The following is a 41141-nucleotide window of genomic DNA, read 5'->3' as shown; positions in this document are numbered from 1 at the left end:
CATCCCCCTCATCCCCCTCATCCTCTTCATCTCCTAGTCTCCAATCCCATCTACAATCATTTTTATGAATCTACCTTCTTTCCTTTGGTTGTGGAAAATAGCTGCTTGGTCAATGGGTTTGTCGCTGTTGGCGTATTTGCTATTAGCGTTGACTGGCGTTTGGATGTGGCAAAGGAGAAATTTGCAGAATCTCCCTAGTTTTTTACCGTTTGCAGGAGGACTGGGGGGAGTGCGATCGTTCCACTATACAATGGGCATTAGCATGGTCAGCTTAGTACTGCTGCTGTTAGCAATTGGCATTGTAGGCACATTGGGACACTTTGGCTCTTTGGGGCACTCATCGCACTTAACTGCTGGCTTAATAGTAGTAGTATTGGTTTTAGTGTCTGCTTTGAGTGCAACACAAATTCGTGCTAGACGACGTTGGGCTAGACCTTTACACATTAGTGTGAATATTATTCTGTTTGTCGGATTTGCCTGGGTGTCCTTAACTGGTTGGAGTGTAGTGCAAAAGTATTTGCCTTAAGGTGACATCTCTTATTGAGGTACTAACACAACTGATGGCTAGAACAAACGGCTATCTTACAATAAATAAAGAAAAGCACTATGATTAAGTCGTGACAGCAACCTCAGCCAATAACTCAGCTTCTATTTTTCGCCTTTCTCCGTTAATTCGGGTGACTCTGTTGAGTCTGTATGTGGCACTCACAGCACCATTACCTTTTTTATCACAAGTAACATCTGCACCCGTACCACCAGGATTGTTGTGGGTAGGAATTAGCGTCGGCTTAGTTGCTTTATATGCGGTGTTGACCGAACGAGTAATTTTAGATGACCGAGGAATTCAGGTTACTTATCCTACTTGGGTGTCTCGCTTCTTTCGTAAAGGTTGGTTTTTGCCTTGGTCAGAGGTAAAAGAGTTAAAGCCCCGCTCGACTGGTCAAGGGGGGCTAGTTTATTATTTTCTTAGCAAGGATGGGAAAGCTTATTTATTACCGATGCGGGTAGTCGGATTTGCCCGTTTAGTGCAAATTGTGCAAGCCAAGACTGGTATTGATACTACAGATGTTCGCCCTTTGGCACAGCCGTGGATGTATGCAATTTTGCTAGTATTTACGTTGCTGTTATTTTTGGTGGATGCCTGGATTATTACCACAGCTTTGACTATCTAATAATTATTGTTAGTTGTCAGTTGTGGTAGAGACGCGATTAACCCTTGTCTGTACAAAAGTCAGTTGTCAGGAGGTAGAAGTATGGATTCTTCCTCCGTTAATTTTGAATTTTGAATTAATTTGTTTCCCTCATCTCCCCCTGCTCCCTCATCTCCCTCATCTCCCCCTACTCCCCCTGCTCTCTTACTCCCCGGTGAACTTGGATAATCTTACTTCACAAGCCCAACTGCGGCTTGAGCAAGTTAATCTATTTACGAGGCTGAATAGCAATCAGCAAGGATATCCTATATTGCAGGATATTTCCTTTGAGGTAATTTCAGGAGAACGCATTGCCATAGTAGGCCCATCCGGTGCTGGAAAAACTTCGCTATTACGTCTGATTAACCGCCTGAGCGAACCCACTAATGGCAAAATTTATCTAGAGAATCAGGAGTATAGCCAAATTCCGGTAATCCAGCTACGCCAAGAAATAACACTGGTATTACAAGAATCAAAGCTGCTGGGGATGACAGTCTTGCAAGCTTTAACTTATCCTTTAGTTTTGCGCGGTTTGCCAAAACAAACTATTCAGCAAAGAATCGATTGTTGGACAGAACAACTGCACATTCCTAACGAGTGGTTGGGACGAACTGAAGTACAACTTTCGGCTGGACAGCGACAATTAGTAGCGATCGCTCGTGCCCTGGTCATCCAACCAAAAGTTATACTGTTAGACGAGCCGACCTCTGCTCTAGATGCTGGTACAGCTACTCATTTGATACAAGTTTTAACTCAGTTGTCTCAAACTCATCAAACTACAATTTTGATGGTAAATCACCAACTTGACTTAGCCCAAATGTTTAGTACTCGGTTGTTATATCTACAACAAAGTCGGCTATTGGCAAATCAAACTGCTTCTAAAATAGACTGGCTTAACTTACAAAATAGCTTGATGCAAGCAGAAGCTCAAGCTACTGAGGAATGGAGTTAGTCACTTTGCTCCAATTAAAAATTAAAAATGTAAAATTAAAAATTAGATTATTCTTTTTAATCTTTAATTTCTAATTTTTAATTTCCTCTACGACCGTTGAGTACTCAGTGTGGAACGTTGATTGCTGAATCTCTCTTTTGCTAACTTGGTTTGTGACTGGGGAATGTTGGCATTCAAAACTTCCATGTTAAATCGATATCCGACGTTACGGATAGTTTGAATCAAGCTAGGTTGACGCGGATCGAGTTCAACTTTTTTTCGTAGCGATAAAACATGAGTATCAATGGTGCGCGGGTTGTCGATAGCATCAGGCCAAGCACGACGCAGCAATTCTGACCTACTTAGTGGCACTCCCCCAGCTTGCGCCAAAACGTAGAGTAAACTAAATTCCTGGGGCGTTAAGTCGATGAACTCGCCTTGGAATCGGACGCGGCGCTGGACTAAATCGATTTGCAAAGTGCCATAATCCAAATATGCTGGTGCAGTAGGCGTGCGTTTGCGGCGAATCAATGCTTCTACTCTTGCTAAAAACTCTTGCATCCCAAAAGGTTTACTCAGGTAATCATCTGCTCCCGCTTTCAAACCTGCGACGATATCGGCTTCGTTACTACGGGCTGATAGCATCAAGATCAGAGGCTGCTGCTGACGATGCAACCAACGGCAAAACTCAATACCATCACCATCAGGAAGATCCGCATCTAGAATGACTAGAGTCGGTTGATGAGCTAGAAACTCTTCTCTTGCTTGATAAATGCTAGCGGCTTGATGCACCCTATATTCCAACTGTTGCAAGTGCCAACCTAGCAACGACCTCAGATGGGGATTCCCCTCAACGATTTCAATACAAACCGAACCCACGGTGGTAAGACCCCTTAGCGTCGATGAATTTCAAGGTAACAAGCCCATGCTCTAGGTTTTGTAGTCTTTGTTACCTCAATTGCAATTAGGTTTATATTTCCGCAAACAAAGAGTGAAAAAATCTTTAACTTATGCCTTGTCCAAAGCTAAGTTAGTCATATTCTTTAATTTTTTCTTAAATTTTTGTTAGACTTAATCACAAGTTCTTTGGGTTTAACACTCCACCCCTAGAAGGATGCAATGTCCTCAAAGAACTATCACTAAACGAGCTATACTAATACCTCAGCTAGCTTTTAGCCTGATGGTGTCAGTCAATCTACTTAAGCATAACAGTTGTCTACTGCCAATACCCTTAGGCAGGAGATTGAACAAATCATAAGAATAGCTTACTAAATCATCTTAATCCGAATTTTCTGGAATAGGATTTAGTTAAGTTGTAGCTGCTGGAGGATGCTCTCCAAAGGAGATGTAGATATTATCGATCTTGAGTTGATGCCAAAAAAATGGAAGTAACACTTCACATTTGAGCGTGAATCATTTACAATTCTCATTCCAAAGAGATCAATAAAGCAGTTATGCTCCAAGACACACAAACCATCCGCTATTACCAAAGAATTACCGACGCCTTCGTCGAATTATGGAATCGCGGTTATCGTACGGATGATATGCGGATGTATTTGGATGGATATCTAGCCGCGCTGCGACATAGTAACGCTATTGAACCTATTCTGATTCATCGCCTAGAGGAGGAAGCCAGCCGCTATTTGTACGATGCATCAAATTTTGTCATGACGCAACCACAACCAGATTACTACTAACGTCTGCAATTAGGCAGCTTATTAGGAATCATATGATTAACGCAGATGATTGTAACATATCATTTGCCTCAATCGATGGTGCAATAGTGTAAAATTTTGGAGATATTTTTTTTGATACAAGCGTCCCCTGAGAGGAATTTTGATTATGCCAATTCCTCTTGGGGGATTTTTAATTATTTCCTGATAACGATCGCTAAATCCAAGCAAAGTGAAGACAATCTTGTGTCTTTTGTTTTTCTCCTGTGTTCCTCTTTGAGACTGAATCTTGCTTTATAACCAGGGGGAGAGGTACAAAAGGTTACTAACGTGGAATTTTAAATATTAGAGATGAAATTAATTTCACATCTCTGGTAGTCAATGAGAATACCATGCAAAGCAATTTAGTCAAGTTCCCTAGCGTTGAGACTGAGAGAAAGAGCGCGCAGAGCGGGGATACAACAGTTACCAAGTACGACAGTGCCGAACAGCAATTTATAGAACTGCTGATAACGGAAGATTTGGATAATCAGTTGGATAGCGAAAATGCGAAAGTCAGTGAGTTTGAACGAACTCTTGCGGCTGCTATTCGTATTGCTTATCAAAACGATGATGGTGACGCACAAGCCCATCGTTTTCTTCAGCGAATACTTTATCGCATAAATCGGCTGAAGTTGTTTTGGTACGATGATTTACAGCATTACACTAATGAGCGATCGCTTTATTTATCCTCATGTCGTAACCAAATTGAAGCTGCTTGGCAAAAATGGGAACTGGCACAAATTGATGTTGCAGCACTAAAACAACTAAATGTCAAACAGGCATTATTAGAACGCGGGGCTGCCGATTTAGATCCGTCGCTTTCAGAAGATAGTCGCTATATCCGCGAACAAATGACTGAAACCGGCTATCGTCACTTGCTGGCGATCGCTTCTTTTGATGGTTTAGTCGAAGGCAGTCGGCTTTCTCGGATTTTGGGCGGTGCTGCTAATGAAGTCCAGTGTATGCTAGTGCGGGTATTACTCGAAGAATACGGCAACGGCCGCTTATCTCGCAAACATTCGACATTTTTTGCCCAAATGCTAGCTGAATTTGGGATGAATACCGAACCAGAGGGGTACTTCGATTTAGTCCCTTGGGAAGTTCTAGCTTGCGCTAATCATAACTTTCTCTTAACTGAGCGCAAACGTTATTTCTTGCGTTACAGCGGTGGACTAACTTATTTTGAGGTGGCTGGGCCTGCGGCTTACAGAAATTATCTCACAGCCGCGCAACGATTGGGACTATCAGAAGCAGCAATGGGTTATTGGGAACTACACATCAGAGAAGATGAACGCCACGGACGTTGGATGTTAGATGATGTAGGTTTGCCTTTAGCTCAACAATATCCTGATGATGCCTGGGAGTTGTTGCTAGGTTATGACCAAGAAAAACTAATGGGCGATCGCGCCGCTAGTGCTGTTGTGCGATCGATACGCGAAGCCGAACTAACCGCCTTACCTAGAGGATAAATCCAAAAAATTAGAAATTAATCATAGCAAGTTTTTTACTTGCTTAATTAATTCGTCATTCTTCAGTTATCCTATCAGCCTTTTTTCATAGTTAGATTTCTTTAATGAGGAATTTCTCACTTAAAGAAGATTTTTTGTTGCTTAAGAAAAGGTAGTAACACTAATTATCTAAAATCAGGCAACACATTCAAACCTCCAAAGCCATACCATATCTGACTTTCTTAATTACGAATTACGAATTGGTATAACTCTTGGCTTTAACTATCATTACGATTGAAGTGCAATCACATGAAAGATATATTTTTCTGTCCTGAAGAATCTAATTTCTACTCAAATTGTTTAGACAACTTTGTGCTCAGAGATTGTAGAAGTTCCGAGTCTGTTGTGGAATTTGGTTCCGGAGACGGAAGTCCTGTCATTAACTCTCTACTAAAAAATAAGTTTGATGGATTAATCGAAGGATTTGAATTAAATACCTCTGCATGGAAAACTGCAAATTTAACAATAGATGAATACAATCTTGCTAATAAATATATAATTCATAATTCATGTTTATTCAAATCTTCTAAACCCAAAGCCAAATATCTTGTAGCTAATCCGCCGTACCTTCCCGCACCAGATAGAGATATTTACATGCCGCTATTATTCGGAGGTATAGATGGAGCTACAGTTACAAACGAGCTTTTATCCTTAGATTATGAAAATGTACTAGTTTTAGTTTCTAGCTATTCTAATCCAAAAAGTACAATTAACCAAGCTAGGGAAAATGGCTATTTTGTAAAAAGTTTTATGGTTTTACCTTTAAAGTTTGGATACTATAGTTCCGAGCCAAAAGTGAAAAACTATATAGAAGAATTGCGAAAAAAACAAATGGCCTTTTATTCAGGAGATTATTATTTTTTAGCTGGCGTTTTATTTCAAAAACAACAAGAAGGTGCTGTTGATTTATCTAATGAATTAGCTCAAGTAATGACGAGTTTGTAAATTAGCGGAGACGCGATTAATCGCTTCTGTACAAAAGTAATAGAGAAGCGATTAATCGCTTCTCTCTACAATAGTCAGTTATAATTTATCTTCCCCTACTCTCTTATCCCCAGTTCCCAGTCCCCAATTGCGTTAAGCTGAATGCAATGATTAAATAACCATTATTGACTAGCGGATATGTTTTGGAAGCAAGGATTAGTATTACTTTTCGGGATTTTGACATTTTTCCTCGCTTCCCCAGCGCGGGCAGCAGACTGGACTCATCCGCTGTCGTTTAGCAATGCAGAGTTATCAAGACGCGATTTTTCGGGTGAAAGTTTGCAAGCTGCTGAGTTTTCTAACGCCAATATGGAATTTGCTAACTTTACAGATGCTGACTTGCGAGGAGCAGTCATGAGTGCTTCGGTGATGACACAAGTAAATCTGCACGGAGCTGATTTAACTAATGCCATGGTGGATCAGGTAAACTTAACTAAAGCTGATTTGAGCGATGCCGTTTTCAAAGAAGCTCTTTTACTCCGCGCCATATTTACTGATGTCAATATCAACGGTGCAGATTTTACTGATGCAGTTTTGGATAAAGCACAAATTAAAGAATTGTGCAATATAGCGAATGGAGTGAATTCTAAAACTGGCGTAGAAACTCGTGATTCTCTAGGATGTCAATGAAGCGTGTTGGTGTAATTGGTGGCGGTCAACTTGCCTGGATGATGGGGGATGCAGCAAAAAAATTAGGGGTGGAATTAATTGTACAAACTCCTAGTAAAGACGATCCTGCTGTAGCGATCGCTCAGGAAACTATTTTTGCCTCAGTTGATGATGCTAATGCCACAAAGATTTTAGCTCACAAAGCTGATGTCATCACCTTTGAAAATGAATTTGTTAACTTAGATGCTTTGTCTGTATTGGCACAACAAGGGGCTTGCTTCCGCCCTAGGTTAGATGCTTTAACTCCTCTTTTAGATAAATATCACCAGCGCCGCTATTTACAGGATTTGGGATTGCCCGTTCCTTATTTTTTCGCTCTTGAGCAACAAGAACATCTGGAATCCAAAATAAAATCTTTAGATTTTCCGGTAGTCCTCAAATCCCGCCGTCATGGTTATGACGGTCAAGGTACTTTCATTATTCAGGATTTGACTACTTTACAGCAAAAGCTATCCGACTACACTCTATTTTTAATCGAGGAATTTATCCCATTTGAACGGGAATTGGCGATAATTGCTGCGCGTTCAACAGATGGTGAGGTTGTAACTTACCCAATTGTCGAAACCCAACAAGAACAGCAGGTGTGTCGGCGAGTCATCGCACCAGCCGATCTGACACTCGACCTAGCAGCAGAAATAGAAGCGATCGCACATACTCTATTAAATAGCTTACAAGTAGTCGGAGTCTTTGGCATCGAGCTATTCCTCACCAAGAATGGTAAGGTGTTAGTCAATGAAATTGCGCCTCGTACCCACAATTCTGGGCATTTTTCTTTAGATGCCTGTAAAACTTCTCAGTTTGAACAGCATTTAAGAGCTGTTGCTGGTTTGACTTTGGGCGATCCTAGCTTAAAATGTGCCAGTGCTGTCATGGTCAACCTCTTGGGATACGAAAATTCTCAAAGCGACTACCAAAACCAGCGCCAACAATTAGCTGAGATTCCCCAATCTCACGTTTACTGGTATGGCAAGACAGAATCTCGTCCCGGACGCAAGCTCGGACATGTCACCGTTTTGCTGGGCGATCGCAATTGGGATACGGCAAATGCCACAGCCCACACCATAGAATCAATCTGGTATTCCAGGTGAATTTGCCAGAAAATTCCGACTTCAAACACACAACCCATCTTTGAAAGCTATAATGAGTTAGTTGCACTACGACGTTGGTGACTGCCATCAAGTTTTTTGATCTATGTCTTTAAAGAAAAGGGAACCAAACAGTTCTCGTGGCAGTAGACCGGGCATGTACCCGGAAACTTTAAACGAGACACATCGGTACCCACCTGGTTTAACCAGGTCATAAACTTAGGTAAAACGGCGTCGCGGTGAACTCAAAGTTATTGGCTCCCAAAGTTAGTAAAAACTTGGGAGTTTTAATATTGAAATCAAAATTAATAAGTCAGAACAAGCGGGTACGAGTCCGACAGTAGCTACAAATTCAATTGGAGAGTTCTGACAACTGAGTGCTGAATTCTATTTTGAGAAATATTAGCGTAGCTAATAGCATAAATTAGTAATTAAAAAATAGAAATAACAAATATAAAATCAGTAATATTCAACTTTTTGCTTATCTCTCCAAGAGATTTAATTTTCAGAAACGATATTAAGTTGGCTATTGTAAATCAGGAAAATAAAATCTGTATAATTTGATTCTAATTTAGCGATCGTTCAGAGTTAAGATGACAAAAATTAGATTAAATTGTGGTTAAAGCTACAAAAAATTGTCACAACAACAATTGATTCAAACTTCATTTCCTGCCTCGGTTCGCCGACTAGACAATGGTTTAACGTTTATTCATCAAGAAATTTCTACTACCCCTGTAGTTGTAGCTGATGTTTGGGTGCGTGCTGGAGCAGTCCTTGAGCCAGAACCGTGGTTTGGCATGGCTCACTTTTTAGAACACATGATTTTCAAAGGCACAACGACGCTAGCGCCTAGAATGTTCGATTACAAAATCGAAAACAAAGGTGGTGTGAGTCATGCAGCCACAAGCTACGATTACGCCCATTATTCCTTAACCACAGCTGCTCCTGACTTAGCAGATACATTACCTCATTTAGGGGAACTACTGCTCAATGCCGCAATTCCAGAGGATGAATTTATCCGCGAACGGGACGTAGTGCTAGAAGAAATTCGCTCTTGCCATGACGATCCCGACTGGATAGGCTTTCAAAGCCTGAACAAAAGTATTTACCAAAACCATCCTTACGGACGTTGCATACTTGGTACAGAGCAAGAACTCATGCAACAGTCACCAGCAGCAATGCGTTGTTTTCATCGCGCTCACTATCAACCGCAAAACATTACAGTAGTAGTGGTGGGAGGAATTGCCCAACAGCCAGCCTGGGAATTAGTAAATCGCTCATTCGCTGATTTTGCCGAACCTAGTGATTGTCCGCAATCTCAAGAAGTTGCAGAACCAGTCATTGCTGGAATTCAGCGTCAAGAACTTTATTTACCACGCATCGAGCAAGCGCGGTTGTTGATGGCTTGGGTTGTACCAGGAGTAAAGCAAATTCGTACTGCCTACGGTTTAGATTTGTTGTCAGTCTTATTAGCAGAAGGGCGGACTTCACGTTTAGTACGTCATTTGCGAGAAGAACTACAATTAGTCCAGGGAATTTGTAGTAATTTTTCCCTACAAAAAGAATCAAGTTTATTTACAATTACTGCTTGGTTAGAACCAGAAAACCTGGATAAAGTAGAGTATCTAATTCGCACGCATTTACACGATTTGCAAATAACAGGAATTAGCGAACAGGAAATTGCGCGCACCCGCAGGTTACTGTGTAATGAATATGCCTTTTCTATCGAAACGCCAAATCAGGTTGCTGGGCTTTACGGCTACTACAATACTATTGCCCAAGCTGAATTAGCGGTGACATATCCTCAACAGATTCAATCATTTGATGCCCAAGAACTGCAACAATTAGCTAAACAGTATCTTTCACCGCAGAATTACGCGGTTACTGTACTGAAACCTTGTCAGTAGTCAGTAGTCAGTGGTCAGTGGTTATAAGTAGGCGAACACAAATACTTGTCGCAAAGGCAAGACACAAAAGGCGAAAGAGCAGTGGAAGAAATAACTAACTCCTACCTATTGACAAATGACCCTACTCTACCCTTGTCCTAACGGAGACGCTACGCGAACGGGAACGACTTCGTCGAACGAGAACGGCTTTGCCGAACGGGTGACGTTCGAGGACTAGCTAACGCTACGCTAACGTCAGTTGTTCGTGGGGAGGCACTGCGCCCTTCGGGTTTCCCCGCAGCCTTTGCAAGTGTCGGGGAAATCCCCAAAACCACATTGACTGAACAACTGACAAATAATAACTCAAATCGTGAAACCTTCCTTATCTCACTCGACTGACAACTGACAACTGACAACTAACAACTGACAAATAATAACTCAAATCGTGAAACCTTCCTTATCCCACTCTCCTATCCATCGCACTGTATTGAACAATGGCATTGTAGTACTAGTGGCAGAAAATCCAGCTGCGGATATTATCGCAGGGCGGATTTTTATTCGTGCTGGTAGTTGTCACGAAAAGCAGGAACAGGCGGGGTTAGCCTATTTGCTCTCAGCAGTCATCACAAAGGGATGTGATGGACTTTCGAGTTTAGAAATTGCCGAACAAGTCGAGTCAGCAGGGGCGAGTTTGAGTGCGGATACCGCCACTGATTATTTTTTGCTGTCGTTGAAGACAGTAACATCAGATTTTGCGGAAATTTTAGCATTGGCTGGGCGGATTTTGCGATCGCCCACATTTCCAGAACTCCAAGTGGAATTAGAACGGCGTTTGGCATTACAAAATATTCGCTCTCAACAAGAGCAACCGTTTACTATTGCCTTTGAGCAAATGCGGCAAGTAATGTACCAAAACCATCCCTACGCGATGTCGGTCTTGGGTAACGAAACCACCATGAGTAACTTAACGCGTGCGGACTTAGTAGAATACCATCAAAATTATTTCCGCCCAGATAATTTGGTAATCAGCATTGCTGGCCGAGTCACACAACAAGATGCACTCGCACTAGTAGAACAAGTCTTTGGTGATTGGCAAGTTCCCGACCAAACGCTGCCAATTCTTGATTTACCCCAGATCCGAGTCGAACCGCAACATCAGATAAAGCCCATGCAGACACAGCAATCAATCATAATGCTGGGTTACTTAGGCTCGTCGGTAATTTCTGCTGACTACGCTCCACTCAAGTTACTTTCTACCTACTTAGGAAATGGGCTTTCCAGTCGCTTGTTTGTGGAATTGCGAGAAAAACGGGGTTTGGCTTATGAAGTATCTGCATTTTACCCAACACGGCTGTATCCAGGATCGTTTGTAGTTTATATGGGCACAGCACCAGAAAATACCAGTGTAGCCGCGAACGGATTGCGTACAGAAGTGGATCTACTCTGTACCACAGAAGTATCAGCAAGCGCACTACAAGCGTCTAAAAATAAGATACTGGGACAGTATGCCTTGGGTAAACAAACTAACGGGCAAATTGCTCAAATATACGGCTGGTATGAAATTTTAGGCTTAGGAATTGATTTTGATAATCGCTTTCAAGAGTTGATTGCCTCTGTGAGTGCCAAAGATGCGATGGCAGCCGCACAGCGATATTTACAGGAACCTTATTTATCTTTAGTCGGTCAAGAAGAAGCAATTAATAGTGTTGTTGACTGATAACCGATGACAGTTAACAGTTAACGAGCAACAGTCATCAATTACAAGTAATTAGATATATACGCTATGTATGCTAGCTTACCAGCTGTTTTATAGACTCAAGCGGCTGTAATATTAGCATCAGAAGATTCTGGGAACAAATTCCATGAAAGGCAGCCTGAAAGCAAGTATTTTGAACTACTTAAGGTCTCCGAAAGCATTTCGCTTCTTGAGTGTAAATAAGTTTTATTGGTTACTCCTGGGCTTGACATCTGTGCTCATTGGTTCCTCTGGTATCGTATCAATTGCTGCACAAGAAAAAATTGCTCAAGTAAATGTCGGAAATAACATTAATCGTCCTACTCTCAAAGTTGGCAGCCAAGGCCAATATGTATCAGAACTTCAGGCTGCTTTGAAGCTTTTGGGCTTTTACTCAGATACAGTAAATGGTAGCTATAACGAAAATACAGCCAACGCTGTTTCTCGTTTTAAACAAGCAGTTGGTTTAACTCCAGATGGCATTGTTGATGCTGCCACTTGGCAACGGCTGTTCCCAAACGGGCCAACGACTACAGCAACTTCTGGTAACTCGGCATCCAATTTGACTACATTTCCTGTTCCGACCCAGCCTAATACAGTAGTTCCAACTCAGACTAATACAACTCAAGGTGCACCTCCAAAACCTGAGCCAAGACCTGCTAAACGCAAACCTAATACAACTCAAAGAACACAAACAACACCTAAACGTCCAGCAACACCGACTCGCAACACATCAAACACGCGCAACACAACAACTGCAACTACAACAACTACACGTACTAACCAAATTCCAGGCGTTCAATACACTTCAGAAGGATGGCCGATTTTACGGGTAGGGATGCGTAATTCAGAAGTTACTAAATTGCAACAACGACTGCAAAGGCTTGGTTTTCTGGATGGCGGTATAGATGGAGACTTTGGGGTGGCAACTGAGGAAGCAGTGAAAGCAGCTCAAAAACGCTATGGTCTAGAGCCGGATGGAGTAGTTGGTGGGGCTACTTGGGAAGTTCTCTTGCGGCGATCGCCAAGGTAACGGTAGGCTAAATACACAGTTGACAGTTTATTTAGTCACTTCGCTGGTGGCTAATTGGTAACAGCTAATGCCATTAGCCATAGTTGCTCAGTTTAAGCTTTTTCTTAATAGTTGAAATTATGAAGCATTTTTTATTAACTTGGCTTGGAACTACGGTTGCTTTGCTTATTACTGCTAATATTGTTCCGGGGTTCTTTGTCAAGAATTTTGTAGCTGCCCTGATTGCTGTAGCAGTTATTGGGCTAGTTAATGCATTTATTCGACCAATTTTAAGTATTTTGGCATTTCCAATTACCTTACTTACTTTTGGCTTATTTACATTTGTAATTAACGCTTTAACTCTCTGGCTAGCAAGTATTCTGACACCTGGTTATGGTTTTGAAATTCAAGGATTCTTACCTGCTTTTTTAGGATCGATTGTGTTGACGATTGTTTCTAGTGTAATTAGTTATTTCCTCAGAGTAGTTGTAAGGTAACGTAAATTGATGCACGAGAAAGGGTGTAGACATGGTATCGCGGTCTACACCTATTGTCCATTAAAGGTTGTGGTTGGTGTTTTAGTTATAGCCGTAGTCACACCCTTTAGGACAATTGCGATTGCTCAAAGCCTTACTACAGCAAATGGGTTCTTACTCAAGACTCAGCACTTTGCTATATCTGATTCTTGAGTAACAGCTACCGTTACTGCTCCTAATTGACCCTGTAAACGAACGATTTGTTTAGGAACCAAAAACCTTACTTTTAATGTCGCAGGTAGTGGGAGTAACTCGGAATATTCAAATGAATTTGCATAGGAAGCTGCGATAATGGCTGCTGCTTCTGCAACGCTGGCTGTTACTACTTGTGTTGCGACAATTTTCGCTGGGTTGGGTACACAAACAGTAGATAGAATTTCTGCACTAAAGGTTCTTAAAGGCAAATTTCGCAGACAACAAAATTCTATTAAACCAACTTCTGTAGCTTTGGTATTGATGGTAGCAAAACCTGCGATCGCACTTTGGTGAAGTTGATTCTCTGTAAATACTTGCTCAATTGCTGTTTCAATCAAATCCAACGAACTACCACGCCGACAGCCAATTCCTACCCACAAATTTCGTTGCGGCCACTGCTGGTCGCTAATTTTTTCTTTTACCAAAGCGATCTCAGTTGAATTTTAAACGATGAGATTAGCCTTTTCATTTCCCCGTTTACTATGATACTGGGAAACTGATCGTTAGAATACTGTTCTAGGAAATCAAAGCCTATATATTAAGCATATCTAGCACAGTAGGAAACACCGAGGGGGAGACAAGGTAAAACATAAAAGGTAATTTCCTTCTTCATTTTGGCTTCTTTGGTATCTTTAGAAGCAAAAACTTTTTTACCTGTGCTTTACCTCGGTATTCCAATTTTTTGTATTCTCCGCCGCAGCAAGCTCACAACAGCTGCGACGGAGTTTTGCTATTTTTACAATTTTATATTTGGATTTGATTATTTATACCTCTTTGGTATTAAGATATATTTTCATAATTAAGAGTATTACCATCTCTATAGGAATCCGGTTTGATTTCTAAAATTATTTGTGTAGGGAGGGAAGAAGAAACGGGGAACAGAAAACAGGAAAAAAGCCTCTTGAAGTTGTACTGATTTTTTTCAAAACTCAAATAGGATTCCTATAGTGATGTAATATTATCTAAAAATCAAATGAAAACTGACTCTATTTTTTATAAATTATTTCAAACGTTTCCAAGCGCTTTTTTTGAATTAATTAATTTAGAAGCCTCAGAAGCAAATGTATATAGTTTCGCATCAGTAGAATTAAAACAAACATCATTTCGGATTGATGGAGTATTTCTTCCTATTGCTAACGCTGGCGATGGCTTATTAAACGACTATCCTAGCCTTACCCAAGCGGCACAAACCCCGTCTACAGTAACACCAACAGCAAACAGCGATCGCCCAATTTATTTTGTAGAAGTTCAGTTTCAAAAAGATGTCGAATTTTACGCTCGTTTATTTTCTGAAATATTTCTATACTTACGACTTTACACTCCTACAAAACCTTGGCGAGCAGTAGTAATTTTTCCTCGCCGCAGTATTGAACCAACAAAAGTTGAACCTTATCAAGTATTGCTTGATAGTCAACTTGTCACGCGATTATATCTAAACGAATTGGGCAATCAGGCTGAACAATCTTTAGGAGTTGGTATCATCAAATTAGTGGTTGAGAGTAAAAAACAGACCCCCATATATGCAAAAAATTTGATTACCAGAACACGTACAGAACTAGGTAATACAGCACTCATGCAGCAAGTGCTAGATTTGATAGAAACAATTGTACTGTATAAATTGCCGCGTATCAGTCGTCAGGAGTTAATGAAAATGTTTGGACTAGATACTTTTGATATCAAAACAACTAGATTTTACGAGGAAGTCCGCGAAGAAGTTAAAGAAGAAGTCCGCGAAGAAGTTAAAGAAGAAGTCCGCGAAGAAGTTAAAGAAGAAGTCAGACAGACACAGACTTTAGAGGTGGCAATGCGTCAGCTACGACGACGCATTGGTGATGTAGATCGGCAATTACAAGAGCGTATCAGTCAATTATCTGTTGAACAGCTGGAGAATCTAGCCGAGGCACTGTTAGATTTTACAACACAAGAAGATTTAGCTACTTGGCTGCGAAGCAATTACAATCAACCATAAGTAACTAACTAAGCTAAAGCGCATTTATAGCAAAGTGCTGAGGAGCCAGTGCGTTGCGGAGGTTCCCTCCGTTGTAGCAACTGGCGTTGCTGAGTGCTGAGTAAAAAACCAGTTGCTTTAAGCCTTTGAGCAATCACAACTGTCTTAAAGGTTGTGGCTACGGCTATTATTTTCAGAAATACTCATAGTGGTTGTTGACCGCTGACTATTGACTGTCAACAGTCAACTTTGGTCAATGTGCAATTTAAAAGCGTAACAGCTTATCAACAATTTTGCTGAGAAATCGGCAACCTTTCTCGCGCCTCTAGAATAACTATTCCTGTGCTCCAGCCTTCTTTAAACTGCTGACTATATCTCTATAGCCATTAAATTCCGCAATCATCAAGGCAGTATAACCACCCCGATTTTTCACATTTATGTCTGCCCCAGCTTGAAGCAATATCTGTACAGCCTCACCATAGCCTCCAGAGGCAGCCCACATCAATGCCGTCGCTCCTGCGGAATCTTGAAAGTTTACATCTGCTCCTTTTGCCAATAATAGCTTGATAATTCCTGTGGAGTTGCGTTCGGTAGCTTTAATCAAAACTGTTTTGCCATCATCTCCCAAAATATTGGCATCAGCCCCATAGTCTAGCAATACCTTTACCGTCTGGGTATGTCCCTGCGATACAGCCAGTCTCAAAGGTACTTCACCTAGGTTTTCATCATTTACATCTGCACCACAACGCAGTAGTGCTTCAACGATTTGGCTATGTCCTTGTAATGCCGCTACAAGCATTGGCGTATCACCTAGGTGGTTTCTAATCTGGACATTTGCACTCCGGTTCAATAATACTTGCACTACATCAATGTAACCTTCGACAACAGCAAGATGGAGGGCAGTTTCACCATCTTTATCTTGAAGATTAATTTGGGTATCTCGATTTAGTAAAGCAGATGCGATCGCACTATGTCCGGCTGCTGCCGCTGCAAATAGTGCAGTTCCACCATCCGCATTTGTCAGGTTCGCATCAGCTCCAGCTTCCAGTAATGCTTGTACAATATCCAGATTTCCCAAGTCTGCTGCTACCATCAAGGGTGTCTCGCCTTCTTCATCTTGATGATTGACATCTGCGCCATTTTGTAATAACGCTTTTAAAACTACTGTGTGTCCGTGTTTGACAGCTAGTTTTAAAGCAGTATCATCATCTTTGTCGCTAAAATTAACTTTGGCATCAGCAGCCAATAAAACTCTCACCACATCAACATAACCTTTGAGTGCTGCTGCCATCAAAGCTGTGCTGCCATCTTCATTAACTGCATCTACATCTGCTCCTTTGGATATTAAAAGCTGTACAATATCAAGCTGATTAGCACTGGCAGCTAACATCAAGGCTGTCAATCTATAGCGTTTTCTAGGCAAGTTAATATTGGCCCCAGCATCCAGCAGCGATCGCACAATTTCGGTGTAACCTAAATTGGCAGCAAACATTAAAGCCGTGGTTCCATTGCGATCGCACGCGTCTAACTCAACACCAGCAGCCAGTAGCGCACCCAGCCGCTTGATATCGCCACTCTTAGCAGCTTTCAGCAGCAAATCGTTGTTTTCAGTCATGAATCATTCCCGCACCAACGGGTTTTGTTCGTCTAGTCTCAAAATTTAGTCTGAGATCGTTTAACCACTTTTGCAAGCAGCTTAGGGAGAAGCACAGGAAAAAGTTTTTGGATAATTATTCCTTGTTTCTTTTTTGCCATCTCAATATCTTTTACCCCAGGCCACTTTAAGCACTAAACTTAGAGTTATGCTAATTTTTATGAAGATTTAAGAATTCAGCGAGAACACAATGAATCCGGTACTGTCTCCCTCGATTAAATATTGGCTGAACTTTTTTCACCCACTGCTGATGTGGGTATTATTGGCAATCTCACTTTACGCTGCTTATTTAGGGCTACAAGTACAGCGTACCAGAAGCGCTCAAGGAGAAGAAAAGAAAGAACTAATTAAAGGTAGATATAACGTCAGACACTATCAAATTGGGTCAATACTTCTAGCTTTGATGGTGACAGGTGCGATTGGTGGTATGGCTGTCACATATATTAACAATGGTAAGTTGTTTGTAGGGCCGCACCTGCTAGCAGGACTTGGCATGACAGGTTTGATTGCATTTTCTGCCGCCTTATCTCCTTTTATGCAAAAAGGAGCCAATTGGGCGCGGGCAACTCACATTTTATTAAATTTCACGCTTTTGGGACTATTTGCTTGGCAGGCTATCACTGGCGTGCAAATTATCCAAAGAATTCTCACTAATGCATAGTGGCTAGTTAGTTGTCAGTTGTTAGTAGTCAGTTGTCAGTTGTTGGTTATTTATCTTTGCTACTGACCACTGACCATTGACCACTGACTCACCGCTTTTTCTTGAAACTGCCGGGAAAAGCTATATCCAGAGATTGATGAAAATCCTCTTGGACTTTACGTGTTAAGCGGCGAGAGACTTGACGGACAATTTGGTTGAGGACGCGATCGCCTGTAGATTGAATTAAAGACTTGGGCAATCGCTGAATAAACCGAGGAAAGTGAAGGTGAACTACTAAATCTAATTCCCATTCCACTCGTGTTACTTCACCCAGATTGTTGGAAACATTTTTAGTCGCATTTGTTAGCTGTAACGATGCTCGGTAGTCTACATCGTAACCAGGAGATTGATAATCAGGAATGGGGATTGTCCGAATGTGGTAAACTCCTTCATCTGGCGGTAATAGTTCTAAACCAATTTTTGGCTCTACCTCATAACCAAAAGAGCCAAAACGACCGATTGTCAAAGCATAACCATTTTCACCCAGAGGTTGCACCTTCATTGGTTCGGCACAGCGCGTAAACCACGAACTGTGAGCATTAAGATACTTAACAACTGTATCTACTGAAGCATACATTTCCATACAATCGCTATAACGACCGTAAAACTTGGTCGGTATCCCTACAGATGCTTCCTGGGATGTTTCCTCAGTTTCTGGTTGGCTTGAGGCTACAGGTAAAATAGTTTCTGGTATTTCTAAAGAGTGAAATTCGCCGTTTGTTGAAAGCATCAATGCATTCCCCTCTAAGTTGGCGTTTGTCTATATTAATAATTCCCAGCTTGTTTGGGTTGTTTAGCAATGAGACTCTATTTTGACTGAAATCTCAAGAATATGTCACGAACTTTATAAAATCACTAAAATAAAGAACAAAACAAGCACATATTAGTTTCCCAGGATAGCGTGTGTTATGAAAGCATTTGTAGCAGGGGCAACAGGTGAAACAGGTCGCCGAATTGTACAAGAACTGATAGCGCGGAACATTCCCGTTCGTGCTTTAGTGCGGGATGTAGAGACAGCTAGAGCTGTTTTGCCAGCTGAGGCTGAACTAGTGGAAGGTGATGTGTTAAAACCAGAAAGCCTGACTGCTGTTTTGGGAGATAGTACAGTCTTACTATGCGCCACCGGCGCTAAACCCAGCTTCGACCCCACCGGGCCTTATAAAATCGATCTTGAAGGTACTAAAAATTTAGTCGATGTGGCTAAAACCAAAGGAATTGAGCATTTTGTCTTTGTTTCTTCTTTATGTACTTCCCAATTATTCCATCCTCTAAATTTGTTCTGGCTGATTTTAGTTTGGAAAAAGCAAGCGGAGGAGTACATCCAAAAAAGTGGTCTTACTTATACCATTGTACGACCTGGCGGTTTGAAGAATGAAGATAACACAGATGCGATCGTCATGCAAAGTGCTGATACATTATTCGATGGTAGTATTCCTCGGCAAAAAGTCGCTCAGGTTTGTGTTGAGTCACTGTCTCAGCCTGCTGCACGTAATAAAATTGTTGAGATTGTTGCCAAATCAGAGGCTACCTCTAAAAGCTTTGGGGAGTTATTTGCTAACGTGGCCTAATTAGAGAATGCTGAGTTAGGAATTAAGGCCCTTCGGACATCTTAAAGGGGAATAGTTAATTAGAGGAGTAAATGATTACATATTAGAGGGCAAAGGGATCGTTCCCCTTACTCCTTCCTCTTTTCCCTACAGGAAACCCCACCTAGCACTGTGTTGGCGAACTTTACCGAAATCAGTGCGTCGGTTATTGTTGTTAGCAAATATAGTGAATTTGAAGGAGTTTGACTCTGAAAGGCTTTGAATTCAAGGGCGTTGAAAAACTGATTGGGCCAATAGCCGCACTTCTCGCTTTCATATGTTTGTTGCAGTGGTATATATTTGGAGACTTGCGATCGCCTTCCGATCCCATCTTTAATGTCAAACAACCACCTTTAGTTATGAAAGGAGGCGATCCTTATATTCGCGCCTTAATGCGAACTATCTCAGCAAGTGAAGCAAATAGCAACCGTCCTTATTCTCTGTTATATGGTGGGCAACAGTTCAACGACCTCAGTCACCATCCTGAAATGTGCATCACAATTGTCACAGGCCCCAACACGGGCAATTGTTCCACTGCTGCTGGCAGATATCAAATTATCAACACTACTTGGTATAATCTTGCCCCCCGTTATCATCCAAACCCAAAGCAGTTAATGTTTTGGGTTTCTTATAGTTTTGAACCGGAAGATCAAGACTTAGTAGTTTACCGTTGGTTAAATGATTCGCAAGTTTGGGGAACTGATATTAGTCAACTGCTGCGTCAAGGAAAGTTAAATGAAGTTTTGCGGCGACTATCTCCCACGTGGACAAGTTTGGGATATGGCATAGAAACTAATTCTGTCAGCAGTTCTTTGCCTAAAATTTATCAAAGGATGTTGCAAGAAGAATTAAAAACAGTGAATAAATCACCAGCACCAAATTTGACGGCAACACCAACATCACAACCTAAGAAAAAGTAACTATAGTCTAGTTTTCTGGCTGCTTAGTGAAAAATTCTCTGATATTTTGCACAAATTCTAAAGTATTTTCAAAATGAATGTTATGTGCAGAATTTTTGATTATTTTCATTTGAGAAAATTTCCCTATTTTAGCCATTTGTGTATTTATATCTATAAATTTTGCATCATATTCACCAACTAGCAAAAGTAAAGGCGTTTCATGATTTTTAAGATTTTCCCATAAAGAAGGTTGGCTACCAGTACCCATAAATTGTAATGACTTAATCAATTCATTTGGATGATTCTGTAACCGATTTCCTAGCATATTCTCAAATTTAGGATGATTCTTTATAGAACCAAAAATTGGTTGATTGTACCAAGTTGCTAGAAAAGTGGCAAAATCACTTTTGGTAAAACTTCTTGCTAGTTTCCTCGCTATTTGAACATCTTGTTTAATTCGTTCTATTCTTTCTAGTTCTGTTGCCAAACCTGGAGAAGCTGACTCCAGAACAACTTTAGGAAACCTTTCTGGGAAATGCAATGTAAGATATAAAGCCAATCTACCACCCATTGAATAACCAACTAAAAAGCATTGATTAATCTTTAATTCATCTAATAAATGAATCAAGGCATTGGCAGTGTTTACCATTGTGTAACCTTCATCAGCACCTAAGACTTGAGTTTTACCGTGTCCGGGAAGGTCAATTGTTAAATAGGAAAAATCATTCGTTAGTAATTCTATAGCTTCGTTAAATTCCTGAATATTGCCCATGAAGCCATGCAAGAATAAAATGAGCGGTTTATTTGTATTAGATATTAAAGAATAGTTAAATTGATAATTAGTACAACCCATATAATTAGTAAATCAGGCAAGATTCTCAATTATTTACTAATGCTAAATTAATCTGAAAAAACTATGCGGAAAAGTAGTTTATTCATTGCTTCTGGTCTCGACAGATAAATTAGTTCTGTTGCCACAATATATATTGTGGTACTAGCTGATTGTTTGTATTTTGGAATTTTTAAGGTAAAAACCGATCTAAGGCTGCTTTTAGCTGTTCAATTTCAGTTTCCATATTGCCTTCTTTAGCTGCTCTAGCAATACACTCAGTTAAATGTTCGTCTAAAACGATTCTTGCTACTCGATCCAATGCACCCCGCACAGCAGCAATTTGTAATAATACATCAGGACAAGGGCTACTTTGTTGCACCATTGTTTTAATACCGCGAACGTGTCCTTCTATACGTGACAGCCGATTGACAATTCGCCGTAACGAATCTTCGCTATGGACGTGAGGATGAGCTGCATTCTCGTGGTTTGCATCATGAGTATGGGAGTGTTCTGCTTGCTGGGATATGGGCAAGGATTCATTGGCTAGTGAGTTCGATCCATTCATGGTTATCAAAGCACTGGTAGTACTAAGATCCTAGCCTAGACCACAATGGTTTATTTATAAAAACCGAAAGTCAGGTCTTTTCCCTGTCCTTATGGGTAAAACCCGAACCTGCAAAGGGGGAATCTCCATAATAGCTATGGAGCTAAATATTCAATTAATTTTAATTACAGGTAACTTGCATCCCACTCTCACTCCAGTCATGCAGGATGAGGCGCGAAACCTAAAATAGACAGCAGATATTTAGTCGGTTGGGATTTTCATCCAAGCTGTAAAAATAACTGTAGATAGATTTGTCACCGGAAATATGAAGTATAAAATATTAGCTTTTAACCTTTACGTTTCCTCTTGTCATGAATAATTAACAGTTAAGCTGATAAATTTAGGTTGTGATTATGCGATCAAAACTAACCCGTTCTCTACGTCAACTCAGTACTCATGTGCTAGCAATCTTTTTAGGAGTTTTGCTAACAGTAAGTTCTCTGCGGGTGTTACCCTCTCAAGCAGAACCTGCGCCCAATCCTATAACTAACGCTGATGCACCAGAACTGATTGCCCAACGACAATCACCAGCAACCGCTGCTATCGGTAGTACTAGCTTTGTGACTGCGGCTGTAAATCGCGTTGGTACGGCAGTTGTCAGGATTGATACAGAACGTACAATTACTCGCAGAGTCGATCCATTTATGGAAGACCCCTTTTTCCGCAGGTTTTTTGGTGACGGCTTACCTCAACAGTTACCTGCCGAACAATTACGGGGTCTTGGTTCTGGTTTTATTATTGACAAGAGTGGGTTGATTTTGACTAATGCCCATGTGGTAGATAAAGCTGATAAAGTAACAGTCCGCCTCAAAGATGGCCGCACTTTTGAAGGAAAAGTTCAAGGTATTGATGAAGTCACAGATTTAGCGGTTGTAAAAATTAACGCTGGTAACGATTTGCCAGTAGCTTCTTTGGGTTCTTCTAGTAATGTACAAGTAGGAGACTGGGCGATCGCAGTTGGTAATCCTTTAGGATTTGATAATACTGTGACTTTGGGAATTGTCAGTACCCTCAAACGTTCTAGCGCCCAAGTCGGCATTTCTGACAAACGCTTAGACTTTATTCAAACTGATGCGGCAATTAACCCTGGTAACTCCGGCGGGCCACTATTGAACGAACGCGGTGAAGTGATTGGGATTAACACTGCAATTCGTCCCGATGCAATGGGTATTGGCTTTGCTATTCCTATTGATAAAGCTAAAGCGATCGCATCTCAATTGCAACGTACTGGAAAAGTTGCTCACCCTTATTTAGGCGTACAAATGCAAACTTTGACTCCTGAATTAGCAAAGCAAAATAACAGCGATCCTAATACTTCAATCCAGATACCAGAAATTAATGGTGTAGTTGTAATCCGAGTTGTAGCCAATTCTCCAGCTGCAACAGCTGGTATCCGGCGCGGCGATGTTATTGTCCAAATTGATGGCACAACAGTCACCAGTGCCGAACAGTTGCAAAACATTGTAGAAGATAGTCGCCTTGGTCAAGTGTTACAAGTGAAAGTGCGACGAGGTAATCAAACACAGCAGCTATCAGTACGCACGGCTGAGTTGCAAAATGCTTCTTAGTTAGTCCTGATAAGGGTAAGCCTTAAACATTAGGTAAATTCAGGATCGAGACACCCAAATAAGCTGAGTCAAAGCGTTAATTTCTCGATAACGCTGACACTCAGCTTTAAAAGCTTTCCATAAATTTAATACATTTGTGCATCTGCTGGCGCATTGTATCGGTATCAGCATGGAACCTGCGCCCATGACCTGGTAGCACCCATTCAAAAGAGTAATTAGCCAATTTACGCATCGATTTAATTTGTTCTGACCAGGAATACCAGCAAAAATCGTGGAATGCTACCAATTGATGCAAGCTTTCTGACCAGGCGAGATGGTCGCCAGTGAAAAGAAACTTATTTTTGTAGAGTAGAACCGTATGTCCTTTGCTATGACCGGGAACTGGAATAATTAGCAAATCTGGAGTCAGGGAAAATGGTTCTAAACCAGTTAGCTGTATTTCCACATTCCGAGTCCCTGCGGAAATTTCATCTGCATGGAGAATGCGCTGACAGTGGAAATGTTCGGCAAACTTTTGATGATCCGCTATATCATCCTTGTGAGTTAGGTATAAATAACGAATTCCCCCCATATCTTCTAAACGTTTAACTAATGGTGTCACAAAGCTGGGAGAATCAACTAAAATGTTCCCTTCTGGAAGTTGAATGAAATAACTAGCACCACCATAAGATTTTTCTGAATGATAGCCGCAGTGATAAACATTTTCGTCTACTAAAATCGGAAAACTTTGTTGAGCAATTTTGATATCGTCTGGCTTCTCAACTGTGCCAATAGAATTAGTGGGACAAGCTAAAAGCGCTTGGAGTGCTGCTAATCTTTCTGCTTCATTGTTTGGTTGATGATATACTGCCGACTGTTCGTCAACACTATAAAAAACTTCAGGAGTCATCCAGCGGCATGTATCGCAATCAATACAAGTGGTATCTACATAAAAATCGCCGTTGACATTTTGGGAGCGACGAAGATTTAAATGAGCCATATTATACCTCTCTATCCCTAGCTACTTGCTGGGCGGGTAATAAATCCCGATATCACCACGCTAGCAAAAACAAATCTCGAATAATGAAAAAATTTCACTACTAAGTATGAGAATTCGGTTTTACCGTATACTCACTTGCAAGCTTAGATATACCAGGGGGCTAATTTGGGATTGCGATCGCTATATTCTAACTATCCAACATGAGTAACTTAATAGCAGCTTTCACTGAAGCGATGGTTGCTTTTATTGCCACAAATATTGATGACATTTTTATTTTACTGCTATTTTTCTCACAGGTAAGCGGTGATTTTCGGCGGCGGCATATTTTTATCGGTCAATACCTTGGTTTTGCTGCGATCGTTATTGCTAGCTTACCAGGATATTTTGGTGGCTTGGTAGTGCAACGAGAATGGATAGGATTGCTAGGACTATTACCTGTCGCCATTGGTTTTAAGCAATTAATAGATCGAGAATCAGAAACTATAGAAGTTCAGACTGTGAGTAGTGATTTTAAACAATCCTCACATAGGAATCCGACAGTATCTTTTCTTGCGAGTATTTTGCATCCTCAAACTTATAAAGTGGCAGCGGTAACACTTGCTAATGGTGGCGACAATATTAGTATATATATTCCCTTGTTTGCTGGTCATAATCTTGCCAGCTTGGGAGTGATTTTAAGCGTATTTTTTGTGATGTTAGGGGTGTTGTGTACTGTGACTTACTTATTAAGCCGACAAACTGCTATTGCTTATGTATTAAGTCGTTACGGTAAGCGTGTAGTTCCTTTTGTATTGATTGGCTTGGGCTTATTTATTATGTATGAAAGAGGCACATTCAGCTTATTACCTTGGGTAAAAGATTAACCTATTTTGAATTTTAGATTGGGATTGATAATCAATCCTTCACGAACATTTAATATGTCTGCGATCGCATCAGATAAATTTTGTTATTTTGCTTTAGCAAAAATTTAATAATTAAATTGCGTATTCAGCAGATTTAAATACTGATAAACCTAGTATCCAAATAGACCAAGGATATGATTTAACTACACATAAAGTGCAGCAAGCTTTCGTTTTGCTGAAGGTAGCATGGCACTTAAAACTCTCACAAAGTAGTTATACGTAAACTAATCGAAAGTAATCGAATCAAACCTATAAAATACTCTTCACTCTGTAAGTAAATTTGTGTCAAGGATAAGAAAAAAACATCAAGAAATATGAAGAATAAAATTTTAGTAGTGTTTGTATTATAACTTAAATGCTTGCCACTGCGTTAATAGTGTATTACATTTTTAGGTTGTGGGTGAAGTTGCATCTGGATATTAATTAAGTTTTTTAGGTTGAACCAGAAGCCACAATCAGTTAACAGCAGTGCTTACAAAGATATGTACTTACAGTTATAACGACCTGTAGACTTCCAAAAATCTAATTAGATATTTAGGTGTTATATTTAGATTACCGAGAAATATTTTTGGTCAAGTGATTGACTGACACCTCTCCAAATTTAAATCTCTACATCATCTGAATTGGGAGATACTCTATGTCAGTTTATATTGGTAATTTATCCCATGAAGTTGAAGATAAAGACATCAGGTATGTATTTTTAAAGTACGGATCTATTAAGAAAATTCTACTATCTACGACCCAAAAAACAGGTGCAAAAATAAAATTTGCTGTTGTAGAAATGGAAAGCAACAATGAAGAAATAGCAGCAATTCATGGATTAAGAGGTACTGAATGGATGGGTTATAGCCTCAGAGTTAATAGAGCTAACAGCATCACAGATATAGCTTCTTCATGCTAGTTTTAACTACTAATGTAAGGATCTAATTTTTATTTTTTGCTTTCAAAGAATATTGTGTAATTTACGCCATGATTACTCGCTCGCATCAGGTGGAACTTTAACTATTTAATCTAGTAGGAGAATTTTGATGTCGAAGGAAAGAAAATGTAACCGAGAAACTAAAAAACTCAAAAAAGACCCAAATAGATATGACAGTTAGGCTAATATAGTGTATCGGGATGCAATCCCATTACCCTAAATTGACCAACTTAATAAAATAATCAGAGAATAGCTCCAATTTTCCCTATAAGTGGAGTAATGGAAGCGCAAAGCTTTATCAAGCTAATTATTTAATGAAGTGAAGTTGAGTAGAAATTGAAAATTCAAGCATTGAATGTCAAGGCTGGCGATCGCATTATTGCTTACTGCAAGAATAAAAGGCAAATCTGCAAAGTCAAACAAATTTTAGATTTAGGTCAGACGAATATCACACTCTCAGTATTCACAACTGAGCATTATCGCGGCTGCTTGGTCTCATGCGTAGTCCGGTTCCAGTGGGACGCTTTAGTTGAATTAGTAAGTTAAAGCTTTTCTGGCTTTATTCAAACTTGCATTTTCGGGAAAATTTGTTACATTACTTTACAGGCAGTGGTAATTGTAATAACGCTTGAACGAAGGAAATTTAATCATGTCAGGATTCAAGACTTCTACTTCTACTGTTTCAAACGATCGTAATGGCGTACGTTTTGGATTCACTCCTGAGAGTGAAAATTGGAACGGTCGTTTTGCAATGATTGGCTTTGTCTCTATTATTTTGCTCGAAGCTTTTTCTGGGCAAGGATTCCTTCATTTCTGGGGTATCCTGTAAATTATAAATTTAATTCTTTGAGCTAATCTGTTAGTCCAGCAAATTAGTTTGATGTATTAACGGCTCAGGTATTTATGCTTGAGCTTTTTTGATACAAAATTCAGACTACGAACGAAAATATAAGCTTGAAAAGTCAAAACCTTTTTTCTGGAGTTCTCCATGACAGACTTAACCTTTCCCGTCCAACCCGCCGTTCTTATCACAATCATAGGTGAAACAGTCTTGAAAGAACGGATTATTAAGCTGCTAAAAAGCCATAATGTCAGCGGTTACACCATTAGTCAAGTACAAGGTGAGGGCGGACATGGAAGACGCTTGGCAGATATGGCAGGTTACAACACGAATATCGAAATCAAAACTCTTGTTTCATTAGAAGTATCTGATGCTATCTTTTGGGCACTAAAAGATGAGCAAGGCAAGCACGCTTTAATTGCCTTCCGACACAATGTAGAAGCTTTCTATTAATTAACCCGTTTTTATCAGTTTGAGCTAAAATATTGCGTCTTTGTTAATTATACTGATTTCAAAAATTCGCTTTTTAAATTTTAGTTTAGCTGTGAAGAATTAAACTTGATAAACTAACTTCCAACTCACCATCATTAGGATGGCGTAAATAATGAATCGTAGAGGGCGTTGAGGAGTTAGTTCGCAAATTTTCGCACCTAACAGCACACCTGGAACCGAACCTAACCATATTGGCAATACCAGACTCCAATCAACTGTTCCCAAGGTGAGATGTCCGAGGGATGTAAACATTAACAAAATTGCTGCTTGAGAAATATCTGTACCTACTAATTTACGGGCATCAAGACGAAAAAAGGCAATTAGCGCCAAAGCAAACATTGAACCGGAAGAAACGCTAGTTAGACCAACTAAACAGCCTAAAACCGCTCCTAATGCCATTGTGAGAAAACGCCCTAAATTAGTTTTTAAATCTAACTTTGGCAGTTCGGGTAAAGTGAACTTGGGGAAAAAAGTCAACAGCAACAATTGTATAAGAGCTAACATTGTGATTAGCAGAATTGTTACTCCTAGCAAGCGCAGCAAAATATTGTCTAGGTTATGCTCTCCTGTACGTTTGATCCAGTGCAAAATTCCTACTCCAAATAGCGAACCAGGAACACTTCCTAGTGCTAACCATTTGACTGCTTCTGTATCTAGAGTTTTTTGTTGCCAGTGTTTGACGCTGCCGACTACCTTCATTAAGGTGGCAGCCACAACATCAGAACTCACAGCGATAGAAGGCGGCACTTGGAAGATGAAAATCAACATTGGGGTGATCAAAGATGCTCCACCAATTCCTGTCAAACCAACAATAATGCCAACAAAGAAGCTGAAGAGTGGTAGTAATAAATAGTGCATACTCCTATCCAGAAATGGTTTTTCAAGTGGAATCAGCTCGTTAAAAATTCAGTTTGGTTTTACTGCTAGAACACAGCAAAGCAGGCAAACTAAGGCCCTTTGTGAGACAAAGTTCCTGGTAGTAGGTTATTGCACCTTTGCATTTCTAAATCCAAAAGGCGGTAAGTTCATCGGCTTACCGTATTTTACTCATAATTACGATCAAACGTCTAGCGTAGTCGTTTTCTCTATAGCACTCAATTTAGAGGATGCTACATAGCAGCAAAATAGAGCAATCTGCAATTCAGTACGTCAAAAACTTATTTCAGAGTGCCGATTGGGTTGTGTATCAGTCTGTTTAACTCAAATAGAATAGACTTGATAACACTAAACATCGCTAAAGCATTACTGAGCGATGAGTTCTATGCACTCTTGCGGACTCAGTACTTGCGTTAATTGAACTTTACTTACTTAACATGGAACATGCGAACAAAGAGCGTCGATCGCTTCTTTCTTTTCTAAAAAACCTATTTATTGCCCGTTGGCGATCGCTCTTACTTCTTTTGCTCGGAGTATATTTACCTTTACAGGTCTTTGAAATTCTGGCAGTAAAGATTTGGCAAAATGCAGGTGGCTTTCCGTGGGATTTGCCGATTCTTTGGGCTGTTCACTCTACAGCCAACCCGCAACTGGATGTTTTGGCGGTAATGCTGGCTAGATTTGGATCGTTTTGGACAGCCTTACCGATTTTAGGTGCGATCGCACTAATATTACTATTCCAAAAACGCTGGAGAACGTTAGCCTATTTACTCACCACTTCAATAGGCAGTTCCATTATTAACCGCACAGCAAAAGAATTCATGCATCGAGTGCGTCCTAATCTCTGGGAGTCCAGTGCGCCTGAGTTTGATTTTGCCTTTCCTAGCGGTCATGCGATGACAAGTATGACATTAGTAGTAATTTTGTTAGTTTTAACTTGGGCTAGTCCTTGGCGCTGGTTGCTTTTGGCGTTTGGCAGCTTGTATGTAGTGGCTGTTGGCTGGTGTCGTCTTTATTTGGGGGTTCACTTTCCTAGTGACATTCTTGCAGGCTGGATGGTTGCATTAGCTTGGACAATTGGCGTAAGTCTAATTATCAAACCATATGTGACTAAATCAATTCCCATAAGTAGCGATCGCCCTGAGGATGAAACTTCCTTACTCCCCGAAGAAAAACAGTTAATTCAATAATCAGCGTTCGAGTTGCACATTTGAATTTCTTGGAGTTCCCTTACACCCCTACACCCATTTTTAAGAAATCAGGAACTAGGGACTAGGGGCTGGGAACTGGCATTTTTACACGCGTAAGTCCTGTCAGTACTCAACACTTTCAAGTAGTGAGTATATACTTCAGCTTTTTTGTATTAAAGGGCGATCGCTAATTCTTTAACCTACTATACCAATAGTTTGATGCTTTTTATTGCGATTAAATTAAGTGCTTGACTTTAATTAACAAGTAATATCATGTCCGCCCAATTAGTTATCAAAAAAACTCTCCGCGTCCCCCCGTCCCTGCGTCTCCGTGTCAGTCCTAATGATAAGTCTTCAACCGGACATGATATAACTATCTGTCAGCAACATTAATTTTAAAGTTAAGTTTTAAACGATACAAAAAATATTTTTGTATCTTGATATACATATAAAACTAAAGAGGAATAAAATTTGAGTATTCTGGAATTTTCATTACTAATTTGGATTGGCTCATTTAGTGCGGGCTTAGTAGGAGCGCTAACTGGGCTAGGCGGTGGAGTAGTAATTGTTCCTTTATTGACTTCAGTATTTGGTGTTGATATTCGATACGCTGTTGGTGCTTCATTGGTATCTGTAATTGCTACTTCTTTAGGTGCGGCATCTACTTATATTAAACAAGGCTATACAAATTTGCGATTAGGAATGTTTTTAGAAGTAGCAACTACAACTGGCGCGATAATTGGAGCCTTAATTGCTACTTTTGTGTCTGTAAAAGCGCTGACTATAGTGCTGGCGATCGTCCTGATGTATTCAGCATATCTTTCACAACGACCCAGAATTGAACATACCGAAGATGAAGCAACAGATCCCTTAGCAAACTATTTGAAACTGAATAGTACTTACCCAACTCCTGAAGGATTGGTATCTTATCAAGTTCAGTCTCTACCAACAGGGTTTGGCGTAATGTTAATCGCTGGAACGCTTTCTGGGTTGTTGGGTATTGGTTCTGGAGGATTCAAAGTGTTAGCAATGGATCAGGCTATGCGCCTACCATTCAAAGTTTCTACCACTACAAGCAATTTTATGATTGGCGTAACAGCCGCAGCCTCCGCAGGGGTTTACTTAGCACGGGGTTATATCGATCCAGGACTGTCAATGCCAGTGATGTTAGGAGTGCTTCCCGGTGCTTTTTTAGGCGCAAGAATTCTTCAAGGAGCTAAAACGCAGATGTTGAGAACTATCTTCAGTATTGTGCTGGTAGTAATGGCTTTGAAGATGGTTTACAACAGTCTCATAGAGGGATTATAAAATGTCTAAATTTATTTTAGTTTTTGCTGGGACTGCTCAACACAGTCAAAATTCATGATGCAGCAAGAACCATCTGATATGGAACAACTACAAGAACAGTCTATCAGTACTGTGGCACAGATGCTAAACGATTGCGGGATTGATGCTGATGAGAACTCAATCGAAACGCCAACTGAAGGGCAATTGGCAAATTTACTTAGTAATCTCTTGAAATATGGTGTTTTAATAGCTAGTGCAATTGTCTTGCTAGGAGGTATATTGTACTTGATTCGCCACGGTGCTGAACCTGCTGAATATAGGGTTTTTCGAGGAGAACCGTCTGAGTTTAGCTCCCCAGCAGGCGTGTTGAGTGCGGTTTTATCAGGTAGCCGTCGTGGCATTATTCAACTTGGACTGCTGCTATTAATTGCCATTCCAATTGTGCGCGTACTCATTTCCCTTGTAGCTTTTTTACTACGAAGAAAATTTATTTATGTGAGCGTTACTCTGTTAGTACTAGCTAGTTTAATTTACAGCCTTGTAGGAGCTTACTATTAATATTTACAGAGCGATGCTTGTACAAGCCAATAAGATTGTAGTGTCATTGTTCGCACTGACTGGAACCATCGGAAGGTAAACTCAGTTGCTTGCGAATTTCTGGGTCGTAACAAGCATCATCCCAATTTTTAGCGGCTTTTAGCTGTTGCAGAGTCAGGTTTCGGACACCTTCAAAGTTTGCACCTTCAAAGTTTGCACCTTCAAGTTTGGCTCCTTTAAGGTTAGCGCGTTTTAATTTGATATCTTTAAGGTCGGCATGTGCAAGGTTGGCATTAGAGAGGTCAGCATTAGAAAGGTCAGTATTGGAGAGGTCAGCACTGGAAAGGTTGGCATTAGAGAGATTGGCTCTTGACAGGTCGGCACTGGAAAGGTCAGCACTGGAAAGGTTAGCACTTTTAAGGTCGCTGTATTCAAGCTTGGCATTGAAGAGGTTAGCACTAGAAAGGTCAGCATTTAGAAACCTAGCCTTAGAGAGTTTAGCCTTAGAAAAATCACTGTGTTCTAGATTCGCACCTTCAAGATTAGCCCCTTTAAGATTAGCGCTGAAGAGCTTCGCACTTTTAAGGTCAGCATTTTCAAGGTTTGCATCTTCAAGATTGGCACTAAAAAGGTCAGCATTTTCCAGATTAGTATTAGAAAGCTTTGCATCTTCAAGGTTGCCATTAGAGAGCTTGGCATTTTCAAGGTTAGCATGTTCGAGATTGACATCATTAAGTGGAGTAAGACTTAGAGAAATACCTTGCTTAACTAGTTTTTCCAACGCGTCAATTCTTGCTTTTGTATCATTTTGACTTTTAGCGGCTTCAAAATTATTCCAAAGTTCTTGTAGTTGCGTTTCTTGTTGGGCAACGTTTACAAAGTATATCGATAAAGCCACAAGGACAAGGGTAACAAAACCAAACCCAATCAAATAAAAGCGATGATTTTGGATATACATGGTAATTTGCTAAATAAACTTCCACCTTCACTCGATAACAAAAAAGTTACAGGTTGATATTTTGAAAACGCCTTGGTTTAATTTAGTAATTTCTTGGGTTAAATTAGTAGTTGTGTGAGAAGATGTATTTTTCTCAGCATCAAAGATTAAAGGTAAATGTTATTACCTTATAAAGATTTAGCATCACACGTCATATTGGCAGAGATATTGCAAAACTATGACGAAAATATGACTAATGTGAGATTAAAAGCTGAAAAAGTAAGTTAATTGATAAATGGCCTACCGTGTATACACAAGTCGATTTTTCGACTTGAATTTAGGGTGCGTTAGAACGTTACGTCCACAACACACCGAAAATATTGAGTGTTGCAGTACTCTCGGCGATCGCACACCCTTGTATCTTAGAAGAAGTGGTAGAGCGTAGCTTTTTAAGGGGAGATCGATAAGTGCCTAAAATCACAGCAAACCACTTTTCAAACAACCTCTAACATGTTCAGATGATGTACAGTTTGGCAGCAAGCCTTTCGTGCAGCGTCTCCATCAGGAACAGAAAAAGATAGGTCATCTGATAGTGGTAAAGGAGTAATTTTCAATTACGAACCCTGTAAAAGGTCGTTGAGTGCACTAATATTTTGTTGAATTTCGTTTGTGAAAAAATTTCTAAATAAATCCAAGCTTTCTACAGGAAAATTTCCTAATCCAAAAGCAAATGCTAAACTCAAAACTCCAATTGATAAAGCTAAGAGTCTGCCAAAACAACCTGGGTTAATTTCTAAAAAACCTAATTTAGATTGTCCGATAACAGCAATTGTTAAAAAGACAATTCCTGCTATTAACAAAGAATTTGTTGAAGTCAAGTTTGTCATTTTATTATTAAAATTATTTGTCATCCTTATTGTAGCTATTATTTCGGCTGAGTTTCTGTAATTACCATGCAGAGAAACTATTATTTTAATAAATTTAAACTATTCAAATGCTAGTACTAAACTTTTATAGAAGTCTCACATTATAAATAAAGCAGCCTTTATAAGTATCGAGCGATCGCTTTGAACTAAGTATACTCCTTCGGGGTGACACTACCGGATGTTATTAATTAGCTCTACTTCTGGAAAATCTGAAATTGTATCGCTCTAGCACTAGACTTTTGTCTCGTTTTCAGATTAAACTACACTAAGTCGGTAGAGTATATAGGTTTTATGGAAAGCGTCCAAAAAGTGAGTCAAGACTTAAACTTAGCAAAACAAAAAATTTCCCAGCAGTTAGAATCAACTGCTCCAGAGGAGTTCAAAAAAGACCTTTTCACAAAACTCAGAGGTGGATTCTTTCTAGTATTAGGATATCTGTTGTCACCACTATGTTGGTGGAACGATTTATTATTTAACTTGCCAATTGCTTACGGTTTTGGGTATGTATGTAGTTTACTTTCACCTAAATTACTTATACCTGGTTCTATTATAGGATACTGGCTCACTAACATTGTGGGTATTCTTTTGATGCAAGTAGGCTCTGCTGATATTTTCCAAAATGAATCTAAAGAGCGTAATCTGAAAAAAGAATTACTCACAGGTCTGATTTCCTCAACTATTTTTACACTTGTGGTTATAGTATTAATGCAATTGAAAATTCTTGATGCTCCTGCTTTATTTTCTAACAATTAATGAAGATAGTTAAAGTTTTCAAATAAAAGCGATCGCTACTGAAAAATATCAGCTTAATACTCTCCAAAAACCTCAATTTTCATTCAATTCTAATAATTCAGTCAAATTCATAAATTTTGGCACATCCTTACCAACTATTAATGGTAGTTTGCCGTTCCATTTTTCTATTGTTTGCCTTTGCAATATTTCTGAAGTTAAACCATCGCGTAGTAATCTGTGTGCTTCGGCCTCTCCTCTTGCTAAATTGACTTTGGCTTCAGCCTCTTTTGTTGCCTTTAGTGCAATGAATTCTGCCCGTTTTGCCTCTTGTTCGGCAATTTGTTTTGCCTCTACCGCCTCACCAAATCTTTCAGAAAACTCAACGCGGACAAGAGAAATGTCATCAACTGCAATATGATAGCTGTGCAGTCTTGTAATTAATGCATTATCTACTTCTGCTTTAACCTCTACTCGTCTCGTAATAACTTCTTCAGCAGTATACTTGGCAATGACTGCTTTGATAACTTCTTCAACTGCTGGATTAATAATTCGAGTAATTACACTTTTCTTCTCCCCAATCTGTTGAAAAATAGTATTTGCTTCTTCCGGGATAATATGCCAATTAAGTGCTACATCCGTAAATACGTCTTGTAAATCCTTTGAAGAAGCTTCCGCCGAAATTTCCTGATTTTGTACGCGAATGCTTAGTTTTTCTACAGTATTGACTATAGGAATAATGACATGAATTCCTTCTCCTAATATTTGGTCTTGTACTTTGCCAAACTGCATTAATACTCCGCGTTCTCCTGCATTGACAATCACAAAAGGCGTAAGTAATATCGTTATCAAACATAAAAGTGCAGTCAGCTTACCGGCACTGTTAAGATTAAGAGCTTTATTTGTTTTCATCGCTCTATTAAAAGGAAAGTAAAGAATAGAGAATGGAAAGGGATGCAAGGTCTTGTGACTATATAGTATTGAAGAAGAAGAATTTTTATAAGCTGTAAATTAGTTACCTATCAATAGAATGCATTTAACAAGATAAATTTTTAATTTAATTTGTCAAACACACAAAATTGGTAGGAATACAGTATTTTATGTTCCTGAATAGCAGTATGTCATAGCTGTGCTTACCAAACAAGCTCGTTGAAGGCAGATATTTATAAGATTTACGCAGCGATACGAAAAATCAAGGTTTTGAACAAGGGGTGTAGAGGTATAAAGGTGTAAGTGGGGAAAATCTTTATACCCAGTATCAACACAGGAGTTTTTTGCGTAAGTCTTGATTTAAACGAAACTAAACAGAAGTGCAACACTTCCAAACTACGTATTTATTACAGCAAATTTCAAAATTCTGCTGTATATCTAGCTATTCCTAGAAAACTCCAAGAAATTAATTACCCCGCACCATCGGTTGTTTGCTGTCAACCGTAAACAGTCATTAACTGTTTATCTAATTCGATGAGATAATCTCTGCCGTATGGGCCATTTTCTAAATCTGTGACAAGATGGCTGGGAATGTCTTGGGTAATTTCCTCGCTGCATGAACCAGCTCCCAGTGCGATCGCCGCTACTGTATCCACATCGCCTGTAAAAGCGATACAATCTTGTAAAAGTTCGCTCATACTGTCATTTCGCATCACCGCAGTAATAGCTGCCCTCACACTCATCCAACCTTTAGACTTGACTGTACCCTCCCAAGGCTGAGACCAATTCCCAGAGACATAACCTTCTAGAAACTGTCCTAATTTGTGTTTTGGCCCTAGTCGATAAATAAAGTAGTGTGACATCAAAGCGGCTACTACAGCTGCATCGATGCCATCGGGTGTATTATGGGTAATTGCGGCTTGAATTGTTGCCGCCTCAATAACTTTTTCTGGCGTGCGATAAATTCCAATTGGTGCTGCACGCATTGCCGCCCCACTTTTATCACTATCGGGGCGAATTTTAGCTAAAAACTCTTTTCCATCTGGGATTTCTAGCAAAAATTGGTAAAAACGGCTGGCGTAACCTTCTCTAGGGTCGCGTTTAAAAGTTTTAACGAAACTGTTAGCTAAAACTTCTGGTGTCCACGGCAATTGAGCCACTATGACTTCGGCGATAGCAATGCTCATTTGCGTATCATCTGTATAGCTGCCGGGGGTGAGTTGATGACGGGGATGCTTGAAATATTGACTTAAATCATTGTCAGCGCTCATTTCGTTGGCGTATTCAAAGCCTGCGCCATAAGCATCCCCAATTGCCAACTCTAGTAACATAATTGTCGGTTGTTAGTTGTCAGTTGTCAGTTGTCAGTTGCCACTGACCCTACTCTACTCTTCTCCTAATGGAGACGCTACGCGAACGGGAACGGCTTCGTCGAAGGAGAACGGCTAGTCTTCGGCAACGCCAAGGGCGAACGCCGAACGGATGATGCTCCTGCATCCCTAACGCCAGTTACTTATGAGAGAAATCCCTAAAACTACATCGACTCACCACTGACCACTGACTACTGACCACTAACTAAATTAAAAAAGACCGCGCCAGCATAAAGCTAGAAATTGATTTAGCATCTACTGTCTCTCCTTCAAGGATAGCTCTTTCTAGTTCTTCGGGAGTTAACAATACAGTCTCAATGTCCTCGTCCTCATCTCCTGGTGGCGGTGTTTCTAGCTTTTGCAAATCTCGTGCGAGAAAAGCATAAATTATTTCGTCAGAATAGCCAGGAGCTAAAAAAAATTCGCCTAGTTTATCCCATTTTTGGGCACTATAGCCTGTTTCTTCTTCAATTTCACGTTGCACTGTCTCTAAGGGATCTTCATTACGTTCTACAGTGCCAGCAGGAAACTCTAATATTCGGCCTTGAATTGCAAAACGATATTGGCGCACAAGTACAAGTTTCCCTTCTGCTGTTACAGGTACAGCTAGAGCGCCGCCAGGATGGCGAACACACTCCCATTCTCCCTCTATGTTGTTGGGCAAACGCAAGCGATTCACTTCAAAATCAAACTTACGCCCCTTGTAAAGTAAGCGTTGTTTTAGTAATTGTGGTAATTCTCTACCTAATGGCATAATAAAATTTTGTAATTTTTAAATACACAGATAAACACTGCTGTTGACTGTCAAATCAGCGTTTTGTGCGTTTATGGGTGGTAATTTTAATTGCCCTTCACCAAATGTACATCAGAACAGTCTACCTCTTTTACCAGCTCTTTAATTACTCTTCCGGAAACTGGTTCTATCCAATTTGCGGCAATTTCCGCTAGTGGTACTAAAACGAAAGCTCGCTCTCGCATTCTGGGATGGGGAATCTGGAGGGTTGGCGTATCTAGTATCAAGTCATCATATAACAACAAATCTAAATCAAGCGATCGCGGCCCCCAATGTTGCTGACGCACTCTGCCAAATTCTTGCTCTATTGCTAACAAAGTATCTAACAATAGCTGCGGTGGCAATTCTACCTGCAAAACAGCGCAGCCATTCAAGTAATCTGGCTGGGGTGGCCCTACAGCTTTAGTTTTATACCATCTGGATTTTGCTTGCAGAAGAATACCCGGTGTGTAGACTAATCTTTCTATCGCTGCTTCTAAAATTGTATGAGAATCCCCAATATTACTACCAAGAGCAACTGCACATCGCGCCTGCATCACATCGATCCCACTAGCTTTTAATCAAATATTCTTTGGTACAACAGTGCATTTTTAGTCACAGTTTGACAGAGTATTTTTAATAATCTTATTGGTTTAATTAATTACACAAAACCCTGATATTTTTTCTCATAAAATAAAAATATATAAATTTAAAAATACATTGTATAGTACTGAATTCAGTTAATATTTTATAGGCTATTATACTAACACGAACGTGGTACGCTAATCCCAAAATCATTACATGGTGGTTAAGTGTCAGCTACTTTGAGCGAGGAACTGACGTAGGGAAGTTTACCTCCTAGTTCAAGCAACGAGCAACTAATTTAAGTGACTCTGACAAGGAGGAACCACGATTGCGGCCTGGTAATCGTTACGAAAGTGAAGAATCCACACAAGAAAGCTTACCCCCAACAAGACCGGCGAGGGGAAGGCAGTTTTTGAATCAGATGAGCGGTATTTCATCTGGGATCGTTAGTAGGTTTACCAGTCGCGATAAACCGTTTTATCGTCGCCTCTGGTTTTGGACTGGCTTAAGTGTAGGTGGTGGGATCGTTGCCCTAAGCTATGTTTTAGGGTCAGTAGATCGGAGTTTACCGGATAAATCGGAACTCAAAGCCCTTGTCCGAGAACAAACATTGACCATCAAAGCTAGCGATGGCACTATCCTACAACAACAAGGAGAAGCGACTAGAGAACAGCTAGCCCTCAAGCAGATACCTGAGAAGTTGAGAAAAGCTTTCATCGCTTCAGAAGATAGAAGGTTTGAGCAGCATAGTGGAGTCGATCCCCAAGGAATTATTCGAGCAGTTTGGAATAATTTGCGATCGCAGGATGTAGTTGAAGGTGGTAGCACCATAACTCAACAACTAGCGCGAATTCTCTACCTCAAACAAGAGCGGACAATCTGGCGCAAACTTAAGGAAGTCCGTCTCTCGCAAAAAATGGAGCAAGAATTGACCAAAGACCAGATTCTAGAGCGTTACCTGAATTTGGTGTACTTGGGGTCTGGGGCTTACGGTGTAGCAGATGCATCATGGGTATACTTCAGTAAGCCTGTAGATAGCCTTTCTCTAGGGGAAATGGCCACAATTGCTGGATTAGCTCCCGCCCCAAGCTTATATTCTCCAGAGCAGAATCCACAAGCAGCTAGACAGCGGCGGAATCTAGTATTGCAGCGAATGCAAGAAGATGGAATTATCACAGCAGCCGAAAGACAAGCAGCGGCCGCGCAACCAATCGTTTTAAAAAGCAGCTTACCCAAGCGACTGCAAGTAGAATCTCCCTACTTTACCAGCTACATCCAGAAAGAATTGCCGAAGTATGTTTCTGCCGATGTGCTAGCCAACGGGGGTTTAGTAGTAGAAACCACCTTGAACCCAACTTGGCAGAAAGCAGCAGAAGATGCAGTTGCCAAAACCTTGCGAAATCAAGGTCGCTGGGAAAACTTTCAGCAAGCAGCTTTAGTAGCGATCGACCCCCGTAGTGGTACGATTCAGGCAATGGTTGGGGGGAAAGATTTTGGTAAAAACCAGTTTAACCGCGTTACCCAAGCACAGCGTCAGCCAGGATCGACATTTAAAGGATTTGTTTATGCCACAGCTATAGCTACTGGTAAAAGTCCTTACTACAGTTACTTAGATCAACCGTTTGTAGTCGATGGTTACGAGCCAAAAAACTATGGTAAAAACTTCCACGGCTCGATGACTATGCGAGATGCTCTTACCCGTTCCATCAATATAATTGCGGTAAAGGTCTTAATTGATGTGGGATTTGAGCCAACGATTAAACTAGCTCATGCTATGGGAATTAAATCGGAACTCAAGCCCACTTATTCCCTAGCTCTTGGCTCGAATGAAGTAAATTTGCTGGAATTGACCAGCGCTTATGGTAGCTTTGCCACTCAAGGATTGCACGCAGAACCTCATGGCATTAGCCGCATCCTCAACCGCCAAGGTCAAGTAATTTGGTCTGATAAGTTGCAGACCAAGCGAGCGCTTGACGCTGATAGTGCTGCCATCATGACCTGGATGCTACGCAACGTAGTCACAGATGGCACTGGTGGTGCTGCTCAATTAGACGATCGCCCCGTTGCTGGCAAAACAGGTACTTCCGATGAAGCCCGCGATTTGTGGTTCATTGGTTATATTCCTCAATTAGTAGCAGGTGTTTGGCTGGGTAATGATAACAACCGTCCTACTTCGGGAAGCAGTAGCAGTGCTGCTTATACTTGGCATGAATTTATGGAAAAAGCAATTAAGGGAATGCCTGTAGAAAAATTCCCCACAAGACCCAAGTTAGACGGTCGTAAAGCCAGCATTAAGGCACAGCCTGTCAAGCCCAAAAGAATAGAAAATCGTTCTATTTCTTCAGACGATGACGACGAGCAGGAAAATACTCGAAATTCTGACGATAGTGGCTCATCTAGAAGAAGTAGAAGACGTTATCAGCAAGATGACAATACATCTTCAGATTCAGAGTCACCTAGAAGACGGCGGCGTTATCGTAGCCAAGAATCAAGTTCTAGTGATTCTTCCTCAGAGTCCTCTCGTCCCAGAAGGCGATATAGACGAACAGACTCAGATTCACAGCCTAGTAGGTCTTCTAGGCGGTCTTCATCTTCTGCAAACAATAGTTCTGGTTCGTCAGCTTCTTCACAACAACAATCTTCTTGGCGGGACAGACTTAGACCAAGCTCGTCCTCTTCACAATAAATCTGGCTTGAAAGTGCTGAGACGCGATTAATCGCGTCTGTACAAGAGTTATTCTTACCTCCCTAGCTCCTCCGCCCCTCTGCCCTCTGCTTGTAATTACATAAAGTTTGTCTGGTACACCAGTAGTACTAGGCTATTTACTCGTAAGATTTTAATATCTGAATCAAAAGATTACATTTGGTGATGCAATTACAGATTGCTGAGGTAAACTTGCAAGCAAGGTAATGCAAACTATTACTCAGCTGCTTTTTGGTCTGGGCACCACTCACAATGGAACACTGGCAATTTCTGATTCAGAAACAGGGCGATCGCTCTTGGCATGTCCTAGAGTCACCAAACTTAGACATTTTGGAAGGTCGGTATAGAGTTTTGGCTCGTTCTAACCTTCCACATACAGATGTGGAAGTGAGGGTGATTCACTCTTCAACCCAGGAAGTTCCACCAAAACGGCGAATTCAAAAGCGATCGCGACGCACTAATTCAGAAGGGTTAATGGCGGTAATTCCCTTCACTCATCTCAAGCCAGGAATTTGGCAGTTGCGATGCTCCGGCGACTTGATGTCGGATATTTTCGGTAAATCCTGGCAATACAGTATTCATTTGCAAGTTTTGTCTCAATCAGTATACGAGCCAGTAGTGGGCAATTTGGATACAGGCGAAACTGTAGAGTTCAATGTACCCGTTCACCCAGATTTTGTTGCCTATGACAACTTGATATTTGCTGCTACGACAGTGGAAGCGATCGCTACGCCAAATAACGCTGCAATCGCCGATTTTTCAACTGACAAAGAGGAAGAAGCTGTTACTAGCAACTTTGAATTTACTGAGGTGATAACAGAAGCGATCGCCTTACCTAATAACTCTGTCATAGACGATTTGCCAACTGACAAAGAAGAAGCTGTTACTAGCAACTTTGAATTTACTGAGGTGATAACAGAAGCGATCG

Annotated in this window: 41 protein-coding genes, 1 other RNA gene and 1 pseudogene; 29 read left to right on the top strand and 14 right to left on the bottom strand. The window is 40.5% G+C overall.

Annotation, left to right across the window (positions count from 1 at the left end; genetic code table 11):
* Positions 1-64: 64 nt before the first annotated feature.
* The 3 genes from I8752_RS24850 (at position 65) to I8752_RS24840 (ending at position 2142) form a co-directional block, all read left to right on the top strand.
* Positions 65-526: a DUF4079 domain-containing protein gene (locus tag I8752_RS24850; protein ID WP_214434907.1), complete on the top strand. Its 462-nt coding sequence runs from the start codon at positions 65-67 to the stop codon at positions 524-526.
* A gap of 91 nt (positions 527-617) precedes the next feature.
* Entirely contained in the window at positions 618-1172 is a 555-nt protein-coding gene (locus I8752_RS24845) for a hypothetical protein (protein ID WP_214434906.1), read from the top strand.
* Between the two features lie 199 nt (positions 1173-1371).
* Positions 1372-2142: an ABC transporter ATP-binding protein gene (locus I8752_RS24840; protein ID WP_214434905.1), complete on the top strand. Its 771-nt coding sequence runs from the start codon at positions 1372-1374 to the stop codon at positions 2140-2142.
* A gap of 87 nt (positions 2143-2229) precedes the next feature.
* Here I8752_RS24840 and I8752_RS24835 read toward each other — a convergent pair whose 3' ends face one another.
* Complete coding sequence (locus I8752_RS24835) at positions 2230-3000, bottom strand: response regulator transcription factor (RefSeq protein WP_214434904.1); 771 nt, start codon at positions 2998-3000, stop codon at positions 2230-2232.
* 575 nt (positions 3001-3575) lie between these two features.
* Between I8752_RS24835 and I8752_RS24830 the strand changes: the two genes are divergently transcribed.
* From I8752_RS24830 to I8752_RS24785, 10 genes are all read left to right on the top strand, one after another.
* Positions 3576-3818, top strand: a complete 243-nt coding sequence (locus I8752_RS24830; RefSeq protein ID WP_214434903.1) for a DUF6761 family protein — start codon at positions 3576-3578, stop codon at positions 3816-3818.
* 368 nt (positions 3819-4186) lie between these two features.
* The gene (locus I8752_RS24825) at positions 4187-5305 is read left to right on the top strand and encodes an iron-containing redox enzyme family protein (protein ID WP_214434902.1); all 1119 of its coding nucleotides are present in this window, start codon (positions 4187-4189) and stop codon (positions 5303-5305) included.
* Positions 5306-5593: 288 nt separating this feature from the next.
* Positions 5594-6289 carry a class I SAM-dependent methyltransferase gene (locus I8752_RS24820; protein WP_214434901.1) on the top strand — a complete coding sequence of 232 codons (696 nt, stop codon included), beginning with the start codon at positions 5594-5596 and terminating at the stop codon, positions 6287-6289.
* A gap of 177 nt (positions 6290-6466) precedes the next feature.
* Entirely contained in the window at positions 6467-6958 is a 492-nt protein-coding gene (locus tag I8752_RS24815; RefSeq protein WP_214434900.1) for a pentapeptide repeat-containing protein, read from the top strand.
* A complete protein-coding gene (locus I8752_RS24810; protein WP_214434899.1) occupies positions 6955-8085 on the top strand; it encodes a 5-(carboxyamino)imidazole ribonucleotide synthase in 1131 nt (376 codons plus the stop codon). Before I8752_RS24815 ends, I8752_RS24810 begins: the two co-directional genes overlap by 4 nt.
* Positions 8086-8145: 60 nt before the next feature.
* Positions 8146-8329, top strand: a non-coding RNA gene (gene ssrS, locus I8752_RS24805) — 6S RNA.
* Positions 8330-8717: 388 nt separating this feature from the next.
* On the top strand, positions 8718-9989 hold the full coding sequence (locus tag I8752_RS24800) for a M16 family metallopeptidase (RefSeq protein ID WP_214434898.1): 1272 nt from the start codon (positions 8718-8720) through the stop codon (positions 9987-9989).
* 412 nt (positions 9990-10401) lie between these two features.
* Positions 10402-11685, top strand: coding sequence for a M16 family metallopeptidase (locus tag I8752_RS24795; RefSeq protein ID WP_214434926.1), 1284 nt, complete (start codon positions 10402-10404; stop codon positions 11683-11685).
* Positions 11686-11830: 145 nt separating this feature from the next.
* Complete coding sequence (locus tag I8752_RS24790) at positions 11831-12736, top strand: peptidoglycan-binding domain-containing protein (protein WP_214434897.1); 906 nt, start codon at positions 11831-11833, stop codon at positions 12734-12736.
* Positions 12737-12855: 119 nt separating this feature from the next.
* Positions 12856-13212, top strand: coding sequence for a phage holin family protein (locus tag I8752_RS24785; protein WP_214434896.1), 357 nt, complete (start codon positions 12856-12858; stop codon positions 13210-13212).
* 164 nt (positions 13213-13376) lie between these two features.
* Here I8752_RS24785 and I8752_RS24780 read toward each other — a convergent pair whose 3' ends face one another.
* Entirely contained in the window at positions 13377-13871 is a 495-nt protein-coding gene (locus tag I8752_RS24780) for a cobalamin biosynthesis protein (protein WP_214434895.1), read from the bottom strand.
* A 548-nt stretch (positions 13872-14419) separates the two neighbouring features.
* Between I8752_RS24780 and I8752_RS24775 the strand changes: the two genes are divergently transcribed.
* Complete coding sequence (locus tag I8752_RS24775) at positions 14420-15415, top strand: DUF2887 domain-containing protein (RefSeq protein WP_214434894.1); 996 nt, start codon at positions 14420-14422, stop codon at positions 15413-15415.
* Between the two features lie 313 nt (positions 15416-15728).
* On the opposite strand, the gene I8752_RS24770 is transcribed toward I8752_RS24775, so the two are convergent.
* A complete protein-coding gene (locus I8752_RS24770) occupies positions 15729-17009 on the bottom strand; it encodes an ankyrin repeat domain-containing protein (RefSeq protein WP_214434893.1) in 1281 nt (426 codons plus the stop codon).
* Positions 17010-17238: 229 nt separating this feature from the next.
* Between I8752_RS24770 and I8752_RS24765 the strand changes: the two genes are divergently transcribed.
* A complete protein-coding gene (locus tag I8752_RS24765; protein ID WP_214434892.1) occupies positions 17239-17709 on the top strand; it encodes a DUF4079 domain-containing protein in 471 nt (156 codons plus the stop codon).
* 88 nt (positions 17710-17797) lie between these two features.
* Here the strand turns inward: I8752_RS24765 and I8752_RS24760 are convergent, their stop codons facing one another.
* Positions 17798-18478, bottom strand: a complete 681-nt coding sequence (locus tag I8752_RS24760) for a DUF1997 domain-containing protein (RefSeq protein WP_214434891.1) — start codon at positions 18476-18478, stop codon at positions 17798-17800.
* A gap of 178 nt (positions 18479-18656) precedes the next feature.
* Here I8752_RS24760 and I8752_RS24755 point away from each other — a divergent pair, with 178 nt between their 5' ends.
* Positions 18657-19316, top strand: coding sequence for an SDR family oxidoreductase (locus I8752_RS24755; protein ID WP_214434890.1), 660 nt, complete (start codon positions 18657-18659; stop codon positions 19314-19316).
* 221 nt (positions 19317-19537) lie between these two features.
* Positions 19538-20254: a glycoside hydrolase family 24 protein gene (locus I8752_RS24750; protein WP_214434889.1), complete on the top strand. Its 717-nt coding sequence runs from the start codon at positions 19538-19540 to the stop codon at positions 20252-20254.
* Positions 20255-20261: 7 nt separating this feature from the next.
* On the opposite strand, the gene menH is transcribed toward I8752_RS24750, so the two are convergent.
* Entirely contained in the window at positions 20262-21086 is an 825-nt protein-coding gene (menH, locus tag I8752_RS24745; protein WP_214434888.1) for a 2-succinyl-6-hydroxy-2,4-cyclohexadiene-1-carboxylate synthase, read from the bottom strand.
* 169 nt (positions 21087-21255) lie between these two features.
* Positions 21256-21630, bottom strand: a complete 375-nt coding sequence (locus I8752_RS24740; protein ID WP_214434887.1) for a metal-sensing transcriptional repressor — start codon at positions 21628-21630, stop codon at positions 21256-21258.
* 392 nt (positions 21631-22022) lie between these two features.
* Here I8752_RS24740 and I8752_RS24735 point away from each other — a divergent pair, with 392 nt between their 5' ends.
* The gene (locus tag I8752_RS24735; RefSeq protein ID WP_214434886.1) at positions 22023-23237 is read left to right on the top strand and encodes an HhoA/HhoB/HtrA family serine endopeptidase; all 1215 of its coding nucleotides are present in this window, start codon (positions 22023-22025) and stop codon (positions 23235-23237) included.
* A 106-nt stretch (positions 23238-23343) separates the two neighbouring features.
* On the opposite strand, the gene I8752_RS24730 is transcribed toward I8752_RS24735, so the two are convergent.
* Positions 23344-24216, bottom strand: a complete 873-nt coding sequence (locus I8752_RS24730; protein ID WP_214434885.1) for an MBL fold metallo-hydrolase — start codon at positions 24214-24216, stop codon at positions 23344-23346.
* A gap of 200 nt (positions 24217-24416) precedes the next feature.
* On the opposite strand from I8752_RS24730, the gene I8752_RS24725 reads away from it, so the two are divergent.
* The 5 genes from I8752_RS24725 (at position 24417) to I8752_RS24705 (ending at position 27331) form a co-directional block, all read left to right on the top strand.
* The gene (locus I8752_RS24725; RefSeq protein ID WP_214434884.1) at positions 24417-25079 is read left to right on the top strand and encodes a cadmium resistance transporter; all 663 of its coding nucleotides are present in this window, start codon (positions 24417-24419) and stop codon (positions 25077-25079) included.
* A 676-nt stretch (positions 25080-25755) separates the two neighbouring features.
* Complete coding sequence (locus I8752_RS24720) at positions 25756-26019, top strand: RNA recognition motif domain-containing protein (protein WP_214434883.1); 264 nt, start codon at positions 25756-25758, stop codon at positions 26017-26019.
* Positions 26020-26373: 354 nt separating this feature from the next.
* Positions 26374-26583 carry a hypothetical protein gene (locus I8752_RS24715; RefSeq protein WP_214434882.1) on the top strand — a complete coding sequence of 70 codons (210 nt, stop codon included), beginning with the start codon at positions 26374-26376 and terminating at the stop codon, positions 26581-26583.
* A 103-nt stretch (positions 26584-26686) separates the two neighbouring features.
* Positions 26687-26866 carry a high light inducible protein gene (locus tag I8752_RS24710; protein WP_214434881.1) on the top strand — a complete coding sequence of 60 codons (180 nt, stop codon included), beginning with the start codon at positions 26687-26689 and terminating at the stop codon, positions 26864-26866.
* A 159-nt stretch (positions 26867-27025) separates the two neighbouring features.
* The gene (locus tag I8752_RS24705; protein ID WP_214434880.1) at positions 27026-27331 is read left to right on the top strand and encodes a P-II family nitrogen regulator; all 306 of its coding nucleotides are present in this window, start codon (positions 27026-27028) and stop codon (positions 27329-27331) included.
* 99 nt (positions 27332-27430) lie between these two features.
* Here I8752_RS24705 and I8752_RS24700 read toward each other — a convergent pair whose 3' ends face one another.
* Positions 27431-28228: a sulfite exporter TauE/SafE family protein gene (locus tag I8752_RS24700; protein ID WP_214434879.1), complete on the bottom strand. Its 798-nt coding sequence runs from the start codon at positions 28226-28228 to the stop codon at positions 27431-27433.
* A 455-nt stretch (positions 28229-28683) separates the two neighbouring features.
* Here I8752_RS24700 and I8752_RS24695 point away from each other — a divergent pair, with 455 nt between their 5' ends.
* The 3 genes from I8752_RS24695 to I8752_RS24685 all read left to right on the top strand — a co-directional run bounded on the left by I8752_RS24695 (position 28684) and on the right by I8752_RS24685 (position 31281).
* Entirely contained in the window at positions 28684-29436 is a 753-nt protein-coding gene (locus I8752_RS24695; protein ID WP_214434878.1) for a phosphatase PAP2 family protein, read from the top strand.
* A gap of 471 nt (positions 29437-29907) precedes the next feature.
* Positions 29908-30744, top strand: a complete 837-nt coding sequence (locus tag I8752_RS24690; RefSeq protein WP_214434877.1) for a sulfite exporter TauE/SafE family protein — start codon at positions 29908-29910, stop codon at positions 30742-30744.
* Positions 30745-30798: 54 nt separating this feature from the next.
* Entirely contained in the window at positions 30799-31281 is a 483-nt protein-coding gene (locus I8752_RS24685; RefSeq protein ID WP_225895886.1) for a DUF1634 domain-containing protein, read from the top strand.
* 43 nt (positions 31282-31324) lie between these two features.
* Here I8752_RS24685 and I8752_RS24680 read toward each other — a convergent pair whose 3' ends face one another.
* Together I8752_RS24680 and I8752_RS24675 are read right to left on the bottom strand one after the other, a co-directional pair.
* A complete protein-coding gene (locus tag I8752_RS24680) occupies positions 31325-32218 on the bottom strand; it encodes a pentapeptide repeat-containing protein (RefSeq protein ID WP_214434876.1) in 894 nt (297 codons plus the stop codon).
* A 593-nt stretch (positions 32219-32811) separates the two neighbouring features.
* The gene (locus I8752_RS24675) at positions 32812-33108 is read right to left on the bottom strand and encodes a hypothetical protein (protein WP_225895885.1); all 297 of its coding nucleotides are present in this window, start codon (positions 33106-33108) and stop codon (positions 32812-32814) included.
* 306 nt (positions 33109-33414) lie between these two features.
* On the opposite strand from I8752_RS24675, the gene I8752_RS24670 reads away from it, so the two are divergent.
* Positions 33415-33876 carry a hypothetical protein gene (locus tag I8752_RS24670; protein ID WP_214434875.1) on the top strand — a complete coding sequence of 154 codons (462 nt, stop codon included), beginning with the start codon at positions 33415-33417 and terminating at the stop codon, positions 33874-33876.
* A gap of 72 nt (positions 33877-33948) precedes the next feature.
* Here I8752_RS24670 and I8752_RS24665 read toward each other — a convergent pair whose 3' ends face one another.
* From I8752_RS24665 to folK, 4 genes are all read right to left on the bottom strand, one after another.
* On the bottom strand, positions 33949-34764 hold the full coding sequence (locus I8752_RS24665) for a prohibitin family protein (RefSeq protein WP_214434874.1): 816 nt from the start codon (positions 34762-34764) through the stop codon (positions 33949-33951).
* A 515-nt stretch (positions 34765-35279) separates the two neighbouring features.
* Positions 35280-36113 carry an ADP-ribosylglycohydrolase family protein gene (locus I8752_RS24660; protein WP_214434873.1) on the bottom strand — a complete coding sequence of 278 codons (834 nt, stop codon included), beginning with the start codon at positions 36111-36113 and terminating at the stop codon, positions 35280-35282.
* A 244-nt stretch (positions 36114-36357) separates the two neighbouring features.
* Positions 36358-36906: an NUDIX hydrolase gene (locus I8752_RS24655; RefSeq protein ID WP_214434872.1), complete on the bottom strand. Its 549-nt coding sequence runs from the start codon at positions 36904-36906 to the stop codon at positions 36358-36360.
* An 86-nt stretch (positions 36907-36992) separates the two neighbouring features.
* Positions 36993-37481 (bottom strand): 2-amino-4-hydroxy-6-hydroxymethyldihydropteridine diphosphokinase, encoded by a 489-nt coding sequence (gene folK, locus I8752_RS24650; RefSeq protein ID WP_214434871.1) that lies wholly within the window; start codon positions 37479-37481, stop codon positions 36993-36995.
* A 356-nt stretch (positions 37482-37837) separates the two neighbouring features.
* Here folK and I8752_RS24645 point away from each other — a divergent pair, with 356 nt between their 5' ends.
* A complete protein-coding gene (locus tag I8752_RS24645; protein ID WP_214434870.1) occupies positions 37838-40195 on the top strand; it encodes a transglycosylase domain-containing protein in 2358 nt (785 codons plus the stop codon).
* Positions 40196-40465: 270 nt separating this feature from the next.
* Positions 40466-41141 (top strand): annotated as a pseudogene (locus I8752_RS37595) (hypothetical protein); the annotation flags it as partial.

The sequence above is a fragment of the Dendronalium phyllosphericum CENA369 genome, from assembly GCF_016056275.1.
Classification (GTDB): Bacteria; Cyanobacteriota; Cyanobacteriia; order Cyanobacteriales; family Nostocaceae; genus Dendronalium; species Dendronalium phyllosphericum.
This window is presented reverse-complemented; position numbering and strand designations above follow the sequence as displayed.

Coding starts and splice junctions, on each gene's coding strand:
- I8752_RS24815 (WP_214434900.1), top strand. CDS start 6,467: ATGTTTTGGAAGCAAGGATTAGTATTACTTTTCGGGATTTTGACATTT.
- I8752_RS24730 (WP_214434885.1), bottom strand. CDS start 24,216: ATGGCTCATTTAAATCTTCGTCGCTCCCAAAATGTCAACGGCGATTTT.
- I8752_RS24810 (WP_214434899.1), top strand. CDS start 6,955: ATGAAGCGTGTTGGTGTAATTGGTGGCGGTCAACTTGCCTGGATGATG.
- I8752_RS24775 (WP_214434894.1), top strand. CDS start 14,420: ATGAAAACTGACTCTATTTTTTATAAATTATTTCAAACGTTTCCAAGC.
- I8752_RS24825 (WP_214434902.1), top strand. CDS start 4,187: ATGCAAAGCAATTTAGTCAAGTTCCCTAGCGTTGAGACTGAGAGAAAG.
- I8752_RS24680 (WP_214434876.1), bottom strand. CDS start 32,218: ATGTATATCCAAAATCATCGCTTTTATTTGATTGGGTTTGGTTTTGTT.
- menH (WP_214434888.1), bottom strand. CDS start 21,086: ATGGGTTGTACTAATTATCAATTTAACTATTCTTTAATATCTAATACA.
- I8752_RS24705 (WP_214434880.1), top strand. CDS start 27,026: ATGACAGACTTAACCTTTCCCGTCCAACCCGCCGTTCTTATCACAATC.
- I8752_RS24685 (WP_225895886.1), top strand. CDS start 30,799: ATGATGCAGCAAGAACCATCTGATATGGAACAACTACAAGAACAGTCT.
- I8752_RS24710 (WP_214434881.1), top strand. CDS start 26,687: ATGTCAGGATTCAAGACTTCTACTTCTACTGTTTCAAACGATCGTAAT.
- I8752_RS24660 (WP_214434873.1), bottom strand. CDS start 36,113: ATGTTACTAGAGTTGGCAATTGGGGATGCTTATGGCGCAGGCTTTGAA.
- I8752_RS24765 (WP_214434892.1), top strand. CDS start 17,239: ATGAATCCGGTACTGTCTCCCTCGATTAAATATTGGCTGAACTTTTTT.
- I8752_RS24790 (WP_214434897.1), top strand. CDS start 11,831: ATGAAAGGCAGCCTGAAAGCAAGTATTTTGAACTACTTAAGGTCTCCG.
- I8752_RS24755 (WP_214434890.1), top strand. CDS start 18,657: ATGAAAGCATTTGTAGCAGGGGCAACAGGTGAAACAGGTCGCCGAATT.
- folK (WP_214434871.1), bottom strand. CDS start 37,481: ATGCAGGCGCGATGTGCAGTTGCTCTTGGTAGTAATATTGGGGATTCT.
- I8752_RS24850 (WP_214434907.1), top strand. CDS start 65: ATGAATCTACCTTCTTTCCTTTGGTTGTGGAAAATAGCTGCTTGGTCA.
- I8752_RS24760 (WP_214434891.1), bottom strand. CDS start 18,478: ATGCTTTCAACAAACGGCGAATTTCACTCTTTAGAAATACCAGAAACT.
- I8752_RS24655 (WP_214434872.1), bottom strand. CDS start 36,906: ATGCCATTAGGTAGAGAATTACCACAATTACTAAAACAACGCTTACTT.
- I8752_RS24740 (WP_214434887.1), bottom strand. CDS start 21,630: ATGAATGGATCGAACTCACTAGCCAATGAATCCTTGCCCATATCCCAG.
- I8752_RS24720 (WP_214434883.1), top strand. CDS start 25,756: ATGTCAGTTTATATTGGTAATTTATCCCATGAAGTTGAAGATAAAGAC.
- I8752_RS24830 (WP_214434903.1), top strand. CDS start 3,576: ATGCTCCAAGACACACAAACCATCCGCTATTACCAAAGAATTACCGAC.
- I8752_RS24675 (WP_225895885.1), bottom strand. CDS start 33,108: ATGACAAATAATTTTAATAATAAAATGACAAACTTGACTTCAACAAAT.
- I8752_RS24725 (WP_214434884.1), top strand. CDS start 24,417: ATGAGTAACTTAATAGCAGCTTTCACTGAAGCGATGGTTGCTTTTATT.
- I8752_RS24700 (WP_214434879.1), bottom strand. CDS start 28,228: ATGCACTATTTATTACTACCACTCTTCAGCTTCTTTGTTGGCATTATT.
- I8752_RS24665 (WP_214434874.1), bottom strand. CDS start 34,764: ATGAAAACAAATAAAGCTCTTAATCTTAACAGTGCCGGTAAGCTGACT.
- I8752_RS24785 (WP_214434896.1), top strand. CDS start 12,856: ATGAAGCATTTTTTATTAACTTGGCTTGGAACTACGGTTGCTTTGCTT.
- I8752_RS24695 (WP_214434878.1), top strand. CDS start 28,684: ATGGAACATGCGAACAAAGAGCGTCGATCGCTTCTTTCTTTTCTAAAA.
- I8752_RS24770 (WP_214434893.1), bottom strand. CDS start 17,009: ATGACTGAAAACAACGATTTGCTGCTGAAAGCTGCTAAGAGTGGCGAT.
- I8752_RS24820 (WP_214434901.1), top strand. CDS start 5,594: ATGAAAGATATATTTTTCTGTCCTGAAGAATCTAATTTCTACTCAAAT.
- I8752_RS24735 (WP_214434886.1), top strand. CDS start 22,023: ATGCGATCAAAACTAACCCGTTCTCTACGTCAACTCAGTACTCATGTG.
- I8752_RS24670 (WP_214434875.1), top strand. CDS start 33,415: ATGGAAAGCGTCCAAAAAGTGAGTCAAGACTTAAACTTAGCAAAACAA.